This window comes from Streptomyces sp. NBC_00239 (assembly GCF_036194065.1).
Lineage (GTDB): Bacteria > Actinomycetota > Actinomycetes > Streptomycetales > Streptomycetaceae > Streptomyces.
Window position 1 is genome coordinate 1 of the sequence record NZ_CP108099.1, and the last position, 53565, is coordinate 53565.

Annotated in this window: 56 protein-coding genes; 14 read left to right on the forward strand and 42 right to left on the reverse strand. The window is 72.2% G+C overall.

Going from position 1 to position 53565, the window contains the following annotated elements:
- Positions 1-405: 405 nt before the first annotated feature.
- The 3 genes from OG764_RS41330 to OG764_RS41340 all read right to left on the reverse strand — a co-directional run bounded on the left by OG764_RS41330 (position 406) and on the right by OG764_RS41340 (position 2239).
- Entirely contained in the window at positions 406-897 is a 492-nt protein-coding gene (locus tag OG764_RS41330) for an HNH endonuclease (RefSeq protein ID WP_328974011.1), read from the reverse strand.
- A 143-nt stretch (positions 898-1040) separates the two neighbouring features.
- Positions 1041-1610 carry a hypothetical protein gene (locus OG764_RS41335; RefSeq protein WP_328974012.1) on the reverse strand — a complete coding sequence of 190 codons (570 nt, stop codon included), beginning with the start codon at positions 1608-1610 and terminating at the stop codon, positions 1041-1043.
- A complete protein-coding gene (locus OG764_RS41340) occupies positions 1610-2239 on the reverse strand; it encodes a hypothetical protein (RefSeq protein WP_328974013.1) in 630 nt (209 codons plus the stop codon). The genes OG764_RS41335 and OG764_RS41340 overlap by 1 nt, the downstream gene beginning before the upstream one ends.
- Positions 2240-2439: 200 nt before the next feature.
- On the opposite strand from OG764_RS41340, the gene OG764_RS41345 reads away from it, so the two are divergent.
- Positions 2440-3186, forward strand: a complete 747-nt coding sequence (locus OG764_RS41345) for a hypothetical protein (RefSeq protein ID WP_328974014.1) — start codon at positions 2440-2442, stop codon at positions 3184-3186.
- Between the two features lie 62 nt (positions 3187-3248).
- On the opposite strand, the gene OG764_RS41350 is transcribed toward OG764_RS41345, so the two are convergent.
- The 13 genes from OG764_RS41350 to OG764_RS41410 all read right to left on the reverse strand — a co-directional run bounded on the left by OG764_RS41350 (position 3249) and on the right by OG764_RS41410 (position 18294).
- Positions 3249-3995: a nuclease-related domain-containing protein gene (locus OG764_RS41350; protein ID WP_328974015.1), complete on the reverse strand. Its 747-nt coding sequence runs from the start codon at positions 3993-3995 to the stop codon at positions 3249-3251.
- Between the two features lie 104 nt (positions 3996-4099).
- Positions 4100-4846 (reverse strand): hypothetical protein, encoded by a 747-nt coding sequence (locus OG764_RS41355; RefSeq protein ID WP_328974016.1) that lies wholly within the window; start codon positions 4844-4846, stop codon positions 4100-4102.
- 32 nt (positions 4847-4878) lie between these two features.
- A complete protein-coding gene (locus OG764_RS41360; RefSeq protein ID WP_328974017.1) occupies positions 4879-6228 on the reverse strand; it encodes a hypothetical protein in 1350 nt (449 codons plus the stop codon).
- On the reverse strand, positions 6225-6608 hold the full coding sequence (locus OG764_RS41365) for a hypothetical protein (RefSeq protein ID WP_328974018.1): 384 nt from the start codon (positions 6606-6608) through the stop codon (positions 6225-6227). Before OG764_RS41365 ends, OG764_RS41360 begins: the two co-directional genes overlap by 4 nt.
- A 2-nt stretch (positions 6609-6610) precedes the next feature.
- Positions 6611-7345: a hypothetical protein gene (locus OG764_RS41370; RefSeq protein ID WP_328974019.1), complete on the reverse strand. Its 735-nt coding sequence runs from the start codon at positions 7343-7345 to the stop codon at positions 6611-6613.
- Positions 7346-7953: 608 nt separating this feature from the next.
- Positions 7954-9762, reverse strand: a complete 1809-nt coding sequence (gene ltrA, locus OG764_RS41375) for a group II intron reverse transcriptase/maturase (protein ID WP_443056310.1) — start codon at positions 9760-9762, stop codon at positions 7954-7956.
- An 828-nt stretch (positions 9763-10590) separates the two neighbouring features.
- On the reverse strand, positions 10591-11331 hold the full coding sequence (locus tag OG764_RS41380) for a hypothetical protein (RefSeq protein WP_328974021.1): 741 nt from the start codon (positions 11329-11331) through the stop codon (positions 10591-10593).
- Positions 11324-11683, reverse strand: coding sequence for a hypothetical protein (locus OG764_RS41385; RefSeq protein ID WP_328974022.1), 360 nt, complete (start codon positions 11681-11683; stop codon positions 11324-11326). The genes OG764_RS41380 and OG764_RS41385 overlap by 8 nt, the downstream gene beginning before the upstream one ends.
- A 77-nt stretch (positions 11684-11760) precedes the next feature.
- Complete coding sequence (locus tag OG764_RS41390) at positions 11761-12957, reverse strand: hypothetical protein (protein ID WP_328974023.1); 1197 nt, start codon at positions 12955-12957, stop codon at positions 11761-11763.
- Positions 12958-13131: 174 nt separating this feature from the next.
- Positions 13132-15138 carry a hypothetical protein gene (locus OG764_RS41395; protein WP_328974024.1) on the reverse strand — a complete coding sequence of 669 codons (2007 nt, stop codon included), beginning with the start codon at positions 15136-15138 and terminating at the stop codon, positions 13132-13134.
- A 591-nt stretch (positions 15139-15729) separates the two neighbouring features.
- Positions 15730-15963 carry a hypothetical protein gene (locus tag OG764_RS41400; protein ID WP_328974025.1) on the reverse strand — a complete coding sequence of 78 codons (234 nt, stop codon included), beginning with the start codon at positions 15961-15963 and terminating at the stop codon, positions 15730-15732.
- Between the two features lie 541 nt (positions 15964-16504).
- Entirely contained in the window at positions 16505-17056 is a 552-nt protein-coding gene (locus OG764_RS41405; RefSeq protein ID WP_328974026.1) for a GNAT family N-acetyltransferase, read from the reverse strand.
- An 11-nt stretch (positions 17057-17067) separates the two neighbouring features.
- Positions 17068-18294, reverse strand: a complete 1227-nt coding sequence (locus OG764_RS41410) for a twin-arginine translocation signal domain-containing protein (RefSeq protein ID WP_328974027.1) — start codon at positions 18292-18294, stop codon at positions 17068-17070.
- Positions 18295-18463: 169 nt separating this feature from the next.
- Between OG764_RS41410 and OG764_RS41415 the strand changes: the two genes are divergently transcribed.
- Both OG764_RS41415 and OG764_RS41420 read left to right on the forward strand, forming a co-directional pair.
- On the forward strand, positions 18464-18916 hold the full coding sequence (locus OG764_RS41415; protein WP_328974028.1) for a hypothetical protein: 453 nt from the start codon (positions 18464-18466) through the stop codon (positions 18914-18916).
- On the forward strand, positions 18913-19299 hold the full coding sequence (locus OG764_RS41420) for a restriction endonuclease (RefSeq protein WP_328974029.1): 387 nt from the start codon (positions 18913-18915) through the stop codon (positions 19297-19299). Before OG764_RS41415 ends, OG764_RS41420 begins: the two co-directional genes overlap by 4 nt.
- Positions 19300-19592: 293 nt before the next feature.
- On the opposite strand, the gene OG764_RS41425 is transcribed toward OG764_RS41420, so the two are convergent.
- Together OG764_RS41425 and OG764_RS41430 are read right to left on the reverse strand one after the other, a co-directional pair.
- On the reverse strand, positions 19593-20006 hold the full coding sequence (locus OG764_RS41425; protein ID WP_328974030.1) for a hypothetical protein: 414 nt from the start codon (positions 20004-20006) through the stop codon (positions 19593-19595).
- A gap of 530 nt (positions 20007-20536) precedes the next feature.
- The gene (locus tag OG764_RS41430) at positions 20537-21460 is read right to left on the reverse strand and encodes a hypothetical protein (RefSeq protein ID WP_328974031.1); all 924 of its coding nucleotides are present in this window, start codon (positions 21458-21460) and stop codon (positions 20537-20539) included.
- Positions 21461-21596: 136 nt separating this feature from the next.
- Here OG764_RS41430 and OG764_RS41435 point away from each other — a divergent pair, with 136 nt between their 5' ends.
- Positions 21597-21887: a hypothetical protein gene (locus tag OG764_RS41435; RefSeq protein WP_328974032.1), complete on the forward strand. Its 291-nt coding sequence runs from the start codon at positions 21597-21599 to the stop codon at positions 21885-21887.
- A gap of 66 nt (positions 21888-21953) precedes the next feature.
- Here OG764_RS41435 and OG764_RS41440 read toward each other — a convergent pair whose 3' ends face one another.
- From OG764_RS41440 to OG764_RS41460, 5 genes are all read right to left on the reverse strand, one after another.
- Positions 21954-22424: a hypothetical protein gene (locus tag OG764_RS41440; RefSeq protein ID WP_328974033.1), complete on the reverse strand. Its 471-nt coding sequence runs from the start codon at positions 22422-22424 to the stop codon at positions 21954-21956.
- A 132-nt stretch (positions 22425-22556) separates the two neighbouring features.
- Positions 22557-22979: an NUDIX hydrolase gene (locus tag OG764_RS41445; protein ID WP_328974034.1), complete on the reverse strand. Its 423-nt coding sequence runs from the start codon at positions 22977-22979 to the stop codon at positions 22557-22559.
- A 109-nt stretch (positions 22980-23088) separates the two neighbouring features.
- Positions 23089-24009, reverse strand: a complete 921-nt coding sequence (locus tag OG764_RS41450) for a RapZ C-terminal domain-containing protein (protein WP_328974035.1) — start codon at positions 24007-24009, stop codon at positions 23089-23091.
- 21 nt (positions 24010-24030) lie between these two features.
- On the reverse strand, positions 24031-24624 hold the full coding sequence (locus tag OG764_RS41455; RefSeq protein ID WP_328974036.1) for a hypothetical protein: 594 nt from the start codon (positions 24622-24624) through the stop codon (positions 24031-24033).
- Entirely contained in the window at positions 24624-25934 is a 1311-nt protein-coding gene (locus tag OG764_RS41460) for a hypothetical protein (RefSeq protein ID WP_328974037.1), read from the reverse strand. The genes OG764_RS41455 and OG764_RS41460 overlap by 1 nt, the downstream gene beginning before the upstream one ends.
- Positions 25935-26051: 117 nt before the next feature.
- On the opposite strand from OG764_RS41460, the gene OG764_RS41465 reads away from it, so the two are divergent.
- The 6 genes from OG764_RS41465 to OG764_RS41490 all read left to right on the forward strand — a co-directional run bounded on the left by OG764_RS41465 (position 26052) and on the right by OG764_RS41490 (position 31179).
- The gene (locus tag OG764_RS41465; protein WP_328974038.1) at positions 26052-27170 is read left to right on the forward strand and encodes a tyrosine-type recombinase/integrase; all 1119 of its coding nucleotides are present in this window, start codon (positions 26052-26054) and stop codon (positions 27168-27170) included.
- 71 nt (positions 27171-27241) lie between these two features.
- On the forward strand, positions 27242-27481 hold the full coding sequence (locus tag OG764_RS41470; RefSeq protein WP_328973983.1) for a hypothetical protein: 240 nt from the start codon (positions 27242-27244) through the stop codon (positions 27479-27481).
- Between the two features lie 100 nt (positions 27482-27581).
- Positions 27582-28499: a hypothetical protein gene (locus OG764_RS41475; RefSeq protein WP_328973984.1), complete on the forward strand. Its 918-nt coding sequence runs from the start codon at positions 27582-27584 to the stop codon at positions 28497-28499.
- Between the two features lie 93 nt (positions 28500-28592).
- The gene (locus tag OG764_RS41480; RefSeq protein WP_328973985.1) at positions 28593-29273 is read left to right on the forward strand and encodes a hypothetical protein; all 681 of its coding nucleotides are present in this window, start codon (positions 28593-28595) and stop codon (positions 29271-29273) included.
- A gap of 152 nt (positions 29274-29425) precedes the next feature.
- Complete coding sequence (locus OG764_RS41485; RefSeq protein WP_328973986.1) at positions 29426-30898, forward strand: 3'-5' exonuclease; 1473 nt, start codon at positions 29426-29428, stop codon at positions 30896-30898.
- On the forward strand, positions 30898-31179 hold the full coding sequence (locus tag OG764_RS41490; protein ID WP_328973987.1) for a hypothetical protein: 282 nt from the start codon (positions 30898-30900) through the stop codon (positions 31177-31179). Before OG764_RS41485 ends, OG764_RS41490 begins: the two co-directional genes overlap by 1 nt.
- Before the next feature lie 39 nt (positions 31180-31218).
- Here OG764_RS41490 and OG764_RS41495 read toward each other — a convergent pair whose 3' ends face one another.
- The 15 genes from OG764_RS41495 to OG764_RS41565 form a co-directional block, all read right to left on the reverse strand.
- A complete protein-coding gene (locus OG764_RS41495; protein WP_328973988.1) occupies positions 31219-31422 on the reverse strand; it encodes a hypothetical protein in 204 nt (67 codons plus the stop codon).
- A 125-nt stretch (positions 31423-31547) separates the two neighbouring features.
- Positions 31548-33062: a hypothetical protein gene (locus OG764_RS41500; protein WP_328973989.1), complete on the reverse strand. Its 1515-nt coding sequence runs from the start codon at positions 33060-33062 to the stop codon at positions 31548-31550.
- An 84-nt stretch (positions 33063-33146) separates the two neighbouring features.
- Positions 33147-33665 (reverse strand): hypothetical protein, encoded by a 519-nt coding sequence (locus OG764_RS41505; RefSeq protein ID WP_328973990.1) that lies wholly within the window; start codon positions 33663-33665, stop codon positions 33147-33149.
- Complete coding sequence (locus OG764_RS41510) at positions 33662-34039, reverse strand: hypothetical protein (protein ID WP_328973991.1); 378 nt, start codon at positions 34037-34039, stop codon at positions 33662-33664. Before OG764_RS41510 ends, OG764_RS41505 begins: the two co-directional genes overlap by 4 nt.
- A gap of 30 nt (positions 34040-34069) precedes the next feature.
- The gene (locus tag OG764_RS41515; protein ID WP_328973992.1) at positions 34070-34468 is read right to left on the reverse strand and encodes a hypothetical protein; all 399 of its coding nucleotides are present in this window, start codon (positions 34466-34468) and stop codon (positions 34070-34072) included.
- Positions 34465-35226 carry a hypothetical protein gene (locus tag OG764_RS41520; protein WP_328973993.1) on the reverse strand — a complete coding sequence of 254 codons (762 nt, stop codon included), beginning with the start codon at positions 35224-35226 and terminating at the stop codon, positions 34465-34467. Before OG764_RS41520 ends, OG764_RS41515 begins: the two co-directional genes overlap by 4 nt.
- 4 nt (positions 35227-35230) lie before the next feature.
- Entirely contained in the window at positions 35231-36319 is a 1089-nt protein-coding gene (locus tag OG764_RS41525) for a DnaB-like helicase N-terminal domain-containing protein (protein WP_328973994.1), read from the reverse strand.
- Entirely contained in the window at positions 36316-36870 is a 555-nt protein-coding gene (locus tag OG764_RS41530; protein WP_328973995.1) for a DUF1643 domain-containing protein, read from the reverse strand. Before OG764_RS41530 ends, OG764_RS41525 begins: the two co-directional genes overlap by 4 nt.
- Positions 36867-37289 (reverse strand): DUF4326 domain-containing protein, encoded by a 423-nt coding sequence (locus OG764_RS41535; RefSeq protein WP_328973996.1) that lies wholly within the window; start codon positions 37287-37289, stop codon positions 36867-36869. The genes OG764_RS41530 and OG764_RS41535 overlap by 4 nt, the downstream gene beginning before the upstream one ends.
- Positions 37286-38482, reverse strand: a complete 1197-nt coding sequence (locus OG764_RS41540) for a DNA cytosine methyltransferase (RefSeq protein WP_328973997.1) — start codon at positions 38480-38482, stop codon at positions 37286-37288. The genes OG764_RS41535 and OG764_RS41540 overlap by 4 nt, the downstream gene beginning before the upstream one ends.
- Complete coding sequence (locus OG764_RS41545; RefSeq protein WP_328973998.1) at positions 38479-38922, reverse strand: ASCH domain-containing protein; 444 nt, start codon at positions 38920-38922, stop codon at positions 38479-38481. Before OG764_RS41545 ends, OG764_RS41540 begins: the two co-directional genes overlap by 4 nt.
- Positions 38919-39203 carry a hypothetical protein gene (locus OG764_RS41550; RefSeq protein WP_328973999.1) on the reverse strand — a complete coding sequence of 95 codons (285 nt, stop codon included), beginning with the start codon at positions 39201-39203 and terminating at the stop codon, positions 38919-38921. The genes OG764_RS41545 and OG764_RS41550 overlap by 4 nt, the downstream gene beginning before the upstream one ends.
- A complete protein-coding gene (locus tag OG764_RS41555; RefSeq protein WP_328974000.1) occupies positions 39200-39487 on the reverse strand; it encodes a hypothetical protein in 288 nt (95 codons plus the stop codon). Before OG764_RS41555 ends, OG764_RS41550 begins: the two co-directional genes overlap by 4 nt.
- A 96-nt stretch (positions 39488-39583) precedes the next feature.
- A complete protein-coding gene (locus OG764_RS41560) occupies positions 39584-39727 on the reverse strand; it encodes a hypothetical protein (RefSeq protein ID WP_328974001.1) in 144 nt (47 codons plus the stop codon).
- Positions 39728-39732: 5 nt separating this feature from the next.
- Positions 39733-40062, reverse strand: coding sequence for a hypothetical protein (locus OG764_RS41565; RefSeq protein WP_328974002.1), 330 nt, complete (start codon positions 40060-40062; stop codon positions 39733-39735).
- A gap of 298 nt (positions 40063-40360) precedes the next feature.
- Between OG764_RS41565 and OG764_RS41570 the strand changes: the two genes are divergently transcribed.
- The 4 genes from OG764_RS41570 to OG764_RS41585 all read left to right on the forward strand — a co-directional run bounded on the left by OG764_RS41570 (position 40361) and on the right by OG764_RS41585 (position 45534).
- On the forward strand, positions 40361-40546 hold the full coding sequence (locus tag OG764_RS41570) for a hypothetical protein (protein WP_328974003.1): 186 nt from the start codon (positions 40361-40363) through the stop codon (positions 40544-40546).
- A 14-nt stretch (positions 40547-40560) separates the two neighbouring features.
- Positions 40561-42171: a DUF2637 domain-containing protein gene (locus tag OG764_RS41575; protein ID WP_328974004.1), complete on the forward strand. Its 1611-nt coding sequence runs from the start codon at positions 40561-40563 to the stop codon at positions 42169-42171.
- 324 nt (positions 42172-42495) lie between these two features.
- Positions 42496-44832, forward strand: coding sequence for a type IV secretory system conjugative DNA transfer family protein (locus tag OG764_RS41580; RefSeq protein WP_328974005.1), 2337 nt, complete (start codon positions 42496-42498; stop codon positions 44830-44832).
- Positions 44833-45534 carry a hypothetical protein gene (locus tag OG764_RS41585; RefSeq protein WP_328974006.1) on the forward strand — a complete coding sequence of 234 codons (702 nt, stop codon included), beginning with the start codon at positions 44833-44835 and terminating at the stop codon, positions 45532-45534.
- Positions 45535-45612: 78 nt separating this feature from the next.
- Here OG764_RS41585 and OG764_RS41590 read toward each other — a convergent pair whose 3' ends face one another.
- The 4 genes from OG764_RS41590 to mobF all read right to left on the reverse strand — a co-directional run bounded on the left by OG764_RS41590 (position 45613) and on the right by mobF (position 53002).
- A complete protein-coding gene (locus OG764_RS41590) occupies positions 45613-46704 on the reverse strand; it encodes a hypothetical protein (RefSeq protein ID WP_328974007.1) in 1092 nt (363 codons plus the stop codon).
- Complete coding sequence (locus OG764_RS41595) at positions 46701-47345, reverse strand: plasmid partition protein (protein ID WP_328974008.1); 645 nt, start codon at positions 47343-47345, stop codon at positions 46701-46703. The genes OG764_RS41590 and OG764_RS41595 overlap by 4 nt, the downstream gene beginning before the upstream one ends.
- Positions 47346-47472: 127 nt before the next feature.
- Entirely contained in the window at positions 47473-47901 is a 429-nt protein-coding gene (locus OG764_RS41600; RefSeq protein ID WP_328974009.1) for a hypothetical protein, read from the reverse strand.
- A 76-nt stretch (positions 47902-47977) separates the two neighbouring features.
- Positions 47978-53002: a MobF family relaxase gene (gene mobF, locus OG764_RS41605; protein WP_328974010.1), complete on the reverse strand. Its 5025-nt coding sequence runs from the start codon at positions 53000-53002 to the stop codon at positions 47978-47980.
- Positions 53003-53565: the final 563 nt, after the last annotated feature.

Here is a 53565-nt window from a genome sequence, read left to right on the forward strand (position 1 = left end):
GCGCGGACGCTCGCGCGCCGGACGGCGGGGAAGCCGACGGGAGCGACCAGGGAGCCGGGGAAGCGGCGCGGCCGGGTCTTCCCCGCGCGCTGGGGAAGCGGGGCAGCGCCCGGGGAAGTGGGGAACTCGACGGCTGCCGCGAGACGGACCGGGTGGGGAACTTCCCCACCCGCGCGCCCTCCCCCGACCCTCGGCCGGTGGGGAAGTTCCCCACGGCGGCCGGTCTTCCCCACCCCGCTGCGCGCGCCCGGCTTCCCCACGGCCGGGGAAACGGCGACGGGGAACTGCTGCCGCGAGTCGCACGCGGCCCTCCCCGGGGCGGCTCCCCACCCCCCGCTTCCCCAGCTCCCCACACGCGCCGGCGCCGGGACCGACAGGTCCCGGCGCCGTGGTGCTGCACGTCGGTCAGAAGATGCTGTCCTGGTACGCCCCGGACGGATTGCCCGCGGCGAGGGCGGCGGCTATCGCCTCGTCCAGCCGCTCCGGATCGGCGGCGGCGATGGCGGCCTGGACCGCCCGCGCCCGCCCCGCCGCGCCCCGCACGTCGGTCAGCGCGTGCCCGGCAAGTCGCCTCCTAGCTGCGGCGTCGCGGTTGTTGTCGCCTCGGGTGCCCGGGAGCCAGTGGCCCGGGTTCTGGCACGCGCCGTGGTCGCATCGGTGCCGCACGACCAGCCCGCCGGCGAGGGCGTCGGCCCCGTGGGCGAGGCGGTAGCCGAACAGGTGGGCGGGCACCACGCGGGAGGTCTGGGTGGTGTGGGACCCTGCGCGGAAGCTCCCGTGCCCCGTGTCGGTGATCGCCCCCAGCCACCACCAGCAGTCGTCCGGACCGCGCTGCAGGACCTGCGCGCGGTAGCGCTCGACGGTTTCCCCATCGGCCAGCAGCGTTCCCCACGGCACCCCTTCCCCGCCCTCCGGGGCGAGGGCTTCCCCACCGGGGTCGGCTTCCCCACCGTGGGGAAGCGGGCCGGGGTCTTCCCCACCCGGGCCCTGGGGAAGGTCGGGGTGGGGAACGCGCGGGCGGTGCTGCTCGCTGGGGAACATCACCGCTTCACCATCCCGGCCGGGCCGGGGCGGCTCGCCGTGGGGAAGCTCTCGGGCCCGGCGTGCACGAAACGGGCCTCGGGCCACGGCTCCTCGCGGACCACTTCCCCATCGCTGTACGTAATCGTGACGGCGGTGTCGTGGTCGGGGTCGTACGCGGCGCTGGTGAAGAACCGCCACCCCTCCGGGTCCCCGTAGATCCACGCCCACCCCCCGGCGAGGGCGTGCGCGAGGTCCTTCACGCGGACGTCGCGCACCTCGGGCTCGGCCGGCCTCGCCGGGGAGTCACCCAAATTTGGGTGACCGGGCTCGGCTTCCCCGCGGTCGTCCTGGGCGGCCAGCTCGGCGGTCGCCTCGATGTCGACCTCGCCGTCGCCGTGGTGGCAGATCACCGCGCCGGTCTCGTCGGTCTCCGTGTACGGCGGGAGGTCCTGGTCGTCGTCCTGGTCGCCGGTGCCGTAGGTGCGCCGGCCGCAGCCGGGCGCGGTGCACCGCCACACCTGCTCGCCCTCGACCTCGATCCGCTCCGTGATCGTCGCGCACCCCGGACACGTCGGCGTGACGTGCATCACATTTCACCTGTTGGGGCGGGTTCGGCGGTCGGCACGGCGTTCGCGGCGAGGAACGCGCCCGCTGCGGCGGCGGCCTCCTCGCTGGTCTCGGCGTGCCCGTCGTCGCCCTCGGGCGCCTCGGCGGTCTTGCGGTTCGCGGCGGTGGCGATCCACCACCACCCGCCGAACTCGGGGTGGTACGAGACCCGGGCCTCCCCGCCGTACATCTCGAAGTGGACCGGCTCGCGGTTGGCGGCCGGGTTGATCGCGCTCACCGCGCCGGGCCAGCGCAGCCGGGCGGCCTGGCGGCTGATGTCCCACGCCTTGCCCAGCTGCGGGTAGCCCGCTCCCAGCTGTCCCGCCTTGCGCGCGGTGTCCTCGGCGGCGGCGTCGGCGGCCTCGCGTACCGCCCGCAGGGCGCGCAGGGTGGCCAGTGCCCGGTCCGGGGAGCGGGTGACCACGGTCTCGCGCGTGGGCGCACCCATCGCGTCGAGTTCGCCGGCGCGGCTCCAGATCTCCCCTCCCAGGTCGTAGGCGAGGCGGAGCACGGCGGCGGTCAGGGCGCGCTGCTGGTCGTCGGCGGGGTCGGTCCATGCCGGGTCGCGCAGCTTGAGCAACTCGGTCCAGTAAGGGTTCTCATCGTCCATGTGACAAGCGTAGTTGTCGTGGCCGTTCTCGACAATCCAGATTGTCAAACTCGCGCGCGGCGCTCCGCAGGGCTTGTTATTAGCCGCTGCTCGGGCGGCGGCGTCGCTCGGCCGTTCGGTGCGCGGCGGTGCAGCTGTACGGGCGGTGGCGCGGGCAGATATGACAAGGGACGACGAAGCAGGGCGAGGTGGTGGTGGGGGTGAACGACGTGTGGCCGCTGAGCCGGTCTCCCGTCGGTACGCGGCGGGCCTGGCGCAAGCGCGAGGAAATGCAGCTGCGGCTGAACGGGCAGTACGGGCCGGAGTGGTGGGAGGTCGTGCCCGTCATTGCCGGGATCGCGGCCGTGCTCGGGTTACCCCTGGTCGGCCTCGGCTGGCTGTGGTCCCGGGTCGGCTGGTGGGCCGCGCTGCTCGCGGCGGTGGCGCTCGCCTACGGGGTGCGGGCTGCCGTGCGGTGGCGGCGCGCGGTGGTCGTACAGCGGCGCCGGCGGGCGCGGTGCTACTCCCTCGCGGAGATCGACGCGGCGGACGACCGGCGCTTCCGCTCGATCGTCGGCCGTCTGCTGCTGCGCGACGGCTGGACGCACGTACGCGGGGTGCGCATCAGCCGCACGGCGGTGCACCTGGTCGGCAACGGGCCGGACGGTCGCCAGCTCGGCCTCGCCTTCGAGCGTGGCGTCGAGCAGCTGGGCGAGGCAGGCGGGCGGGCGGCGCTGCGCCCGGTCGGCGGTGCCCCGCGGCTGCCGGCCGGAGTCGCGCCGGGCCCCCGCCCGCTGTTCGTCGTCGTCAGCTCCGGGGTCTTCTCCCGGGAACGTGTGGTGTGGGCGGCCCGGCACGGGGTGCGGCTCGTCGACCGGGCGGTGCTGCAGCGGTGGGCGGCCGGGGAGGACCTGGCGGTGCTCCTCGACCTCGGCCTGGACGACGTCGCGCAGCCGAACGCGTCGTAACGGGCGGCAGACATGACGAAGGGCCCGGGAGATTCCCGGGCCCTCGCTGTCGGCGGGGTCGGTCAGCCGCTGTGCCGGGGCAGGCGCCGCTCGGCCTGCTCCTCGATGGCGGTGACGCGGCTGGCGTCCCAACCCGGCTGGGCGGGGAGACCGTAGAGCATCCCGCGCAGCTTCTTCGCCTCGATCACGGTGACGCCGTGCAGCTCGGTGCGCCCGCGCGGCGCGGGGACCTTCGCGCCGTGCACCGCGAGGACCGGGCGGACCGGCACCCCCAGCGCCCTGGCGGCCTGCTCGGCTTCCCACACCACGGTCTGCAGGGCCTTGGTCTGGTCGTAGCGCCCGTACCGCAGCAGCCCGCCGGTGATCGTGAGCCGCGACTTCTTCGACTGCCAGTTCTTGCTGTCGACCAGGACCACGCCGAACGGCCCGGCGACCAGGTGGTCGATGTTGGCCCGGCTCCCGGGGATCGACCGGTCGTGCAGCACGGCATAGCCGCGGCGGGCGAGGGGGCGCAGCAGCCGGGCGGTGGCCTCCTCGCCGACGGCGCCGCTCGTCCAGCTGTTGCGGGCCCGGCGGTAGATGCGGTGGACGCCGTACGCGAGGACGGCGAGGGCGGCGACGGTGCCCGCCTGCCACCCGAGCAGCGTGCCGGCGGCCATGCCGACCACGGCCGCGCCCGCTGCGGTCAGCGGCAGCACAACCTTGGCGCGGCGGTGCTGCTGGATGCGCTCGGCGGCGCGGGCTAACTCCCCGACGCGGCGGGCGCTGGCCCCGGCCCCGTCACTGCGGCGCCCTGGTGCGATGGCCATGTGGTCCCCTCCTGGTCTGCCTGCTCGGCCTGTCTCGGGGACCGTAGCGCCGGGCACCGACACGGCGGCAGTGCGCCTTCGGTGCCCGGCGGGCGGTCCGGCGGTCAGGGCCGGACGGGTCGGTCGTCGCCGAACTCGACGAACCGGGCGAAGGCGCGCTCGATGCGGGGCTTGCCCTCGGTCACGGCGGTGATGACGCGGTCGAAGTAGCGGCGGGCGGCCTGCTCCTGGTCCTCGGTCAGCACGATGCGCCGGTCGGGCCCGGCCGCGGTGACGGCGGCCAGCAGCGTGCGGGTGTCGTCGTCCTGCAGATGGAGCACGGCGAGGGCGCGGGCCAGCCGGTTGACGACCTGCTCGGCAGTCTCGGGGACGCGCTCGCCGACGGAGTACCGCGCGCGGTCGGCGGTCTCGTTGCCGTACCACTCGCCCGCCTCGGTGAGGATGCTGCGCAGGTCGGTGTAGCCGGGCTCCAGCGCGAGGGCCTTGCGGCACTGGTCGAGCAGCGCGACCAGGACCTCGACGTCGGCCTGGTTGACGGGCGCGGCGTACAAAGGGCTGTGCTCGTACCCGTCGGGGCCGATGACCTTGTTGCCGGTGGTCACCTCCTCCCCGGTGAGCAGGGCGTGCCGCTCGTCGAGCAGGGCCTTGGGCAGGGCCTCGAAGATGCGGGCCCATGCGGCGCGGACGGCCTCGCCATCGAGGTCGGCGGGCAGCGTGTAGACGTCGTCCGCGCCGGCGCGGGTGTCCTGGGTGGTCTGTTCGAGCCAGATGAGCAGCGGTTCCTCCAGGTCGAAGAAGTCGGCGAGGAAGTTCTCCTCGGCGGGCAGCAGCCGCGGGGCGGTGTCGGTCATGCGGGCGCTCCTGGTCGGTGAGGCGGGGGTGATCATCCGGCCCAGAACCACATGGTCTGGTCGTCGGTGTCGTGCTTGTACGGGGCGCTGTAGTCGATGCCGGGCCGGTCCGGGTAGGACGGCCGGAGCACGCGGCTGTGGGGGTAGGACTCCGGGGTGCGGCCCAGGATCGTGTTGATCTGCTCCTCGGCCTCGTCGGGGACAACGCCCTTGACCAACATCAGGGTCGGGTTCGCCTCGACGCCGACCGTGCCGTCGTCGAGCACTTCCATCTCCAGGTCGACGTCCAGGACGACGTCGAGACCCGCTTCCCGGGCGAGGGCGTAGGCGCTGCGCACGGTCGGCCACGTCATGCCCTCCCAGGGCACGGTGATGGTGAGCCCGTCGTCGCCGTGCTCGCGCTCGATGCGCAGCCAGTCGATGGGGTCCCAGATCCGGCCCAGGGCGAGGCTCGGGGATTCGGAGGCGACCATGTGCCCGTCGAACTCGGTGCGCATCCACTCGCGCACCGGGGAGTTGGGGCCGAACTTGTAGCGGGTGTGGTTGGACGGGTGCCCGCACACCGACAGGTTGGGCACGGACCCGGCGGTGAGCTGCATGTCCTCCATCACCGCGTCGTGCAGCTCGCGGTGGTCGGCCGGCCACTGCTCCCAGTAGGCGCTCTCCCGCTGCTCCTGGGCGGCGTCCTGGACGGCGGCGTCGGCCGTGCAGGGCTCGCAGCCGGTGACGTGGCGGAGCTGCTCGCGCGAGGCGTTGGCCTGGGCCCCGTTGGCGGGGTTGGTGACGATGCCGACCCGGTCGCCCTCGACCCACACGACCTTCGCCGGGAAGGGGTCGGCGGGCGGCATCTGGACGGTGTCGCCGACCTGGAAGTGGCCGTCTTGCTCCCACGCGGGCGCGGGCGGCTGCGCGGGGACAACGGGTGCGGTGGTCGCCGGTGGCGGGTGCTGGCACGAGGGGCAGCCGATGGACTCGGCCGCGTCGGCGGCGGGGGCACCGGCCGCTTCGGCGAGGGCCCGCCAGCACACGGGCCGGCCGGACTCGTCGAGCGTGCGGCCACTGGGGAAGTCCTCGTCCGGGCCGTAGAACACGGCGACGACCGGCTCGACGCCCGGCAGGACGATACGAGTCGGCGCGATGTGGGGCTCGAACTGCGGGGCGGGCGGGATGGACGCGAGGCTCTCCCACACCACGCAGTTGAGCAGCTGGGCCAGGGTGCGGCACTCGTGAGTGCCCATGCACGGGTCCCAGGTGCTGCCGTCGGCGCGCAGCACCTCCAGGCCGTCGGTGACGGTCAGGGTGATGGTGTCGTAGACGTAGGGCTCGATAGCGGGCGCGGTGGCGGTGCGGCGGCGGTTGCGGAACAGCTGGCGGATGTTCACGGGGTCTGGTCCTCCTCGTCGTCGAATGCGTCGGTGATCAGGTCGGGCCAGCGGGCGTGGCCGCGGAATTCGAGGCGGTGGCGCAGCATCGCGGCGGCGTGCTCCCGGGGGACCTCCAGCGCGAAGTCCTCCAGCGCGCGGGCGATGACGTCGCCGACGGTGACGCGCATCGGGATGGTGATGTGCAGGTCGACGACGGGCTCGGCGAGGCGGGCGCGCACGGCGGTGGTGATGGCGTGGTCGGTGGCGGCCTGCAGCTGCTTGCGGTAGTGCTCGTCCGCCCGGCGCTCCTGGCGTTCCTGCTCCAGCCGGAGCAGGCGGGGGGTCAGCAGGGCGGCGAGCAGGGCGAGTAAGAGGACGGTGCCCACGAACCAGGCCACGGCTACTCCTCCTCGGCGGCCGGCGCGGCGGGGTCGTCGTACGGGCGGACGACCTTGCCGTCGGCGAACGCGCGGCGGGTGCGCGGCACGAAGGTGGGCTCGGGCTCGTGCTTGTCCTCGGCCTCGTAGACCACGGTGGCGTTGATGCCGTGCTCGTTGACGGCCATGCGGTAGTGCTGCCAGCCCTCGTGGCCGTAGAAGGTGTTGATGGGCTCGCGGCAGGTGACGCACAGGGCGTCGTCCGGGCGGGTCAGCTCGTCGTACACCTCGACGGCGTCGGACAGGGCGCCTTCGGGGACGGCGAAGCGGCGGTCGATGGAGTCGAGCAGCTCCTGCACGGTGCCCAGGTGCCGGTCGCTGGTGGCGGCGAGGGCCTGGCCGACGATCCCGAGCAGGGCGACGGTCTCGGCGGTCGCCGTGGCCAGCTGCGCGTGCAGGGCCTCCAGTCCGGCGCGGGTCCACTCGATCTCCTGCTGCGAGGGTCCGCCGGCGTCCCAGGTGAAGCGTCCGCCCGGCGCGGCCGGTGCCGGGCGGATGGGCTTGCCCTGGGAGTCGAGGGCCGTGCGGTCAGCGGGGCGGGTGCCCCGGTCGGCGACGGGGAGGGGGACGACGGCGGCGACGCGCTCGCCGTTGCGGGTGACGTACGTGATGGCCCCGCCGTCCTTGGCGCGGTCGACGACGGAGGCGATCTCGTCGCGGACCTTGCGGATCGGGTGCTCGTACTCAACTACGGTCATGTACCAATGGTACCGCGCTGCGTGTACCAAGGGTACGCACTTGCGGGAAGTGGTCGAAGAATCTGGGCGCGGCCCGGACCGTGCTGGTCGGTTCGGCCGGCGCACGCGCGCCATACGTCGGACCGGAGCGGGGGGCTCCCTCGTCGGGCGGGCGCGCGCAGCGCTGCCGCAGGTTCCCGGGGAACGGAGTGGATCGCGCTTGCGCGACCCGCTTGCGGGCGCCGTAGGCGTCCACGTAGGGCCCCGGGGTTCTGTGGCACCCTCCGGGGCCCGGTCGGCGAGGGAGTTCACCGCGACCCACCACCCCCTTCACCACCCACCGGCCGGCGCCCGGCCACGTCCTCCCACCCCCTCGGAGGAAGGGCCCGCCGGAGGCGTCTTGTTCGGTGACCCGGGCCAGCGGCCGGGCGGCCGTCGCCGTACCTGCTCGGGCGGTCGGGCGCGTGGCGCTGACCTGGGCGGGTTTCATAAATCCGACCGCAGATGAGGCGCCCGGACGTTCACGGGTCACCCAAATTTGGGTGACTGGCGGGCGGTCGGGTAGCCGGAGCCCATCGCTGGGCCCCGGCCCCCTCAGAACCGGACGTGCGCCTTTCAACGCATCCGGCTCAAGCAAGCCGCGAGGGCTCCGCAGGGTGGATACTTACGGTCCGATTTCCGTCGTTTGCATGATGCTGACGGTGACAATCGGCGTGCACGAGGCTGAGGTTGGCTCGTTCATCCGTCCCGCCGTGCCTCCGGTAAACGAGGTGGTGCTTGTTGAGCACCTTCCTCGACGCCGCGAACCAGTCGATCCACTCGCGCAGATTGTCCGGCTCGTATTCGGCTCCGTCGATCAACGCCTGACGACAGAGGGGACACACGCCCTTCTGTCGCGCCGCCAGGTACAAGCTGGTCTTGTCCATCGGCGGCGGCGCTTTGATGCGGCGACGCGCCCGCCAGTAGCCGGTCAGGGTCGAATCGTCCGGAGACGACGACCCTTTGACCGCGTTATGGCGGGCGTAACGGGTCCAGGCGAACTTCTGGAGGTAGGCACCACTGGGGTGGTGGCCGAATACCCAGTTGTCGCGCCTGGCCTTGTTGAACCGGCCGAAATAGTGGCGCTTGATCCACAGCCCCGAGCGGTTCTCGTGGCCACGTTTCGCCCACTTGTAGAGCAGCGTGAACATGTAGAAGTCCATCGAGCAGAACACCCGATGCGACGCCACACCCCGGTAGTACGCCGTCCAACCCCGCACAATCGGGTTGAACTTGGCGATCACGGCCTTGGACGGAGCGCCCCGAAGGGCGCGCATTTCGGTCCGGAGCCGTTTTCGGAGCTTGTTGCACGCCTCTCTACTCGGCCTGATGACCAGCGTGTCACCGTGCTTCTTCACGGAGAACCCCAGGAAGTCGAACCCCTCACCGAGGTGGACGACCTTGGTCTTCGCCTCGTTGAAGCGAAGACCTCTGGGTGCAAGCCAGTTCATCAAATCCTCTTTGACCCGGAACGTCTCTTCCTTGCTGTGGCACAGGGCCACGAAGTCGTCGGCATACCGGATCAGCACGGGAGTTCCGGCGACGACGCAGAATTCACGCCCTCTGCGTGTGTCGCGCCTGGCTCCCGCGGCCTCTTCCATCCCGTGCAGTGCGACGTTCAGCAGCAGCGGGCTGATGACACCGCCCTGAGGAGTGCCCTCCTCGGTCGGCGTCCAGCGTCCGCCTTCCATCACGCCGGCCCGCAGCCATGCCCGGATCAGGTCCCTGGCGGGGAACTGGCCGATCATGGCGTTGAGGTGGTCGTGACTGATGCGGTCGAACGCGCCTTCCAGGTCCGCGTCCAGCGCCCACAGGCGCTTGGCCAGCCTGCCCCTGCTGAAGGAGCGGATGGTCGCGATCGCGTCCTGGCAGCCGCGTCCGGGCCTGAAACCGTACGATTTCGGCTCGAACCGCGCCTCCCACTCGGGTTCCAGTGCGTTCTTCACGCGGGCCTGGAGCACCCTGTCACGGATGACCGGGATACCGAGCGGGCGCTGCTTCCCGTTCGCTTTGGGGATGTACACGCGCCGGACCGGCTGGGCCTTCCACGGGTGCGACCGGTGGCTCTCGGCCGCCAGTCTGGCCCTCCCCGCAGGGGTGAGGACCGTTTCCCCGTCGATTCCTGCGGTCCGGCGACCCTTGCTCTGCTGGGTCACCCGCTTCACGCTCACCAGCGTGTTGCTGCGGCTTCTCAGCATGAGCTTTTGCAAGTTGCGGACCCGCTTGAGGTCCCCGTCCTGCGTCGCCTTGAAGATCCGCTGCCTCAGCCGCCGTACGTTCTCCTCGCACTCGGCCCAGTCGATGCTGTGCCACGCGAGTTTCCCGCCCTCCGGTCCGTTCACCTCGGGCACACGGGCAGTCGCATCTGCCGCTGTGGTACTCAAGCACGCCTCCGGCATCCAACTTGTCCTTCGGTTCCGACGCCTTTGCATTGGGGCTTCAAAGGCTTACCTGATCCACGTGGGCGCCCTTTCGGGCCGGGCCACCAGGGCCCGTATCCGGCGGGTTATGGCGGACAGCGGGTGGAGAGCCACCGCCCGTTTTTCCCTGACCTTTCGGCCTACCGGCCTTCGCTTCTTGGATCATCCTGTTCCTGCTGGGGAGTTGGGCCTCCCTTGCGGTCGGCTTACCGGTCATTCCGGACCCCATCAGGGTTTCCGTGTTCCGCACGCAGAAGATGCGGCTGGGGTGGGCGCCCCCTCTACCCCGTGGCCAGCGGTGTCTCACTACCGATGTTGCTTGCATCGGAAGCCGCCTGTGCCTTACAGCACCGAGCCCTACCCTGCCGAAAACCAGCCATCGCAGGGGTCCCATATAACGAGGCATTAACCGGGGGTTCACGCGTGTTCGCCCGTCCAGCCTTCCCCTTACCTGTGGCCCCTCGATGGCCGAGGCGCCCTTGGGCGTGAACGCTCAGCTTCACACCCCGCCGTTACCAGCGACGCATGTGAGCGCGGGGACGAAAATCGAGACACTAATTCGGAGGAAATCTCTTGTCTGAATCTCTCCACGAGACTGACCTCACTTCTCAGCGTGCGGCCTCACGTCGCACAGCAAGTTGGTGCGGAAGGGGAGCCTTCCGCAGCAGGGCCGGACCGGGGACGGGCCGGACCCATCGCGCGCGCGTGCGTAGGGGGGTCCCAAAAGTCCCAAAACCCGGCGGCACGCAGCACAGTGCGCCGGGACCGGGGGGTCTCGGGGCACTGTCGGCGGGGCGGGAGCGGGGGCTACCTCTGGGCGGCTGCCGGGGTGCCGACGGCGATACGGGCGCCGACCAGCTGCCCGGCCTGGGCGGCGGTGCGCAGCGCCTTGGCGGCGGCCTTGGCGTCGCACGCCTGCGGGTCGAGTCCGCCGACGTTGCCGACGTAGAGCACGGCCCAGCCGTAGCGGGCGGCCTGGGTGAGCCAGCCGTCGGGGAGGTCCACGGAGCCGGTGAAGAACTGCCCGCCGTCGGGGTCGAGGACCAGCAGCCCGTCCTCGCCGGCCGGGCCGTGACCGAGCAGCAGCACACCGACCCACTCGGCGACCTGCGGCGGGGCCTGCCGCAGCCGGGTGACCAACTGGAAGCCCTGGGCGAGCAGGTGGCTGGCGACCACGTTCGTCAGCTCGCCGGTGGGGTTGTCGGTGACGACGTACGCCTTCCCGACGGTCTCGGCGACCAGGACGGGCAGGTCGGCCCCGCCGTGGTCGAGGACGGCGGCCGTCATCGTCATGGCGTAGCCGTCGGCGGGCGCGGCCGGGGCGAAGTCCTCGCCCATCTCGATGACCTGGGAGGGGCCGCACCGGTCGTGGACGTAGACGACGTGGGTGAAGGTGCCGCCCGTGCGCACCACCATGTTCACGGCCCCGGTCAGCGGCTGGTCGCACACCACGCACTGCCCGTTGGCCAGGGAGACCTCGGCGGCGCGGGCGAGGCCCTCGGGACCGAGCAGGGCGCGTACCTCGGGGCTCATGTGCAGGTCAGGCACCGGCGTGCTCCTGGTCGTGCTCGTCGAGGACGGCGGCGGCGTGCTCCTGGCGGGCGTAGCCGCGGGCGTCGGTGTCCCACCGGACGTCGGCGGCCGGCACGGGGCCGCGGCCGGTGCCGTGGGCCCGGTCGTGCTCCAGCAGGCGGCGGGCGGTGTCCTCGGCGTCCTGCTCGCTGGCGGCGGGGTCCTCGACCTCGGCGAGGGCGGGCACGGCGCGGTCGGCGAGGGCGGCGCGGTGCACCAGGTACGTGCGCTCGCGCTGGCGGTCGCCGGGGTGGACGGTCAGCTCGTCGTCCAGGCGCTGGACGGCGGCCGTCGCGCGCAGCAGGGCGAAGGGGTCGGTGGTGCTCATCGGGTCCTTTCGGGGAGGGACGGCGGCCGGAGCCAGCTCGAATGGCTCCGGCCGTCGCCGTGGTGGTCGGGGGTGGCTCACAGCTCGGGGTCGTCGACCTGCCCGTTGTCCTCGGTCTTCTTGCTGAGCTTGTGCACGGCCTGCCGTGACACGCGGGCCCGCCCGGCGATGTCGGAGTCGCTGTATCCCCATGAGATCGCCCGGTTGACCAGCTGCAGGCGCTCGGTCTTGTACTTCTCCAGCCGGGCGCACTCGGCGCCGACCACGGCGAGGCGGTCCCAGTCCTGCTCGCGCAGCCGGGCGCGGTGGCTGTAGGCGGCGTCCTTCGTGCCGAACAGGCGCACTCCCTGCTGCCCGGCGTGCCGCTCCTCGCGCTCGATCCAGGTGTTCAGGGCCGCGTCGGTGGTCTCGGAGGTGATGTCACTGGCGGCCAAACGGCCGTGCTGGGCGTCCCAGTCGGCGAAGTCGCGGGCCGGGCGGGGGTCGCCGTCCATGAGGACGGTGCGGTACCAGGACCGCACGCCCAGCACCTGCAGGTACACGCCCGTGCCGTCGCGGTACGGGGTGCCGAACACCTTCTTCACCTCCTGGTGCCAGTGCTCGTTCGCGCCGATGTAGCGGGTCTGGAACTCGCACTCCTCGGCCAGCTTGTCGAGGGAGAGGCCCAGCAGCTCGGGCTTGTAGACCTGGGGGAACCGCTCGACGATGTCGGCGAAGTCCACCAGGTCGGCGTCGACCTCCGGGGCGGCGGCCTCGCGGTGACGGGAAGTCAGTCGGCACAGCTGGCGGCCGGCGCGCGCGGAGGCGGCCGACCAGTCCAGCTCGCCCCCGGCCTCGAAGAATCCGTCGAGCAGCTCCTGGGCGTACGGGGCGACCAGTTCCAGCAGGGAGTTGGCGGCCTCGACGTCGAGGTACGGGTGTCCGGTGAACCCGGAGTCGATGGTCCAGCACAGCAGCTCCGGGACCGGCTCGAACCACATGTGCGGGCCGCTGCCCGGCAGGTACAGCTTGCCGGGGTGCCAGCGGTTCCAGGTCTCGCGCGGGACGTCGTTGGTAGCCCTCCAGCTGGGGTTCCAGGGCTCCCGGTGCTCGGTGCCCTCGTGGAAGGACAGCTCGCCCGTGCCGGTGTGCAACAGGACGTGCTGGTAGGACCCGGGAGCATGTGCGCCGGGGACGGGCTCGGTCGGGATCACGCTCGTCACGGGGGTGATGGCGACACGGGGCGCCCGGTAGGTGGCGACCTCGACCTTCGGGACGGGCACGGTCTCGTTCATCCAGTTCTCCTCGCTGAGTTCGGTCTGACGTAAACAGGTTGACGGTGCCTCAGGTCAGCGTCAACCGGTTGACAGGGATTGTCCGAAAGCAATAACAAGCCCTGCGGTGGGCTCATCGGAAGATCAGGAACCACGAAGCGGCTGCGCCGGGGGGCGGCCCGGCATGCCGTGGCGTCAGGCGGTGGCGATACGGCGCTCGATGCGGGCCCTGGCGACGGCGTGGTCGCCGCGGCCGTCGGCGGTGCGCGGGTAGCGGCGGCGGGGCTGGCGGGCCAGCGTGGTGAGCACCAGGGCGGCCTGCTCGGGGTGCGTCTGGACTCCCGTACGGACACCGGCCTTGGGGGCGCGCATCCACTCCTCCTCCTGACGCCACCACCGGTACAGCTCGGTCTCGACGGCGTACCGGCGCGCACGGCTGGCCGTGACACCGAAGCAGCCCAGCGCCTTCGCCGCGGCGACCAGGGAGCCGGGCCGGGCGCGGTAGTACGGGGCACCGGAGCGCTCGGCGGCGAGGGTCTGGCGGGTGGCGTGCTGGTCGGCTCCACGGCGGCGGAGAGCGGCTCCTGCGGCCGTACGGCAGCGTTCCCCGGGCACGGCCTGGCAAGTGGGGCACTCGTGATGGACGGTCATCACCGCGCGCGTGGCCACCAGCAGGTTCTGCATCCTCCCCAGGTGCTTGGAGACGGTGCGGGCGCTGTATCCGGTGCGCTCGCACAGCTCGGTGAGGCTGAGCGCGCGGTCGGCGTGCAGGACGAGCTGCTGGTAGACGCGCCCGGCGTGGTGGCCCAGCCCGCCGGCGTGGTTCTCGGTGGCGCGGCCGTAGGCGAACAGGTCGGCCTGACCTGCGGCGAGGCGCTTTTCCAGGCGGGAGATCAGGGTGGGGCGGTCTACCCCTAGGGGGGGCAGGTTCCTTTGTGTCCCACCCTGCGCAACGAGGGTGAAAGCAGGGTGCGAAGCGGTGACGGGGAGCAGCTCGTAGGTGTTCGCCGGGCCTGTGTCCTCGGCCCGGCCCAGCCAGCTGTCGAGGCCCAGCCGCCGGAACGCCCGGCTCATGGTCGAGCGGCCGTAGCCAGCGGCGAGGGCGGCCCGGCGGGCGTCCAGGTTCAGCACGGTGCTGCCGGACTGCAGGGCGAGCAGACAGAACACGTCCAGCGCGGCGCGGTCGGCGGGGCCGGAGTCGATGGTCCAGCGCTCCGGGCAGGCGTCAGCGGCCTGCTGCAGCTGCTCGACCAGGGCGACGACCTCGGCGAGGTTCTCGGTCCACTCCAGCGCCTCCTGCGGGAGCGGGAGCTTGGCCGCGAACGCCACGCACCGCTCCCACTGCTGCTCGAACTTCTCCTCCGCCTCGGCCTGGTTGAGCATGACGCGCAGCGGGCCCACGCCCGGCGAGGTGCACAGGTGCAGCAGCCCGCCCTCGCGGTACTGGCGGTCCTCCAGCAGACGCTCGACCATCGGCTGCGACCAGCGGCGCAGGGCCAGCCTGGTGAGCACGGAGGCGCACACCTCGCTGACCCGGTCGGCGGGCGGCCGGCGGGTCAGCAGCGCCATCGTCTCGCGGTCGAGGACGGTCTTCGGAGTGCCAGCCAGCCGGGGGCCGTCGTCGTCGATGATCTCGCCGAACGCGTCCCGGCCGACCAGCTTGGGACGGACGTCCACGGCGGCCGGGACGGCGTCGATGATGAGCAGCAGCCGCAGGAACGCGTCCGACGGGTTGCCACAGGTGGCCGGGGTGAGCAGCTTGGCGGCCCGGCCGGGGCTCAGTGGGCTCAGCAGCTCGCTGCGGCCTCCGTTGCGGTGCGGGGCCCCGATGGGACGGGCCGCGCCCGTACGGGACTTGAGCAGGCCGTAGTCGAGCGTGGGCAGGCGCTTCGCGGCGGCCACGGCGATCGACTCGACCAGCGTTGCGTCCAGCAGCGTCTCGGCGGCCACCCATACGTGCCGTCCGCCGGCGGACCCGGAGGCGGCGACCACGTAGGTCAGCCCGGCCTCCTCCAACCAGCGCAGCAGAGTTGCGAGGTCGGGGCCGACCTCGCCACGCTTGGTGTCGAGGTCGAAGCACAGCCAGCGGTAGGCGCGGAAGAAGCTCGACAGGTAGACGGCGTACGGGCCACGCGGGGCGCCACGAAGGGTGTGCATGGAGCGCTCGACGTACTTGTGCTGCCACTGGCCCGAAGAGTTCATGGTGTCGACGCGCACCGACAACCGCGGGGACAGCCGCAGGAACAGGTCCTGCAGGTCCGCACGCGGGGCTCGGGGGGTCGGGATAACACCGGTATGGGGGTTGTGATTCGGGGCAGATGACGGGCTGTGCGCACTCGACTCCGCGGACACTCCGGGGGTCGGCGTGAGCTGTCCGGCACCGTAGCGGTCCGCTACGATGGGGGGCGCTCCTAACTCCATATGCACGCCGAAGCCCCCCTACCGCCGTTCGGCGGAGGGCCTCAACGCGACCAACCAGGCGCGTGAACTGGGCTCCGACTCTGTATGCGGTGTAGGACACCACCCGCCCGACAGTCGCCGTGGAAAGCGTCTGTGGGGCTCGACTCACCTCCTCCTCTGTGAGGCGAGGCCCCCCGGTTGGAAGCCGGGGAACCTCTGGGACTGCGGCGTTTGGAAGACACCGTTGGACGGGTTGAGCAGGTACAGCAGCAGCAATGCAATGGGTTTCAGCGGCCTGGGAAGAGACGCTGGACCCGGTACGTCGGAAGGGCGCCGTTGCCCCGGTTGGAATGACCGGGGCTTTTTGGCGCCCTTCGACGCTTTTTCAGATGATCAGCCGGTCATGGGAAGTTCCCCCTGGTCCGGCTCACCGAAAGCGTCGCGGGCCCATACCGGGCGGCCGTGCTCGTCGAGCTGGTCGCGCCGGATGAGTTCCGCGATGTACTTGCCCATCGAGACCCCGGACGCCTTGGCACTGGCGAACGCCTTGGCGTGCACCTCGGGCGGTACAAGTGGCGACAGACGCACCAGCTTGTTCTTGGACTTCGAGTCTGCGACGGGCGGCACGTACTCCCGATCGCGCGCATCCCGACTTCCATAGGGCCTAGACATACAGGTGATCATGCCACGCGGGCCGTTCATGTACGTACTCAAAACGCGGGTGCGGCGCGTGTTTTTTCTGAGGCGGGAGGTTTCATCCCTCGTCCCCGGGTGAACGGCTGACGGGCAATTAGGGCAAGTCGGGACGTTCGTGGTTGCTCGGGGCGCTTCCTCCCGGCGAGGGAAGGCGTCCAGCGCACGGCCAAGAACGTCACCCGATCCGGTCACCCTGCACCCCTTCCTGCGCTGCTTCGTGAGGTCCTCTCGAATCCGTAGACGTATCGGCCCTCGAAATCGTTACAGGAAAGGGGACACCAGTTTTCGCACGTCAAGTGGTGTCCCCCCAGGCGGGAGAGGGGGCGGGGTGTCTCCCGCTGGGCGTCCCGTCTCCCGGGAGACGGCTGTCCGGGCCGGCGGCCCGACGGGCATGTCGGTGGCGTCCTCACACTGGGGGAACGTCGGCCGCCGGATTCTGTTACACCCCCCGCCCGCGGGCCCGGGTGCGCGGTCAGCGCTGCGGGAGGTCGAGCAGCATGGCGTGGAACAAGGGCGCGTCGGGGATGCGGGGGCGCAGGTCTCCCAGCGTCTGCCAGCCCCACGACTCGTACAGGGCGTGGACCTTGGGGTGCTCCTGGTCGACCAGGAGCGTGGCGCGCTCCTCGGGCCGGGCGGCGAGCAGGGCGTCGTGCAGCTGGCGGGCGGTGCCGGTCTTGCGCCACGGGACGCGCACCATCAGCTCGCTGAGCGCGTAGGTGCGGGTGCCGGTCTCCTCGACGACGTCGGCGGGCACCTCGGTGAGTAGTCCGCCCCACCACGGTGCGCCGGCCGGGAGCGGGGCGCCGTAGGCGTAGCCGACGGGCTGGTCCTGGTCGTAGCCGACCACGCACGTCCAGCCGTCCCGGCGGCTCCAGCCGTCCAGTCCTTTGGCGAACCGCTCGACGGTGGCGAACGGGTCGGTCTTCGCGGCCTCGGCGTACACCTCGGCGTAGACGTCGAGCAGCAGCTGGCGCACCTCGGCGGCCTGGTGGTGGTCGTAGTGCCGTATGTCGAGCGCGGTCACGGGCGGGGCTCCTAGGCGGTGAGGGTCCGGCGGACGGTGGCCAGCCGGTCGGTGATGCGGCGGCTGTCGAGGGAGGACGCGTCGATGCCGGAGACGGTGGCCGCGGCCTGCTCGCGCTCGCCCTGGGCCAGCTGCAGCTCGGCCAGCTGCACGGAGTAGTACGCGCGGTTGCGGCGCATCCGCTGCGGGAGCAGGTCGAGGGCCTGGACGGTGGCGGCCTCGGCGCGGTCGTAGTGGCCCAGCGCCTGGTGGGTGATGGCGGCCAGCCCGGACAGTTCGGCCGGGTTGAGGAACGACAGCCATGTCGGCGCCGGCTGGCCCGGGTCGACGCGGTCGTACGCCTTCTCGGCGGCGAGCAGGGAGCGGACGGCCCCGGTGCGGTCGGTGACGCGGGCCTGGCCGATGGCGAGGCGGGCGTGCAGCAGGGTGGCGATGTGCGGGTCCTGGCGGGCGCGGCGGTTGTCGAGGGCGGCGCGGGTGATCTGGACGGCCTCGCGGTGGCGTCCCTCCAGCCGGGCCTGCATGGCGAGGTTGGACCACGCGCGGGCGGTGGCGGAGGGGTCGGCGGCGAGCAGGGCGCTCTGCAGGGAGGCGGTGTGGAGCAGGGTGGCCTGCTCGCCGTCGCCGCTGTCGTGGCAGGCCCAACCGGCGGACGCGTACAGGCTGCTGATCGCGCCGTGCAGGGCGCGCTCGACGCGGTCGCCGTAGGTGCAGCCGTCGAGGGCCTCGCGCAGCCGGGCGATGTAGCCGGTGGAGACGGAGATCAGCGGGCCCCCGCCGATGGAGAAGAAGTGGGCGTCCATGCGGCCGATGCGCTCGTGGACGCGGTCGACGTCGCTCATCGACAGGCGCCCGCTGGTGGGGGTCTGGTCGATGCCCAGCACGGCGGCGACGGTGGTGGCGGCGGACGCGGTGATGAACCGGCGGCGGTGCACTGGCTCCTCCTCCTGCTGTGCCGGCCGCGGCGGACGGGGAAGGTTGGCGCTGGCCTTGCCACGCGGCACGAACCCCAGCGCCTGGGCCGGACGATCGAAGATCCGTTCCAGTGGCAGAAGGTACTTGGTCCACGGCCAGCGGACTTCCCCTGAGATCCACCGCCGGACATGCCGGTCGCTGCAGTCGCCGGGTCTGCCGAAGATGTCCTCGGCCACCCGGTTCACCTCGTCGGCGAGGCCCTGGTGCTTGAAGTCGTACTCGTCGAGCAGCGCTTCGAGGATCGCGTTGCGCTGTCTGTCCATCGGGGCCCCCGGTGTGCTGTGCGTGCGCGCGACGGTAGTGCGGCGGCACCCCGCGCGTTGGCAAAACTGTCCGGTCTCTCGACGGGAAGTGCCCGCAATCCGGCCTGATCCCACCCGGACGTGTGGCGGTTGTCTGGGAGTACCGAGACGAACCGATCCGGGAGCCCCCGTGCCGAACTCCTCCAGCGGCGCACGCCGTGTCACCTGGTCCTCGAAAGCCGACCCTGACGGGCGGGTGCGAGAACGCTGGCGCCGCGCGGACTGCCGTACGGACTGGGCGCACTGCGGCCGGGAGTGGGACGCGGTCGCGGTCGAGCTGCAGCGGGGCCTGGACGCGCTCGACGCGCTCGGCCTCGGGCTGCGGCAGGGCTACCCGGTGCTGGCCGACTACCTGAGCAACCGGCTGTACGTGATGGTCGACCCGGGCACTGGGCACGTCTGCCGGGACGTTCCCGGCGTCCGCGTGCTGTCGACGGGCTCGCAGGTCCTCGTCCCGGTCTCCGGTGCTGGCACCATCGCGGCGCACTGGGTCAGCCCTCCCCGGGCGGCCCGGCTCGTCGACTCCGGGAAGCTGGCCGGTGCGCTGCTTCGCCTGGTCGACGTCGGCGCGGTCGCCTCGTGAGCGGGCACCAGGTGCTGCACGATCCCGACGGCGTCCTGGACGCCGAACTGCCCCTGGACCGGGAGCCGCACCAGCTCCTCGTGCGGGCCGTGCTCGCGGTGACCGACCCGGCCGGGCTCGCGCCGGCGGACTGCGAGCAGATCGCGCTGCAACTGACCGGGCACGCCCGGATCGTCGCGCGCGACGTCGAGCAGCTGGCCGGTCAGCTCCCGGAGCGCGACGGGCGGCGCCTGTTCGCGGAGGACGTCCTGCGGTCGGCACGGGAACGGCTGGCCCTGCCGCTGGAGCCGGACCTGCGGTGCCTGCAGGGCCGGGCCCGCATCGTGCGCGACCTGTACGCCCGGCTCGACCGGCTGAACACCCCTCGGCCCGTCCCCGACTGAGCGGGCCCACGATCCCGGCCCGTCGCTTCCCCCCGTGAGCGCGGGCCTTCCCCGGGCCCCGGTGGTGCAGAAGAGCTAAGGCGGCTCTGCACCACCGGGGCCCCTCTCGTACGTACGCGCGCCCGCGCGTGGACCTGCGCAAGTAGCGCAAGAACCCGTCGATATGCCCGCTCTGCCGGGAGCGGGAACGAAGGAGACCGCCCCGCACGCGCGCGCGTGGGACGGTCTCATAGGTTCCACGGGCGTTCCTTCTCGCAGGTCAGCGCGATGCCCCGTGGGTCTCACGGACGGGCTCAGAGGACGCCGCTCTGCTTGCGGAGCCGTCCGGCCTCCTCGATGGCCTCGTGCAGTGCGGAGGTGAGGTGGTCGGCCTCTTCACCGGCGAGGTCGGACTGCTTCTCGGCGCGGCGGAGCCGGTCCTGCAGGAGCGCGCCGCGCAGAGCGGAGGATGCGCCCGCGGGCATCGTGTCGCTGAAGGCGACGACCATGCCGTAGAAGCCGTGCATCAGGTCGTCCAGTTGCTTCTGGCCGTCCAGGTCGCCGGGGCTGCTGATGACGCTGCGGGCGAGGATCTCGGCGGCGGCGAGCAGTCGCCCGGCCGCGATGGCGGGGCGCTCGATGGCACCACCCCCGTCGGGGTCGATGTGCAGGGCCCTCAGCGCATCGCTGATCTTCAGGACCGCGTCGGACTCGTCGGTGTGGGTCATGGGGCGGCAGCGTAGCGACCTCGTCCGGGCCGGTTCCCCCTCTCGCCTGTTCCCGTCCGGCGGACCGGAGACTGAACTCCCCGACCCACCGGGCGGGAAGTCCTGGAGCAGGGCGGCCCCCGGCGGCCGGCGGCGGCGTACGACGGAGCGGAGCACGCTGCCGTGCCGTTGCCGCCGACTCCTGGAGATCACCGTGACTGAGCCCTCGACCCGACCGCCGGACGACGACGAACCCCTCCCCCACTCCACCCCTGACGGCCCGACGCTGCACGTGCATCTCGCGGCGCCGACGGTGTGGTCCGTGTACCGGACGGGCCTGCAGGCAGCCGTCGACCGGACCGAGTCCCTACCGAACCCCCCACCGGACAGCAGCCTTTGACCACAACCCCGTTGCTCCCTGGCGCGACCGGTCTGCACCACGACGATGCCGTTTCGCGCCGGGGAGTGACGGGGCAGCGGGGTCCCGGGGGCGGCGAAGCCCCCGGGTACCACGCTGCTCAGCCACAGGTCTGTGCCCCGGCCCCGTACGGTCAGCGCAGCCGCTCGGCCTTCGCCACCACCCGCTGCCGCTCGCGCTCGGCGCGGGCCCGCACCCGTTCCAGCGCCCGCAGGTCCACGACCTCCTCGACGCCGGCGCGCACCAGGTCGGTCAGCAGCGTGGGGCTGAGGGCCTCGGCCTGGACGGTGCGGAACATCAGGGCGCCGCGGCGGTCGGTCGCCTTCTGCGGCGCGGTCTCCAGCGCGTACCGGGTGATCTGCTCCTCGGTGACGGCCAGCCGTTTCACGGTCGGCGGGGTGCCGCCCAGTTCGGCGACGAACGCGGCGACGTCCTCGGCGGCGGCGTCCAGGATGCTCAGCCCGCTGGGGTCGTAGTCGCCGATGCTGAGCACCGTGGTGGGCACCTCGCGGTAGGCGATGCGGGCGGCGGCGTCGTGCTTGGCACAGACCGACTCGAACCCGCCGGAGCAGTAGACGATCACGCCGTACTGCCGGGTGACCTCGGCAATCATCGGCATCATGCCCTGGGCCTCGATCCACACCTCAACCGCCCGTGGCTGGCCCTCGTCCAGCGGCCGGGAGTAGTAGGACGCGGACGCGCGGACCGACTCCCAGAACTCCGCCGGGCTGTTGTACCCGAAGGAGTGGCCGGCGGAAGCGGCCCGGTCGTCGCGGATGGCGTCCATCGGGATCAGCCGCGCCCGGCGGGCCCGGTTGAGGGTCTCCTGCAGCCGGTCGTACGCCTTCTCTTCCTTGGGGTACTGGAAGGCGCCGACCAGTCGGTAGAACACTTGGCGGGCGGTCATCGGCAGGTGCGCGCGGTACTCGTCGAGGACGGCGCGGACCTGCTCGACCAGGCGCAGGGTGTCGGGCTTCGGGGACCAGTCGGCGAACCCGCGCGGGCGGGTGCGGCGGTAGGTGCGACCCGAGACGGTGTTACGGCCTGCCGTGCTCATGCGCCCATCGTGGCACCGGCCGGACCGCCCGTGTGATCCCCGAACGTGATCAAAGGGTCACCCGTTGTCAGTGGCGGCTGCTTTCATGGTCCGTTGCGCCGGTGCGGCGCGGTGCCCAGGGGAGGGGAAGCACGTCGTGGTGCAGGTAGGGGAGTACGAGCGGGCGGACGGCACGAAGGTACGGGCGCACTCGCGGTGGCACCCGGGCGCCCGGCGGGAGCTGACCATCTTCGCCGTGGTCGCCCTGGTGGTCGTCGGCTTCGGCAGCAGCAGCGGCGGGACTGCCGGCGGCGCCGGGGCGGGGGAGCGGTTACCCCAGCCGCAGCAGACCGGGGTGTACCCCGTGCACTTCCCCGGCTGGGACAAGCCCGCGCCGCGGCCGACTCCGACGGTGTCGTACCCGATCCGGTGGGACCGCAGCCAGTAGCTGCGGACCGACACAGCGAAGGGCCCCGAGTCTCCTCGGGGCCCTTCGGCGTGACGGCTGCAGGGATCACTCGGTGGTGGTGTCCGGCTCCGGCTGCTCCTGGGGGGCCCACAGGGGCATGTCCGCGGGGTTGGGGATGACCGTGCGCGCGAACGTCGGCGGGGGCGGCGGGGGCACGAACGTGCTCTTCGAGGGCGGGGGCGGCGGGTCAGCCTGCGCCGGCGGGACGTCGTCCGGCGCGTACACCTGCCACGACCAACTGTCGTCGCTGCGGCGGGCGGCGACGATGCGGTCGCTGTCGGCTTCCTCGGCTGCTCGGCGGGCGCGGTCGAGGGCCTGGAGCAGCTGCAGCGCGAAGTCCGGGGGCGCCTGATCGTCCTTGGTGTCACGGACCGGATAGTGCTTGTCGCCCCTGGTGTCGTGCACGACCACCTGCCCGTCGATGTCGTGCTCGATGCGGGCGACCCATCCCATCCGCAGCAGTTGGTACGGGCCGTCCCGGTGGGACGGATTCAGAATCCAGACGGTTGCGGGCACGGGCGGCTCCTCTGCTCGATGATCCGGTGCCCCATCATCTTCGCGCCGGGAAGCGGCCGGACTAGAGTCGGCAAAAGCGCCCGCAGCCAGCTCGAATGGCTGCGGGCGCCCCTGTGCGGTGCTGCCGGTCGGTCAGCGGCCGGCGGTGGCCTTGGCGAGGATGTCGGCGTGGTCGAACGCCAACGGCTCGGGCAGGCTGTCGAGCGGCCACCAGCGGGCGCTGCGGGCGTCGTCCCCGGCGACGATGGCGGTTCCGGCGGGCACCTCGGCGAGGTACACGTCGGTGACGTACCGTCCGCGAGGGTCGCGGCCGGGCTGGTCCCACCGGCCGACCTCGTGCAGCTGCCCGGGGTCGACCCGGACGCCGGTCTCCTCGACCAGCTCACGCGCGGCGGCCTCACGGCTGCTGGCGTCCGTCGGGTCGCAATGGCCTCCGGGCAGGGCCCACTGGCCCTCGTACGGCGGCCAGTCCCGCTCGATCAGCAGGACCTGCCGGTCCGGCGTCACGGCAACGACGTCGGCGGTGTAGCGGGTCTCCTCGGTGGAGTCGGTCACTGGTGCTCCTTGGCTGGTCGGACCGCCCGGTGCCGGGCGGGGTCGTGTCCTTCTGCGAGGGGCCGCAGCCAGCTCGAATGGCTGCGGCCCCGGTGGTGCTGCCGGACGGTCAGCGGTCGACGACGTCCTTGTCGAGGTCGCGGTGGACCAGGTCCACGCTCAAGCCCCGGGTGGTGAACGCCTTGGCGGCGTCGGTCAGTCCGTACGTGGCGGCCTGCTCGACGTCCCCGGCGACCACGGCGCGCAGGGCCATGGCCGTTGTAGCTGCCCGATGACGTCCGCCGGCGCACTGCGTCACCACGGTGATGGGCGCGGTCTTCGGTCCGGCGAGGTAGCCCTGGACCTGCAGCGCGGTCGCGGCGAGGACCTCGCGCACGCCCGGGGTGTCCATGACCGTGTCGCGCACGACCTGGTCGTGGGCGGTGAGGTGGCGCAGGTCGGCGCTGATGGCGTGCGGGTCCCGGAAGTGCTCGCGCAGGTCGAGCGCGATGGTGGCGCGCTGCAGGACGTCGGCCCACTCGCCCTGGTCCTGGTCCTCGTCGTGCAGGCGGCCGATGGACACCACGGTGACGTCGGCCGGCGCCTGGGCGACGATCCGGTCCCGGCGGGAGTCCCATCCGGTGCAGTGCTCGCGGACCTGCCCGTCGGCGCCGCGCACGGTGATCTGCCACGACGGCCAGCTCTCGCGGGGGCCGCGGTCGATGGCGAGGACCTCGTACTCGCTGCCGGAGTCGCCGTGGTCGTAGCGGCCTCCGACCCGGCGCGGGCCCACCTGCAGGGCGGTGTGCTCCTCCCAGGTCATCTCGAAGCCCTCCTCGCGGTCTCCGAGGATCTCGGCCGGGATCGCGCCGTCGCACTCCTGGCAGTGGCTCCACACCGTGGCGTTGACCGTGCCGCAGTTGGCGCACGTCCAGGACGGACGCTGGCAGTCGTGGCACGCGTCGTACGTCGGCGGGTTGTCGGCCCCGCAACTGCACGTCCAGGCACGTCGTGCCCGTTTGGCGGCGGCTAGGTCGGTCTCGTACGTCATCCGGTTCTCCTTCGGGGTGGGTTACTCGCTGGCCTGCTGGGCGATGGGGGCGACCTTGCGCAGCCGCTCGGCGGCGTGGCGCAGCCGGGACATCTCGACCTGGAGCGTGGCGTGGGCGTCGTGGTCGCTGTCGACGAATCCGGCGCCCTCGTCCAGCAGCTTGGCGAGGATCGTGATGACGTCGGCGACGTCGGTGATCCCGCCCTCGATGTTCCCGTCGGTGACCAGGCGCAGTTCGGCGCGGGCGAGCAGGTCCAGGGGTTCCATGTCGCCCCGGTCGAACTCGGTGCCGGCGTCCTGGGTGCGGTCGACGCGGACGGTGGCCAGTCCCAGGCCGGGCAGCATTCGGCTGGGGGAGTCGGGCCGGTCCGGGTCGATGCGGACCATCGCGCCGGCGATGTGCGCGACCACGACCTCGACGGGGTCGGGGTGCAGGGCCTGGGCGGCGCGGACGTGCTCCTCGACGAACAGGGGTGTGTCGGCCGGGAGCGCGGCGGCGAGGGCGGCCAGTTCGCCGGTCGTGCCGATCTCGCGGGAGGTGGGCAGCACCTCCTTGAACCGGGCGACGTCGGCTTCGGCCTGCTCGGTGAGCTGTTCCTGGGTGGGCTCGGTCATCAGTGGCTCTCCTTGGCCTGGGGGAGGTTCCAGTCCAGGGCGGCCTGGATGGTGAGGAGTACGTTGTCGCGGGTCCTCGGGGGGCTGGTGAGGATCTGCTCGCAGTCGGTGGCCCACTCGGGGGAGGGGCCGGCGCGCAGCAGCTCGACGGGGCGGAGGTCGCCCGGGTGAGTGATCCAGCCGTACACCGTGTCCACGTCGGCGTCGCTGAGTGCGGCGGCCATCAGGTAGCCGGACAGCAGCCTGCAGCTCTGGCTGTGCCAGTAGTCGTTGTTCGTGGGCTGCGCGTAGCGCTGGAGCAGGCCGGCCGCGGTCTCAAGGGCCTTCGCCGGGTCCGAGCAGGCGGCGATGTCGAGCAGGTAGGCCATCCGTTCCTTCTCCCGGTACGCCGCGATGACGGAGTCGAGGTGCTTGCGGATGCTGGCCTCGGAGAGGCTGTCGAGGCGCTCGGCGAGCAGGGCGGCCACAGCGCGCTTGGAGCCGCTGCGCTCCTTGTCGGTCAGCTCGGCGTACGCGGCGTACACCCGCTCGCGGGTGCCGTCCTCGGCGGGAAGGCGCTCCGGGGCGCGGTCCCGGGCGATGTCCTGCGCGAGGCTGCGTTCGGTGGTCGCTCGGCGGCGGTGCTCCGGGGCGACGGGTTCCTCGACGGCGGCGAGGCGCTCGTAGACGTCGGCGCGGGCGAGGTGCTTGGCGGCCCAGACTTCCCGCCTCTCCTTGGCGGCGGGCGTGCCGGTGGCGGCCATCGCCTCGTTGTACGCGGTGTCGATCTCCTTGCGCAGTTCCTCGGCCCGGTCGTGGAGCTGGCGGGCCTCGGCGCGGCGTGCGTCGCCCTCGGCGCGGGCGGCCTCGTCCGTGAGAGAGGGCAGCAGGGAGCTGACTGCCTTTTGCTCGTCGGTCAGGTTGGCGTACCAGCCGTCCAGGTAGCGGGCGTGGGTGGCGGCGTCGGCCGGGCCGTTGCCGATGCCGGTACGCCGGCGCTGCATGAGGACCCACGCGCCCACCGTGGTGTTCCACCGTTCGTGGGCGGCCTGCCGGGAGCTGCTGGCGGCGTATCCGATGTCGGTCCAGCTGGCGCCGCGCTCGCGCTCGGCGACGACGGCCTGATCGACCAGCCGCTCGGTGAGGCCGTGAATGAACAGGGCGTCGCGCAGCACGCTGCCGTGGTCGTCGGCGGGGTAGAGCTGGGCGACGTCGCGCAGGGCGGCGTCGGTGATCTCGCGCAGGGTCTGCGCGCGGGCGAGCATCGCTTCGTCGGCCGGCGCGAGGGCCGGGGGTCGCTCGCGCTCGGTGGGTTCGTTCGTCTCTTCCATGTCGTAAAGGTAGCCCTGACAGCACGGTGTGTCAGGGAAACCCTGACGATTCGGCGGGATTACTCCGTATGGGTGGCGCGAAAGAACCGACAGGATAATTACGGTTATCCTGTGCCTATGGCAGAGGTCACCCAAACGGGCGAAGAGATCGCACACGAAGTCGAGGTCCTGCGCCCGGCGGCTGGCGCGCTGTCGACCGGCACCCGGGACCCGCGCGACCTGTGGCCGGAGCACGCCCGGCGGCTGTACGACCACCTGGTCGCGCTGTACGGCGAGGCCGACCCGCTGCCCACCCTCGCCGCGGCCTGGATCGGTCACCAGCGCTCGGTGAACACGCAGAAGTCGTACGCCCGGGGCTTCCGGGTGTTCGAGGAGTTCGCCCGGGAGCACGGCGCGCACCCGATGGCGGTCAAGTTCCCGCTGGCCGACACCTTCCGGCTCTACCTGGAGGTGACGCCCACCTGGGTACGGGTCAAGGGCGGCCGGCGCGGCGAGATGGTCCGCACCGGGGAGCCGTACAGCGAGGCGTCCCGGGCGAACGCCCTGTCGGCGGCCAGCTCGTTCTTCACCTACCTGGACAAGGTCAGCGACGACGGGGTGAAGAACCCGTTCGACGCGGTACAGCGCCCGTACCTCGATCCGGACTACTCGCCCACCCCCGGCTACACAGAGAAGGAGTGGGCCACCCTGGTGGTCACCGCCCGGGACCACCACCGGGTCGCCGCGTACCGCAAGCGCGCGTACGCCCTGCTGCTCATGCTCTACACCTGCTGCCTGCGCATCGACTCCCTGCTCGCGGCCCGGGTCGAGGACCTCGGCTACGACAAGGGGCACCGGGTGCTGCTCCTGGAGAAGATGAAGGGCGGCGGCCGGAAGAAGAAGCCGATCCCGCCGGTCACCTGGGACGCGCTGCAGGACTACCTCGGCGGCCGGGAGACGGGGTGGCTGTTCTGCACGGCCAGCGGCGGCCAGCTCGACGAACCCGCCGTGTGGCGGCTCCTGCAGGCGCTCGCCAAGCGCGCAGGTCTCCCGCTGCGCGGCCCGCACGGCGTCAAGGGCGACGCTGTGACCCACGCCCTGGCCAAGAAGGACGCCCGCCCGGACAAGGTGCAGAGCTGGGCCGACCACAAGGACTCCCGCACCACGCAGCGCTACAACCGGCGCAAGGAACTCCTCGACGACAGCCCCGGCTACGGCATCGGTGCCGACCTCGCCGGAGCCCTCAGCGAGAGCTGACGCTTCGTCCTTCCGGCGCCCCCGACGCTCCGGCGGAAGGGGGTGTCCGCTTTCGGTGTGACGGTCCGGCCATGAACTGGACGAACGCCCATCTGCCCCGCCGCTCGATCCGCTCCGTCCTCTGGGCGCGGCACTGGCGGGAGCTGTACGCCTGGCTGCTGGCCGGCCTGCTCCTCGACACCCTCGTCGGCGGCGGGCACGGCTTCGATCCCGGATCGGCCTGGGACATGGCCCTCGGCGTGCTCGCGCTCGCGGCCGTGCGCACCGGGCTGGTCCGGTGGATCGCCGTCCTGACCCGCCGGGACCGGTGACCCGCTCGCGCGTACGCGTGCGCGCATAAAGGGGGGTCCAGAAAGTCCAGAAACCCCCGGAGGTCGCGCGGCGGCGGCAGGCGTAGGCGACAATCGGCGCGTGCCGGAGTACCCCTCGATCACCGCCCTGGACCGGCTCCTCGACGACCTGGTCGTCGGCGAGGCCCGGCGGCGTCAGCACGGCATGGTCCGCAGCGAACTGGCGCGGGCCCTGGCGCGCGGCGCTCTGCCCGTCCCCGCCCGGCGCAGCCTGCGGCGGCTGCTGGAGGAAGAAGCCCTCGGCCCGTACGTCCGCCTCGCTGAATCCGGCGCCCTGCGTGCCCGGCTGGTCGACGGCCAGCGTCCGCCCACGTCGGAGGCGACCAACGAAGTGCGCCGGCAGGTCCTCGACGCGCTGCGCGAGGCGCTCGGCCTGCCCGCGCTGGAGCTGGGCGGCGGGGCGCTTCCGCTCCAGCCGACTCCGGCCTTCGGTGACCTCGCGGCCCTGCGCCGTCAGCTCGACCAGGACCTCGCGGGCCACATGCCGCTGGGGCAGACCCGGCTCACCGCGGTGCTCGCCCTGGTGCTCGACGCGGCGCCACGGTCGGGGGAGCTGGTCGAGCTGCGGCTGGACGACCTCGCGCCGGGCAACACCGCGGTGTACGTCGAGCGGCGTCCGCAGCGCGGGGGCGGCGACCCGGAGGGCGAGGGCGAGTGGTTCGAGCTGTCCCCGGTGAGCCGTGCGGCGCTCGGGCGGTGGCTGCCGGTCCGCGCGGAACTGGCCCAACGTGCCCACGGCACCTCGCGGTTGTGGGTCTCCCTGTGGCACAACCACGACGGCGACCCCGGCCGCGAGGGAGCTGTGCTGAACCGTCCGCCCGGGATGCCGCTGGAGGAGAACGGGCTGATCACCAGCTACCGGCGCGGCCGGACCCGGTACGGGCTCGCCGGCCTGCTGCCCCCGAAGCTGGAGCAGCTGCGCCGCGCCGTCATCGCGGAGACTCCGCCGGTCGCCGTCGATAAGGCTGAACCTGCCTGATCCCTCTTCTGCTGGCGCTGTTGCCCTGAGCTGCGGTTTTCCAGCCGGACGCCGCCGCTGGGCTTGTTATTAGGGGCGGCGCGCTTGTGGTGCATGAAACGACGTCGTTTACTGGTTCACATGGCCAGGAAAAGGATCACGCTGCATCTGTCGGTACAACAAGCGGGGCGTCTCCGGCTGCTGATAAAGCGGCATCGGGAAGCCGAAACGGCGTTCGTAAATGACCTGGTGGAAGAGCGGGCGGAGGCGCTGACGGAGCCGGTCGGCTCGGTGGAGTGGGAGCGGGCCGTCGCGCGGATGCGCCGGCAGGCGCGGATGGAAGCCGCGGACCTGCGGCCTACCCGCTGGCCTGCCCTGGATGTCCTGATGGAACGTGCCCTGCAGGAGCGGCTGCAGCTGCCGGACCTGGCGGGGCCGTGGCTGCCGCTGTCCCGTACGGAACGCACCCGGCTGTCCCTGTCGGGACGGTGGCCGGCGTGCCTGTCCGGCTGCGAAAGGGGCACGGCGGAAAGGGCGTTCACGCTCGATGAGGACCTGGTGCTGAAACTCCGCACGGCGGCCTGGCGAGTGTCTGAGCCGGTGCTCAAGGAACTGGAGGCGAAGAACCTGATCGGCCCGTCGAGGGACCTGAGCGAAGCGGCCCGGGAGGAGCGGGAACGGCTGGCGGAGAAGCTCTACCCGTCGAGCAGGATCGCCCGGGAGGCGGTCGAGGACCACTGGCCAGTCCCCCAGGAAGAGGACGCGAACGACTCGGCCGCCGCCGGGGATAAGTAACGACGTCGTTTACTGCTATCCGGCTTCGCGCGCGCGATAAATAGGGGCCAATTCCGGCCGCGCATTCGCGTCAACGGGAATGTTTGGAAAGGCGGCGAATTGGGTTTATGGCTGCTACGGTTTCAATTCCCTGGATTCCCTCGGAGGTATGAGTGAGCACCACCACGGCGACGGAGGCGGAGATCCCGGCCAGCCGGACGGAGGCGGACCCGTCCCGGGTCGCCAAGGGCAAGCCCCTGGACCACATCGCCGGCGTCCCCGTCTACAGCTGGGGGCAGGCGCCGCCGTACCTGCGGACCAAGACCCAACTCGCGGCGGACCGGCTGAACACGACGGAGGATCAGGAGAAGGCTCCGCTGGCGTACATCCGCACCCGCGACTACGGCGACGTGCCGCTCCACGACCCGGCGGCGGCGGTGAAGATGAAGCCGCTGCCCTCGTCGACCAAGGCCAAGATGGCGGCCCGGCGCACCTGTCCGGAGTGCGGCAAGGTCCGCAAGGTGATCCTGCGCGGGCCGTGCTCGGCGTGCCGGGAGCGGGCGGAGAAGGAGCGGCTGCGGCTGCTGGCGCGGACGTGCGCGGGCTGCAGCACGGTCCGGGAGCGCCCCTACCCCAAGGGGCACCGCCGTTGCCAGACCTGCCGACAGGAGCAGCTGCAGGCGAAGCGGGAGCGGGTCGAGGCGTGGCTGGTCGAGGTGACCGTGTGCGTCGGCGACGGCTGCACCACGCGGCTGGGCTCCAAGATGCGGGCGCGGGCCTGGCTCAAGGAACGGGCCTGGCTGCTCAACCCGGAGCGCACGGGCGTGCCGGATTCGTCGTGGTGGCCGGACTGGTCGCGGCGGTGTCCGCCGTGCGCCACGGCGTACGAGCAGGAGCAGGAACGCCAGCGTGCCGAGTATCAGGAGCGGTACGAACGGCAGGAGCGGGAGCGGGCGGAACGGGAGCGGCAGGCGGCTGCGGCTCGGGTGCGGTGGGCGGCGGAGGCGCTCGTCGACCCGGACGTGGTGGTCCTCGACACGGAGACGACCGGCCTGGACGACGACGCTCGGATCGTCGAGCTGGCCGTGCTGTCCTCGGCGGGGGACGTCCTGCTCGACACTCTGGTCGACCCGGGCGTGCCGATCCCGGCCGGGGCGTCGGACATTCACGGGATCACGGACTCCGACGTCGCGGGGGCGCCCCGGTTCTCGGAGCTGGTCGCGCGGCTCGCTGACCTGCTCAAGGGCAAGCGGGTGCTGATCTACAACAAGTGGTACGACGTCGGCGTGCTGCGGCACGAACTGACGCTGGACTACCTCGACCGTGCGGCGCAGGACGCTGCCGGGGAGGTCGTGAGCGTCGGCGTCGAGCCTGGTGGGCTGCGGGAGCAGGCGGTCGCCGCGGCGAGCAGGCAGGCGGCGGCCTGGTTGGAGGCGCTGGACGTCGAGGACGTGATGATCCCGTACAGCGACTGGGTCGGGGACTGGAGCGAGTACCACGGGAACAACCGCTGGCAGCCCCTGCAGGGCGGGCACCGGGCCGCGGGGGACTGCCGTGCGGTCCTGGACTGCCTCCGGGTCATGGGGCGCAGCTACGAGAAGCTGGCGGCCGTCGGCGGCGGCCTGGACGAAGGGGAGGCGGCCTGATGCCGCAGATTCGCCTGATGGGCTCGGACTCCGATGACGTGCAGCGCACGGCCGACGCGGTCGTGCGGGCGCTGCGGGCCTGGCCGGAGTGCCGGGTCGGGGACGTCTCCAGCCCGGTGCCGAACCGGCGCGGGACGGGCTGCCGCATCTACATCGAGGTCCTGGCCGACGTCGCCGACCAGGTCGAGGTCATGGTCGAGCGCGACGACCAGGCGCAGCAGGACCGGCCGGTGCAGCGGCGGGCGCTGCCTGCCGGTCGCGGGCGCCGGCTTCCGCGCTGAGCGCCTCATCGCCGGTCGGAAAACAGGAACCTGCCCAGCTCACGCGGGCGGCGTCACCGGACCGAGCACACCGTTCTCGCGCAGCTGGGCGAGGTGCTCCAGCCCGCCCGGCCGGTACAGCGGGGTGCTGTCGACGTCGGCCTCGGCGGCGCGGACCCGGCGGGTGACCTCGACCCCGGGCGCGGGAGCGGCGGGGGCCTGGGGCTGCGGGCCGTGGCCCAGCGGCCGGCGTGCGGTGCTCATGAGCGCTGATCGTACGGACAACGCCCCGAAGCGGGCGAGTTGAACAGAAAGGGCCCTCATCCGAGGGCCCATTTCTATAAGAGCACCGGTAGCGGTGCAGGTCAGCCCGCTACCCGGCAAGCCGGTCAGCTTCCGCTGGGCACGTTGTGCAGGAACTCCAGGCGCTGCTGCGCCACCGACAGGTGCCGACGGTCGAGCGAGGGCAGGGCGCGCAGCAGGCTGATCAGCTCGGGTCCGCACTCGCGGGCCTGGCGCGGCTCGCTGATCTGCGTCCAGCAGTAGTGGGCGCTCTTGGCGGTGCTGAGGACCTCGGGGGCGTCGGGCGACTGGTGCGCGAGACGAGTCCGCCCCGCGCTGATCCACAGCTGCGTCGCCAGCAAGAAGTTGCCCTGCAGCTTGGCGAGGTCGGCCCGAATCTCCACCCACTGCGTGGCCTGCGGCGAGTCGATGCCGTACGTCTGCAGCGTGTGCGTCTCCCACGCCTGGGCGAGGCGCGCGGCCTCCCTGAACTCCCCCCGCTGGGCGAGGGCGTAGACGTGCGGGCGCGGGTCCTGGGGGTCCGGTACGGGCTGCTGTTGCTGCTGCACGACGGGCTGCTGCACCGGCGCCGGGGCCTGCACTGGAGCCGGGGCCTGCGCCGGTACGTACGGCGCGACGGGCGGCTGCGGGTCGGGGTGAGCGGCCCGGACCGGCTGCTGCTCCGGCGCGGCGTGCTGTCGCTGCTGCCACGGCGGCCGGGAAGCCTGCGGGGCCGGGGCCGGGCTGGTCGGCGCCGGGAACTGCAGCGACTCGACCGACGGCGCAGCCGGTGCCGGCGCGGCGGGTGCCGCCGGGGTCTGGGGCTGAGGGGCGGGCGCGGGCCGGGCCGGAGCGGCGCGCTCGCGCAGCTCGCGGATGAAGTCCATGTCCCCGGCGAGGATGCGCTGCACGTTGGTCTGGGGCGGCCGGGCGGCGGGCTGCTGGGCGTCGATCTCGTGGGCGGTGGGCACGATGAGCGCGCCGGGCGGCAGTGCTGCGGCGCCCACAGCCAGCGCGTGCAGCCGCGCGTTGGTGGGCCGTTGGGGGTTGCGGCGCAGCTGCTCGATCCAGGCCCGGGTGTAGGTGCTGACCTGGCTGTTGCCGGGGTCGGTGAAGCCGGGCGGGGCGACCGTGCCGTACACCTCGACGGAGCTGGGGGCGGGCAGGGAGCCGTACTCCTGCAGCAGGGGCCAAGAGCGCTTGTCGGCGGCGGTGTCCAGCAGCACGGTGGTCAGGCCCGGCGGGCGCTTGCGCAGCTCGGTGCCCAGCCACTCCCACGGCAGGGCCGTGTACCGGGCGGTGGACGCGGTCGTGCCGGCCAGCGCGAGGTAGAGCTGGTGGCCGCGCCGGTCGACGGTGAGACGGCCGGAGAGGTAGACCAGCAGGGGCCCGGGGGTTGCGGCGGCGGCGCGCAGCCGGGTCAGCAGGGCGTTCTGGTCGCGTACGCCGTCCAGATACGTGGTGTCGCTGGGGACGTCGCTGCCGAGTAGGACCGGCACGGGGACGATCGACAGGGCGGCAAGGTTCGCGCTGGGTTCGATCTGGATGGTGCGACGGCGCATGGCCGTGTCCCCGGCGATGAGAAGTACGTGTCCTCGCTGCTCCACCCCGTTGATCTGCATATCAGCACCGTACTCACACGCGAAAAACCCCGGCGGACAGTTTCCACCGGGGTTCTTCGGGCGGGCCGACGGGCCGCGGGGGTGTTACAGGTCGATCTCCTCGTCGTCCTGGCGGGCGGGCTCCTCGGCGGGCTCCTGCGGCCTGCTCAGCAGGTGCTCGGCCACCTCGTCGCCCAGGACCTCCCGGGCCTTCTGGTCGCCGTGGTCCATCGCCTGGCGGAAGAGCGCCTGGTCCTCCGGGGAGTTGCTGAACACGTCGTACTCGGGGTGCTGCGTCCAGAACTCACTGATCGCAGCGTCGCGGGCCGCGTGCGTCGCCTCCTCGGCCGGGGAGAACGGCCTCGGGTTCTCCGGGATGATCCCGGCGGCCTCCGCGCCTGCGACGATCTGCTCGTCCCACACGCACGCGGCGTACTCCGGGTCCTGGCCCGACTCCTCGATGTACCGGGTGCGCTGTTCCTCGCCGTATCCGGCGGCCGTCAGCTGGCGCTGGTGGGCGGCCTGCTGCTGGTCATACTGTGCGGGCTGGTCGGCGGTCACGGTGACGGGCGCCCACGGGTCCTCGGCCTTGTGCTGCTCGCCGTTGTGCTTCTCGCCGTTCACAGGTCGATCTCCTCGTCGTCGCGGTCGCGGTCCTGGCCGTTGTCGGCCGGGGGCGGGGTGGGCTCGAAGCTGCGGGGGTGGGCGGCGTGGTCCATGGCCCGGGTGGCGAACCCCTTGTCGCCGTCGCCGCGGTGTTCCTTCTCCGCCTCGGCGACCTCGCGGTGGTCCGCGCCGGCCGCGTCGACCAGGTGCCGGGCGTGGGCGGCCTGCTGCTCGTAGGTGCTGACGTCGGCGGCGGTCACCTCCTGGCCGGACGCCGTCTTCTCCTCCAGTTCGGCGGCGGTCCGGTCGAGCTGGGCGAGGGCCGGGAGTAACCCGGCGACCTCCTCCTGGTGCTCGCGGACGTCCTGGTCCTCGGTCTGGGTGTCGCTCACGGTCGGTCCCTTCTTCTCGGTGGCGGGGTCTCAGAAGTCGATGTCGAGGTCGTCGTCGACCTCCGGCGGCGCGGGGCCGGCGTCGGGCTCGTCGCGTACGAGCCGCAGGTGCCGTTCGGGCTGGGGCGCGGTCTCCGGCTCGCGGGCGGGTGCGGGCGGCCACTCCGTGCCCTTGGGGCCGTGCACGGTCACCTCCTGGCCGGGGTGGACCTCGGCCTGGACGTGGCCCCGGTAGACCAGGGAGCCGCCGTCGAGGAACTGCAGCGAGGGGTGGGTGCGCGGGTCGTCGGCGGGCTTCACGGCGTCGCGTTCGGTCAGCGGCGCGGGGTCGACCGTGCGGCCGTCGATGGACAGTCCCTTCGGGGAGACCTCCACGGTGTGGCCGCGCCACTGCCTGACCAGTCGCCCGACGGCGGCGGTGGGCTTCACCGCTGCCGCTCTTCACGCTCGGCGGCGGCCAGCTCGACCGGGGCCTCGTGACCGGCGGCCTTGAGCAGCGCGGCGACGTTCAGCTCGTCGCCGGGGGCGACGGCGCGGGTCTCGCGGGCGTCGCTCGCGGCGACCAGGGCCTCAACGGTCTTGCTGATGGCCTCGACCCGGGCCACCTCGGTGCGGTGCTCCCACACCTTCTCGGCGACGCGGGTCTGACCCTCGATCATGGCGACGGCCACCTCGGTGCGGGCCTCCGTCTCCGCCATGACGCGCTCGTGGCGCTGCTCGCGCTCCAGGCGGCGGTCGCCGCGCCACAGCGGGGCGCACACGGCGTAGACCGCTGCGGTGCCGACCAGCCAGAGCAGGGCGCGCAGCGCGGAGTCCGGCGTCCAGGCGGCCACGCCCAGCAGGGCGAGGGTCCCGCCGGCGGCGAACGCGAACCGGGTGGTCTCCGCCTCGCCGTGCTGCTTGGCGGCCGACACGGTGCCCGCCGCGGCGGCGAGGGCGGCCAGCCCTCCGCTGATCCACAGGGGCTGGGTCGAGCCGTCGGGCAGCTGCTCGTGCCAGCCCCACGCCAGCGCGGTCGCCGCGGTGGTGACCAGTCCGGGCGCGAGGCGGCCGAAGTGCTCCCACAGGACGCGGCCGGCGGACTTCACCGGCGGCAGCGGCTCGACGCTGGGCAGGTACGGGGCGGTGATCTGCTGCTCGCGGCTGATCAGGTAGGTGGCCGGGTCGAAGGGGGTGGGCTCGTTCATGGGGTCACATCTCCATCTCGTGCTGGTGGGTGGGGGCGTCGGGGGTGTGGGCGGGAGCCGGTGGGGCGGGCTCCTTGTCGCTGGCCAGCTCCGGCTCGCGCTCGGCGTGCTGGATGCGCTGCTGGTCGGCCTGGACCGGCTCCAGGGCCTGCCCGGCGTGGTCGACCAGGGCGGAGACCGGCAGGGCCGGGTGGCGGGCGTAGTTGCGCAGGTCGTGACCGGCTGCGTCGAGGCGGTCGAGGGCGGCGGTGTGCAGGACCTGCTCGGCGGTGTAGGCGGCGGTGCCGCCCATCCCTGCCTCCTGCAGCTCGGCGAGGACCTGGTCGCTGGGCTGCGGCCCGGGGTGGCGCTGGGCCTCCCATGCGACGGTCAGCGGGTCGATGGGGGCGTGGCGCTCGTCGAGCGTGCGCATCGCCTGGTAGACGGCGGCCAGCTGCGGGTGGGAGAAGTCCCGGTCCTCCAGCCAGCCGGTGACCTCGCGCAGCTGGCGGGGCTCGTAGAGCAGGGAGGCGACGGTCTCGCCCTCGGCCTGGATGTCGACCCGGGCGCGCTCGGTGCGGGGCACCGGGGTGACCTCCTGCTCGGGGGTGGTGTCGAGCAGGTTGCGCACGGTCTCCGGTGCGGTCTTCCAGGCGGCGTCCAGCTGGGCGAGGCGCTGCCCGGTCCGGTCGGCCTGCTGCAGTGCCTTGAGCGCCTGGTCGACCTCGGCTTGCCGGGCGGTGTCCCGCAGCGTCTCGCCGGCGTGCTCGACGGCCCGGTGGATCGCGGCTTCCAGCACCATCCCGCCGTACAGCGGGGCGGTCTTGGGGTTCGGGCAGACGCTCGCGTTGGCGAGGACGGACAGGCGGGAGGGGGTGAGGGTCTGCCGGATGCCCGGCTCCTCGATCTTCGCCACGGCGGCGGTGACGGCGGCCGGGATGTCGTTCGGGGCGACCTTGGAGAAGTCGATCGAGTGCAGCGTCTGCCACAGGGCGGCGTAGTCCGGACGGGAGAAGGTTCCCGGCGGTATCCAGCGCATCGAGGGCAGCGCCTCGGGGCGGTGCAGCATCGCCCCGAGCAGTGCCTCCTCAGCCTTGAGCGTCAGCTTCTTCACCGGGCCACCCCGCCCGGCTCGTACGGGTGCAGGGGCGCGACCGCCGGGAGGTACAGCGGGTGGCGCGGGTGCCCGGCCTTGGTGGTGCCCAGGGCCCACAGCCGGGCGCCGTGGGCGGTGAGGGCCTTCTCGACGGTGGCGGCGCGCGGGAGCCTGCCCCACGCTCCCCAGCCGACGGTGAGGTCGTGGGCGGCCTCGGCGAGCAATCGCAGCAGCTCGTCGTTGTGGGCGCCGACGGTGTCGAGCAGCCCGGTGGTGAGGATGCTCGGGTCGGTGGACCGGACGGCGAACAGGTTGGCCAGCACCAGCCCGCCGCAACGGTCGCGCTGGGCGAAGCCGACCAGTCGCCGGACCGTGGGGTCGTCCTGGTCGGCGGTGGCCATCGACGGGTTGAGCAGGACGTAGACGCGGTGCGGGCCGGGTGCCCAGGTACGGGTCAGCGCGTAGCGGTGGACCAGGTCGGGGCTGAACACGGCGGTGCCGGCGTCGCCCTGCTGATGGGTCAGGCCCTGGTCGGTGGCCCATGCCTGGATCTGCTCGGGGAGCGTCACGGCGTCACCTCCGCCGCGTCCGCCAGCTCGGCGAGCACGCGCGCGTGGCACGGCTCGCCCTCGGGGCACCAGCAGCCCAGCCGCTGGCCCTTGAGCCGGGGGAGCTCGCGGGCGACCAGGTCGCGGTGCTGGTCGAGCCATACGCGGTACTTGGCGACGACGTCCTCGGCGGTGCCGTGCTTGCCCACCTTGAAGGGGTTGGCGAGCAGGTGACCGGCGAGGTGCCATCCGCCCTGGTACATCGGGCGGCCGACGTAGACGACGTCCTTGATCTCGGGGTCGTCGCGGCGGCCCTTGAGGCACACGACGGTGATGGGCCCGGTGGCGGCGGCCTGCTCCTGGTGCTCCTCCTCGAAGAGGTCGAGGCCCAGCTGCAGCCCGCCGTTCATCTCGGGGTCGAACCGCTTGGCGGCGCTCATGCCAGCACCTCCCGGACCCGCTCGGCCAGCCAGCGGGCGGACGGGGGCGGGAAGGCGTTGCCGATCTGCCGGTTGACCTCGGTGGACGTCCCGGCGAACTGGTGGGAGTCGGGGAAGCCTTGGCCCCTCGCCTTCTCCCGGTTGGTGAACATCCGCACCCGGCAGTCGTCCAGCGTCATGCCGGCGGGCTCCACGTACATGTGGTGGTTGCCCTCGGCGGTGAACGCGGGCGCGGCCTCGTCGAGGCTCTGCACGGTGCTGTGGTTGCGCAGGATGACCAGGAAGGGCTTGCCCTCGAAGCGGCGCAGCCCCATCTCGACCTTGGCGCGGGTGGTGGCGGCGTACGGGCGGAACTTCTTGCCCGGCTTGCCGTCGCCGAAGCGGCGGGTGGGCGCGGACAGGTCGAGGACGTCGCCGATCGGCCGGGTCAGCGGGACGACCTCGCGGTGCCCGCAGCGCCGGTTCGGGCAGATGTAGCGGTAGCCCTCGCCGTACGTGGCGGTCTTCCGCATCCGCGGGCGGGCCCACTGCTGCATCGCCCGGACGTCGCCGCAGTGCTCGCACACGGCCCGGGGACGGGGCCGCAGGTCCGGGCGGGGCAGTCCCTTGCGGGCGAGGACGAACGCGATGCGGTGACGGTGCTGCGGCGCCGCGGTGAAGTCCTCGCCGTCCAGGTGCGCGGCGTCGAAGGACACCAGCGTCGGGAACTTGCCCAGCTTGTCCCAGATCCGCAGCCAGTCGTCGAACAGGTTCCAGCGGGTGGCGAACCCGGGGACGTTCTCCCCGGCGATGACGTCGTACTGGCCGCACTCGTCGGCGCGGACCAGGTCCCACGCGGTGGCCCGGGTCTGCGACCAGCTCGCGGGCCGGGCCTTGAGGTCGTCCTGCTCGACGATGTCGTCGGCCTCGTCGACCGCGTCGTCCAGGGTGGCCACCTGCGGGGCGCTGTTCCCGCCCGCCGGCGCGGCCTCCTTGCAGATCGGGGAGCCGACCAGGACCCGGGCGTAGGGCAGGCGTCGCATGTCGAGCGTGTGGACGTTCTCGCACTCGGCGCGCACGCCGGGGAAGTTGAGCCGGACGGTGGCGACGGCCGGCGGGGCGTGGTTGAACGCGGAGCGCGCGCGGAACCCGGCGGCGCGGAAGCCGTCGAGGTCGCCCCCGCCCCCGGTGAACAGGTGGTTGGCCGTGTTCATCGCGCGCCCTCCCACTCGGCGTCGGTGGCGAGGGCGGCGGCCGTGGCGTCGTCCAGCTGCAGGCGCACGGTCTCCAGCACCTGCTCCGGCGGCGTCCACAGCTGCAGCGCGCCGGTGGCGGGCACGGGCAGCGGCAGGGCGGTGACCTGGTCGAGCTGCCAGTGGAAGTGGCCGGGCATGGCCCACGGGGCGCACTCGCCGTCGTCCGGGTGGCAGTCGACGATCCGGGCCACGGCGATGACCGCGCCCATGTCGAGCTGCAGCCCGCGCACGATGGCGGTCATGGGCGCGTACTGGTTGGCGTGCTGGTCGGGCTTCGCCGCGCTGTGGATGAGGACGGCTCCCCGGTGCGAGGTCGTCCAGGTGCGGTTCTCGATCCGCTTGTCGGCGTGGGCGATGGCGCTGGCCCAGGGCTGGCGGACGGTCAGCGCGCGGATCATGCGAGACCCCGGAACGCCTTGGCGATGCCGATGAGCACGATGGCCGTGATGACGACCGCGATGATCGTGCCCCGGCCGCTCGCGGTGACGACCTTGACCAGCTGCAGCGGCACCTTGACGGCGACGGCCACGATCGTGGCCACGTAGGCGAGGAACGCGGCGCCGATGGTGTTGCCGATGCCCGTGCCGACGTGGACGGCGAGCAGGGCGGCCAGCGTGCCCGCGAGGATGGCGACCAGGGCGGTGATCCGCTCGGCGGTGAAGTTCTCGGTGGCCTTCATCGGGACACCGCCACTCGCGCGGCGGGGACGAAGGTGCGGAAGTCGGCGGACTCGACGGCGAGCAGGCAGGCACGCATGTGGGCGGCGGCGGTCTCGGGGTGCTCGCCGTACTCGTAGGCGAACTCGGCGACCGCGTCGGCGGCGCCGTTCGGGCCGAGTCGGTCGGCGGTCTCGTGGACCAGCTCGCGGGTCCGGGCCGGGTTCGTGGCGAACTCGGCGACCGGGGCCTGGGAGACGAACAGGAACGTGGCGAGCGTCGTGGTGACGCGCGAGGTGGAACGCACAGCAGCCTCCGGCGAAGGAGAGAAGAGACGGGGGAGTCCGGCTCGACCCGGGCGGGGCGGGGTGCTCGTCCGCCCGGGTCGAGGTAGAGGGAGCGGTCAGCTGCCCTGACGGGCGCGCTCGATCGCGGCACGGGCCTCGGCGGCGCGTGCGGCGTCGGCGGCGGCCTCCTGGGCGCGGCGCAGGGACTCGCTCGCGGCGGGGTCCTGGATGACGGCGGTGGTACCGAGCGCGGTACGCACGGCGGTCAGCCGACCAGCAGCGCGGCGCGGCGGTGCGGGCGGGCGGGCTCCGGGGAGTCCTGCCGGCCGTCCCGCTCGTGCGGGGTGGGGCGCATGGGCAGCTGGGGCTTCGTCTCGGCGTGCACCGGGTTGTCGCAGGTGACGATGCCGGTGTGGGTGACGACGCTCTCGAAGTCGCGGCAGTCGCGGCACTTCGGGCCGATCCGCCCGACGACCGCGAGGCGCGGGCCGGTGAGGACCGGCAGGGCGCGGATGCCCTCGGGCGACAGGCGCAGGGCCGGGAAGTCGTCGACGGTGATGTCGGCGCCGGGGATGAGGCTGAGAGACTGGTTCACGGAGATCCCTCCAAGTCAGGGGTGTCCCAATCCGGAAGGCGGTCCTAAGCGCCTGTCCGGTGATGGCTGGGGCCGGCAAGCCCCGGTCGGAGAGGGCCGGGCCGGCAAGCCCGGCCCTCTCGCATTTCCATTAACCCCCCTCGCGGCCAGCTTGTCAACATTCTGGATTCCGCGATTTCTGGGATGTTGGCAAACGTGGATGTTGGCAGTACAGTTGCCAACAAGTCCACAAGCCACGAAGCCAACGAAGGGCCATAGGGTGCTCGCAACATTGGAACGACCCACACCAGGAGCCACAGTGCCGAAGCAGGGCGAACCCCAGGACCAGCAGGCGCCCGAGGCGGAGGAGCGCACCAACTTCTCCGCCCGCGTCCGCGTGTCCGTACGCAAGAGGGCCAAGCTCTACGCGGCCGGCCACGACGTCAGCCTGCAGGACCTGGTCGACGCGGCCCTCGACGAGTACCTGAGCAAGCGGAACGCGTGACGAGAGAAGGAGCAATGACCCCCGAGACAACCGAGGAAACGACCTCGGCGGCCAACAGGCCCCCGACGCTGACCAAGACGCACAAGCGCCTGATCGGCGTGGTGGTCGTGGGCGCCGTCATCATCGCGGGCATCGGCTTCGCGGGTTCCTACACCGCGGTGCGCGACCTCGCGGTGAAGAAGGACTTCGGGGACTTCAGCTACGTCTTCCCCATCGGCATCGACGCCGGGATCGTGGTGCTGCTGGCCCTCGATCTGCTGCTGACCTGGATGCGGATGCGCTTCCCGCTGCTGCGCCAGACGGCGTGGCTGCTGACGGCGGCCACCATCGCGTTCAACGGTGCGGCGGCCTGGCCCGACCCGCTCGGCGTCGGTATGCACGCCGTCATCCCGATCTTGTTCGTCGTCTCGGTCGAGGCGGCCCGCCACGCGGTGGGCCGGGTCGCCGACATCACGGCCGACAAGCACATGGAGGGCGTGCGCCTGAGCCGTTGGCTGCTCTCGCCCGGCCCGACGTTCCTGCTGTGGCGGCGCATGAAGCTCTGGGAGCTGCGCAGCTATGAGCAGGTCATCAAGCTGGAGCAGGACCGGTACGTGTACCAGACCTGGCTGGAGTCGGAGTTCGGGAAGAACTGGCGGAAGGCGGCCAAGCCCGGAAAGAAGGGCGGCGCCCCCGTCGAGCTGCTGATGCCGCTGCGGCTGGCCCGCTACGGCAAGCCGCTGTCGGAGACGGTGCCCGCGGTGCTCATCGCCACTGGCCGCGAGGTCCCTGCGCTCTTCCAGCCCCAGCAGCGGCCGGAGCTGGAGAAGGGCACGCAGCCGGAAGCGGGCACGGAGCAGCTGCCGCAGGTCGAGCCGGAGCAGGAGCGGCCGGCGGTGGACGCCCCGCAGCAGCAGGTCGAGGAGCCGGAGTTCGAGCCCGTCGAGGAGCCGGAGTTCGAGGAGCCGGAGTTCGAGCCCGTGCCGGACGACTCCTGGCAGCAGCAGGGCCCCGCCTACGACCAGCGCGAGGACTTCGCCCCGTACGGCGCCCAGCAGCCGGAGCCCTACGGCCCCGCGCACCGCTACGGCGACCCGGTGGCCTCCTACGACCAGCAGGTCGAGGCGTCGGTCCCGGAGGCGGCCTACAGCGGCGGGTACGGCCCGTACGCGCAGCCGCAGCCCGCGCCTGTCGAGCAGCCGGAGCCCTTCGTCGAGCCGCAGCCCGCGGCCGTCGAGCCGGAGCGGGTCGTCGAGCCGGAGCCGGTGGCCGTCGAGCCGGTGTACGAGATTCCGCAGCAGCCGGAGCCCGTTGCTGCTGCCGCTCCGGCTCGCAGCACCGCGCCGGCGCGGGTGCAGGCCAAGGTCGAGGACCTGGTCGAGGACGGTGGCGCACAGCCGGTGCGCACCTGGGGCAACGCGACGCGGGACCTGGTCGCGGAGACCTACCGCAGCCTTCCGGCGGAGACCCGGGCGCTGCGCGGGCGTCCGCTGGCGGCGGCGATCGTCGAGGCCAGCGGCAACGCGCTCAAGCTCGACACGGTGCGGCGCACCCACATCAGCGAAGAGCTGCTGGCGGAGTACGAGAAGGACCTCACGGAGGTTCCCTCGCCCCGTCAGGAGCAGGGCTCGGAGGGTGGCCAGTGACCTCCGGAGTCAGCGGAAAGTATCCACAGGCCAACCGTTCCAAAGTGATCGGTACGGCGACCACCACCCCTCGGGGCGGGGTGATCGGCGCGGGCCCGTCCACCGGGCACGGACACCAGACAGTGTCCGGTCTGGCGGGCAGTCTGCGCACGTCATCCCGCCCGGCGGGAGGCTGCGCAGCGGTGCGCAGTAGGTCCGTAACGATCGGCGATAACCATGCGGCACATGTCAGTGCAGGGACATATACAGACAGGAGTGGCCCCGGTGGTGCGTGAAGAGCTTGGCGGCTGCAGCACCACCGGGACCCCGAAGGAAAGGACCTTCGTGAACGACAACAGTAAGGCCAGCGTCCTGATCGACTCGACCGACCAGCACGTCGTCAACCAGGTCCCGGACACCGACGTTTCGGCGGCCGGGAAGCCGGAAGAGACCTGGAAGCCCATCGAGGGCGACGTGCTCAAGAACGTGCTGTTCACCCCGCGCCCGGTCTTCCACCGGCCCACGGTGAGGCTGACGGCCCTGTCCGTGCCGGCCACCCTGCTCGCGGCCGAGACGACGACGCAGGACACCGACCCCAGCGGGATGCTCGGGACCATCTTCGGGGGCATCGTCGATGCCGGTGGCACGCTGTTCGAGGCGCAGCCGCTGCTGGTGACGGCCCTGGGGGTCGGCCTGGTCGGCGCCGGATACATGAAGTTCAAGGGTGAGTTCGACTTCACCCGCGAGACCGACGGGTTCGCCCCCAAGGGCACGCTGCGCAAGGCGCTCGGCCCCCGCCAGCTGGTCAAGAAGCGCCACGTGCTGCGGCCCAGCCTGGCCAAGGTGCCCGCGCGGAAGGTGGACACCAACGCGGTCGGCACCTACCTGGGCAAGGACCGTAAGACGGGCCTGCACCTGTACATGGCGATCGAGGACAGCTCCGTGATGGTCGCCCCGCCCGGCTCGGGCAAGACCGCGAAGCTGGCCAACTGGATCATCGACGCACCCGGCGCGGTCCTGGCGACCTCGGTGAAGCCGGACATCGTCGACCACACGGAGCGGCTGCGCGCCCGGGTCGGCCGCATCCTGATCTGGAACCCGCAGGACATCGGCGGCCGGGCCTCGAACGTGGCCTGGGACCCGGTGATGGGCTGCTCCGACCCGGAGCACGGCGTCGACCGGGCCATGCGCCGCGCCAACTACCTGCTCGACGGCTCCGACGCCACGCGTGGTGTCGAGAACCGCAGCTTCTGGGAGACGGCCAGCTACTCGGTGCTCAAGGCGTTCCTGTGGGCGGCCGACGCGGAGGGCTTGACCCTCATGGACGTGGCCCGCTGGTCCAAGAGCTTCCGCAACCACGAAGCCATCAAGATCCTGGAGAAGTACGAGCACCCCGACCCCTACAACCCCTCGCGGCCGGTCGCCCCGAGCGGCTGGAAGGACGACCTGCTCCAGGTGCAGAAGGTCGAGGGCAAGCCGACCACCGGTGAGAACGTCTTCGGGACGCTGTCCAAGACCTTCATGTTCCTCGACACCCCGCAGGTCCAGCGGGTCATCCAGGACGCGCACAAGGGCAGCGGGCTCTTCGACATCCGCGGCTACCTGCGGTCGCAGGACACCCTGTACCTGCTCGGCCGTGACACCGGCCGGGGCGGCATCGGACCGCTGTTCAGCTGCCTCACAGGTGAGATCTACGAAGAGGCCCGGGACATGGCCCCGCTGCAGCCTGGCGGACGCCTGGACGCGCCCTGGTCGCTGATCCTCGACGAAGCGGCGCTGATCTGCTCCGTGCCGCTGGAGAAGTGGACCTCGGACAGCCGCGGCCTGGGCATCGCCATCCACGCCGTGTTCCAATCGCGCTCGCAGATCCGGGAGCGCTACGGCCGGGAAGCGGCGAAGACGATCTGGACCAACATGGTCAAGCTCATCCTCGGCGGCATGTCCGACGAAGAAGACCTCAAGGGCATCTCGGAGCTGTGCGGCCGGCACAAGGAGAAGAGGGAGTCGCACTCGAACTCCCCGGGCCCGGACGGCACCATGCGCCAGTCCTCCTCGTACACCTGGGTCGAGGTCGACACCATGACCCCGGCGGACATCATGAACCTGGAGCCGGGCGAGATCCTGGTCCTGCGCCGCAACATCGGCGGGCCGGTCGTCGTCCGCTACCAGGCGGTGTGGGACCGCAAGGACTTCAAGGCCGTGGTCAAGCAGGAGAAGCGGGACGCCAAGACGGCGATGAAGGCGCGCAAGCGCAAGGACGCCACGGTGCCCGCCTACGCCCCGCCCGTGGCCGCGCCGTTCGTCGAGGACCCGGCGGACCTGTGGGCCCCGCCGGAGCCTGCCAGCCCGTGGGCTCCGACGGGTGACCCCAGCCCGTGGACGGCGGACCCGGCGGCCAGCGGCTGGGCGTCCGGCTCGATGCCCGGCCCGCGCGACCACCTGCAGGTCGTGCGCGGCGAGGTCGTCCCGCCGGTGCCCCCGATGCCCACGCACCCGCCGGTCTTCCCCGACCAGCCGGACTTCGCGCCGACCCGGCACCTGGAGCAGGTGCCGCCGCAGCAGCAGCCGCAGGAGCAGCCCGCCGAGACCGTGCCGGCGGCGGTGCCGCTGCGCAAGACCGGCACCGACGACGCCCCGGTGGCGGACGACAGCTGGGGCGACGACGACGAGACGGGGTTCTAAGTGGCTGACGACATGAAGGTCAGCGTCGGCGACATGCTGCTGACGCTGACGGGCAACGTCTCCGATGCCCGCAAGCGCCTCTCGGACCTGGAGAACCAGAAGCTCAAGGAGCTGCTGGAGGGGCTGGCCTACAAGGTCGGTGAGCACAAGGAGCAGCTCGCCGCGATCACTGAGGCGTTCGCGGCGCTCCAGGCCGAACCGGAGCCGGAGCCCGAACCGGACTGGCCCGGGGTCTCCCCGAACTGGACCGACGACATCGACCAGGACCAGGCCCGGGAGCTGTGGGACTGGCTGACGAAGTGGTGCCACAACATCCTGTGGCCCATCTACGCCCAGGACGTGTGGAAGCCCTGCTGGTACCGCCACACCCGCGTGCGCATCGTCCTGACCGCGCTGCGCGGGGCGCACGAGTGGTCGTACGAGACCACGAAGGTGCCGCCGACCCGGGCCCTGGAGTGGGAGTTCCGTTTCTGGCCGCAGGTCGAGACCCTCCTCAAGGAGGAGTTGAAGGACTGCGGCCTTCCCCGGGACGACCTCAAGAAGCCGAAGCACCCGGTGCCGGTGCCGGTCCAGCCCACGCCGGACAACCCGCACCCGGCGCCGCCGGCGTTCACCATCGAGGACTTCACGGACCCGGGCTTCTTCGAGTACGTGGAGCGCAACATCGCCAAGCGCCGGGAGCCGGACAAGGAAGCCGACTGAGCAAGGCGGCACCAACGCGGAGGGGGAGTCACCCAAATTTGGGTGACTCCCCCTCCGCGTTGCCCCGGGTCTCGACCGCTACCGGCCCTTGAGGACCTCGTCGACCGCGTACGCGAGGGACAGGGCGGCGGTGCTGATCTCCTTCAACGTCTCGGTCGGCGCGTCCTGCAGCGCCCCCGACTCGACCCCGGCCAGCATCCCCTGCAGCAGGTCACGCGTCTGGACGGCCCGGTGCGGGGGTGTGTCGTCCACGATCTCGGCGTCGACCACCGACTCGTCGCCGTCGGCGGCCGTCGTCTCGCCGGCCGGGGCTCCGTTCGTCGAGTCACCCAAATTTGGGTGACCTCCGGCCTCGGGCTCCGGCTGCTCCTGGGCGGCGACCTCGGCATCGGCCGGGGCCATCTCGACCACAACCGGGGCGGCTTCCTTCTTCCTGGACCGCCCCGCCTTCGGCTGCGGCTTCGCCTCGATCGCCAGCTGGAAGGTGTTCGAGGTCGTCAGCGCCGGGACTTCAGCGCCCCGCGCCAGCTCGACCAGGCCGTCGACCACGGTGGCCGTGACCCGGTGGCGACGCTCGGCGGCCCACCCTCGCAGCGCGACGTAGGCGCGGGCGGTCACGTCCTGGCCGTGCTGCTCGACCATCGGCAGCAGCTGCTGCACGTGGGAGTCGGGGATCGCGCGGGGCCGGTCCTGCTGCTCGGTGATGGCCTTGAGCAGGGGCCACTGCTGAATGCGCCGGTTGACCTCCGACTCCGACTCCCCGAAGCGGTCCTGGCAGTAGTCCGCCCACGTCCGCCCGCCCTGCCGGTGCAGGTTCCGGGCACGGATGGCGTGCGCGGCCTTCCACTTCATCCACTCGGCCCGGTTGCCGTGGGCGAACGCGGCTTCGCAGTGCTCCAGGTTCTCGACCTCCTGGGGCGTCAGCTCGCCCTCGGCCTCGACCTCGATGGGCTCGGGGATCAGGTCCGGGGTGAAGGGCTGGGGGCGGTACGGCTCCGGCGGCGGCGAGGTGTCGACCTCTCCGGCCGGCGAGGGGATGGCCACTGCGGCGGCGTCTGCAGCCGCGGGCTCGTCGGTGGTCTCGGGCTCTGCCTCGGCGGCCTCGCGCTCCGCCCGCTCCCGTTCCTCCCGCTCCTCTTCCTCCATGAGCTTCTTGTAGTTGGCGCTCACGGCAGCAGCCCCTTCTCCTTCATCTCGACGACCAGGTCACCGAAGTGCGAGTCCTTCGCCCCGGTGATCGGGAAGTTCATGCTGTGCGCGTACTGGCCCACGTTCGGGATGACGGTGTCGAAGACGTTCCACTTCGCGCGCTCCATGCGCTCGGCGTAGTACTTCGTCATGCCCTTGTCGCGCGGGCTGTTGGGGGAACACCGGTTGAGCAGCACCCACGTGGTCGGCGGTTTGCCGTCCGGACGGAAGACTGAGCTGCGCTTCACGATGTCGCCGAACGGGGTGTCTGCCACCGGCTTCTCGACGCGCAGCCAGTCCGCGCGGGTCGGCGACATGTGCAGGATCACCAGGTCGGCGACCTTGAACAGGCTGTCGGTGACTGCCGGGTGGTTCTCGCTGTGGCCGCAGTCCGCGAGGCTGATCTTCCCCTCGGGAAGCTCGACCTCCTCGTGGAAGCGGGAGCTGGCGTTGAGGTGGACCGGGAAGGTGAACTTCCCCGCCAGTGACCAGGCCCGGAACTGCTGGCTGTGGTCGGCGTCGAACCCCTCGACGTCGTAGCCGTGCTCCTGGAGGGCGTGCCCGAACCAGGCGGTGTCCGTCGTCTTCCCCATGGTTCTGGGACTCGCATTCACGATGAGCATGTCGGGAGCCTATGGGCAGCGCTGAGATCAACACATCACGGACGCCCGCTTCCGCCCCTGTACCGCCCGCTTGATACGCGAAAGCCCGCCCCGGGAGGGGGCGGGCTCGTCCGTGTGTGCGGTCCGGTCAGGTCTCCCACAGTGCCCAGGGCTGGTCCTGGGTGGCGCCGCGCAGCCACATCGCCGCGTGCTGCGCGCCGTTGGCGTACCGGCGGCGGGGGCCTCGCATCGCACCCTCGGCGGCGTCGTCCTCGGCCCGCAGCTGCTGGGCGTCGGGGATGCCGGCGGCGCGGTCCGTGATGGGGCTCGGGCCCTGGCCGACGGCCCACCGGTAGGTCGCCCGTACGCCTTCGTGGAACTCCTCCAGCTGGTAGCCGGTCCGCACGGCGTGCTCGATGTTGTCGAGCAGCGCGGTGACCTCGGCCAGGGTGCGGCGGCCGACCACCGGCTCGGCGGGCGGCTCGGTCGGTGGCGGCGGGGCGGTCTGCTGCGCCGCGGTTCCTCCGGCCGGCGGCATGGCGCCCGGCCCGTTCCACATCGTCGGGTAGTCAGCCATAAGGGCACGGTAGCGGGCGGCACGGACAGAGGGCAGGCAGTAGGAAGGGCCAGCGGCTGCTCCGCTGGCCCTTCGGCTACATGTCGACGTCGAGGTCGATCTCCGGCGCGGGCGGCGCCGGGGGCTCCGGTGCCGGGACTGCGACGGGCTCCGGCTCGGGGGCCGCGGGCTCCGGGGTGGCGTCGCGCTCGGCCCGTGCCAGCTCCTGGCCCAGCCGTTCGTAGTCCGTCCCGTACCCGCCGAGACCGGTGTCGCGGCGCTCGCGCTCCAGCTCCTCGGCCTGCGGCTGCTGCCGCTCCGCCTCCTTCTGCCGCTCAGCTTCCTGCTCCCGCTCCTGGGCGCGCTGCTGCAGGATCTCCTGCGCGAGGCGGGCCTGCTCCATCGCCTCCATCAGCTGCTCCTCGACGGACTGCGTCGGCGCGGCCGGGGCGGCGGGAGCGGCCGGGGCCTCGGGCTCCTCGATCTCGGGCTCCGGGGCGCGGCGCTCCAGCTCGGTCCGGGCGAGGTCGGCTTCGTCCCGCACGGTCTGGGTCTCCTCGACCCACGCCTCGCGGGCCTGCTGGACCTCCTGGTACCGGCTCGCGCGGTCGCCCATCGTCTCGGCGATGTCGCGGCTGGTCTGGGCGCGGTCGAGGGTCTCCTTCACCAGGTCGCTGGGGTCGATCTCGGCCTGCAGCGTGGGCACCTGCTGCAGCGCCATCGACTGGGCGAGGGCCTCCTGGTGCTCGTTGTAGCCGGTCGCGGTCTGCGCCTCGTACATGGCCTGGGTGACGCGCTCCTCGTGCTCGGCGGCCTCCTTCTCCGCCTGCTCCTGGGCGCGCAGCTCCATCTGCACGGCCTGGTCCTTGAAGTCGCGCTCGGCGGTGAACGCCTTCTGCATGTCGTCGGCGACGTACGGCGGCGCCCACTCTTCCTCGCGCTCGGCACGCTCGATCATCTGCCGCAGCGTCTCGTCGGACGCGCGGGCGATGTCGGCTTCCTTCTCGTCGATGCCCAGGGCACGGCGCGCGCGCTCCCAGTCTGCGCGGGCCTCGACCGCACCCTGCGGCGGGGCCTGGCCGATGGCGTTGGTGTCGTGGTCGTAGCCGTGGGCCTCGCGGTAGCGCTCGACCCGGCCGGCGCGGCGCTCCCAGTCGGCCCGCTCGGTCGGGTCCTCGGGCACCGGGCCCAGCCGGTCAACGGCCCACGCGGGCTGCTCCTCGGCGACGCGCTGGCCCAGCCGCTCGGTGCGCTCGTCCATCTCGACGGCCCACTCCTGCAGGAAGCGGCCCAGGTCGCCGTCCAGGTCCGGGGTGCGGGCCGTGTAGGAGTCCATCGCCTCCCAGCGGGCCTCGCGCTCCTCGGCCTGGCGCCGGGCGACCTCCTGGTCCTGACCGGCGTGCAGCACCTCGACGTTCTGTGCGAACGCCTCGTTCTGCCGCATCAGGTCCTCGAAGTGCGGGTGCGCCTCGGCCTCGACCGGCTCGGGGATGTCGACCAGCTGCTCGACGTCGGCGTCCGTCATCTCCTCGGCGGCCCGCAGCGCGGCGGCCAGCTCCGCCTCCTGGCGCTCGATCGTCTCCGGGTCGGTGCCGGCGTGCAGCGTCTCGACCCCGGCCTGGGTGGCGAGGGTCTGCTTCATCAGCTCGGCGTGCGGGTCGCTCTGCTGCGCGGCCTCGGCCGCGCGCTGCAGCTCCTCCGGGTCGACCGGCGCCTGCCCGGCCTCGACCGCGTCCTCGACCTTGCGCTCCTGCTCGGCGAGGGCGGCACGCTGCTCGGCCTCCTCGGCGCGGATCTGGTCGCGCTCGACCAGGTTGTACGCCTTGTTCAGCCGGTCGTGCAGCACCTTGGCGACGTCGTCGGCGGTCTCCAGCTCGCGGGAGCGGGCGGTGCGCACCAGCAGGTCCTCGGCGTCGAATCCCTGCTCCTCGACGTGCCGGGCCAACCGCAGCAGGGAGCCGAACGCCTCGCTGCTCGCGCACCGCTCGTAGTCCTCGGTGCCGATGGCCTGCAGCAGGGCGTTGCCGAAGCGCTTCTCGGCGTCCTGCTCCTTCACGCCCGACCACACCGGCTCCAGCACGGCGAGGTGCTCGCGGCGCTCCAGCTCGGCCTCGATCGTCTTCGTCGCGGTCAGCTCCAGCCCGCTGCGCTGCAGCGTGGAGTCCAGCACGGCGAGGTGGTGGGGGATCTCCTCCTGCTTGAGCCCGTCGCCGTCCCGGTGGGTGATGACGTACCCGAAGTTCTCCATCTCGCCGCGGGTGAGCATGACGTACAGCGCCTCGCGGTTGGTCGAGTTGGGATCGACCAGGGAGTGGCAGACCCCGACCGTGCGGCCCTGCGCACCGTGGACGGTCGCGGCGTAGGCCAGCTCGACGTGCTCCTTCACGTATCCGGCCGGGAGGTGCATCTGGGAGCCGTCCTCCAGCTTCACCATCAGCGCCCCGTTGTCGCTGATCCCGGTGACCTCGGCCACCGTGCGGTTGACCGCGAAGCTGCCGTTCTCGGCCGTGATGTTCCGGTTGTTGCGGCGCAGCTGGATCAGGTCGCCGACACCGGCCTTGGTCTCGATGCCGTGCTCCTCGCGGCCGGTACGCAGCACCACGCCGTCCTCGGAGACCTTGCCCGCGCGCACCAGGTCGGCGCGGACCCGGGCGGACAGCTCGGCGACCTGGGCGTTGTCCTGGGCGATGAGCAGCGGGTTGCGGCCGTCGAGGTGGTCGGTCAGCCATGCCTGGTAGGCGCGCTCGGTCATCTCCTCGGCGGACCCGCCGCGCCACCGGCCGTGCAGCTCGTAGGCGGCCAGCGCCTCGCTGTCGCCCTCGCGCAGCTGGAGGGAGGCGTCGGCCTCCCACTGGCGCACGACCTTCTCGCCGGTGACCGGGTCGGTGTCGCGGAAGCGGCGGACCTCGTCCAGGACGTGCACGCCGGGTGCGTCCTCGACCCACTGGGCGAAGATGCCGCCCGCGCCCACGGCCGTGAGCTGGTGGTGGTCACCGGCCGGGACGCACTTCGCGCCGGCGGCCTCGATGAGCGCCCGGACCTGGTCCATGTCGCTGTTGTCGGTCATACCGGCCTCGTCGACGATGACCAGGGCGCCCGCCGGGATGCGGTACTTCTCGGCGTCCGCGATCGGGCGGCCCTCGGCGATCGACCGGTTGGCAATCAGCATCATCTCGATGTTGGCGACGTTCTCCACGCCCTCGTCGCGCAGCACCTCGGCGGCGCGCTGGCCGCTGGCCAGACCGATGACCTTGCGGCCCTCGTGCGCCTCCCACACCTCGGTCAGCGCGGCCAGCGTGTAGCTCTTGCCCGCGCCGGCCGGGCCGACCAGCAGGTCGACCTTGCGGCCGGAGGTGGCGGCGGCCCGGACGAAGTCGGCCTGGCGGCCCTTGAGCCCGCGGCGCTGGATGACTTCCTCGACCAGCTCGCTGGGCACGGTCGGCGCCCCGCGCTTGCCCGCGAACTCGGCCAGTCGGCCCTCGGTGCGCAGGGCCTCCTCGGTGGCGTACCGGTCGAAGGTGTCGGGGTTCGGCTCGTACTTGAACGTCCCGTCGGTGCGCTGCAGCTCGGCGGGGACCTCGACCAGGGCGGGCGCCTTGGTGAGCACCACGCCGTTGTCGGCGGTCGGGGAGAGCGCGTCGTCGGCCAGCTGGTTGAGCAGGTCGCGGACCTGCTGGCGCTCCAGTCCGCCCAGCGTGTCGGGGAGCTGCCGGTTCAGCTCGACCAGCAGGTCAGGGCGCGTCCAGGTGGGCTTCGCCTCCTGCACCGCGGCGATGGCGCGGCGCTGGATGACCTCGGGGTCGAACTCCTTGGCGGGGCGGTGCAGATCGTGGATGGCGGACTCTTCGGCGATCCGCTCGGGCACGTCGGCCAGCGACTCGCGGAAGCGGGCCTGGCTCGACGCCTCCCAGCGCTGGAGCAGGGTTTCCCTGGTCACAGCGTCGTGCTTCTTGGCCGCGCGCTGCCGGAGGCTGACGTCCTCGCTGATCCGGGCCAGCGTGTAGGCGGAGGGGGCGACGCCGTACTTCTCCTCGAACGCCTTGGCGACCTCGGCGACCTCGGCGGTGATGGCGGTGCGCCGGCTGCTGAACGAGTCCCGCAGGTCCTGGTCCACGCCGACGATCTCGCGGGCCTTGCCGTCCGGGCGCATCTGCACCCGCCAGCCCATCACGCGCTCCAGCTCCTGCTCGGCGACGCGCTCGGCGAGGTGCCCGGCGGCCTGCTTGTGCCGGAACAGGCCCGTTCCGTCCAGTGCCCGCCACACCTCGCGCTCGCGGCCGGTGACCGGGTCGACGTCCACGCAGCGGACCTTGTTCAGCACGGCGGCGTGGACGTGCAGCTGCGGGTCGTCCTGCCTGCTCGTGTGCTGGGCGAACGCGGCCACGATGAACTTGTCGGCCTTGACGTACTCGCCGCTGGTGCGGCCGTCCTTGCTCGCGCCGTGGTGGCCCTTACGGGTGTACCCGGCCTCGTCCTGCATGTGCTCCAGACCGGCCTGCACGCCCGCCTTCCAGCAGTCCCACAGCTGGTCGGCCTGGCGGCTGAACTTCTGGGCCGTCTCCAGGTCGCCGGCCTCGCGCGCCTCGGCGGCCTTGACCTGCAGCGCGGCGTGCGCCACCGACCACGACTTCGGAGCCGAGAACGTCAGGTCGTAGTACAGCTTCGCGCTGGGGGCTTCCTTGCGCGTGCTGATCTCGATGGCCTTGAGCTGCTCGGGGCTCAGCACCCCGCCCGGGGTACGGGCCTCGGCCGCGGCGAGGTTCTTCTCCAGGCGCTTCTCGTACGCCTTCTCGTAGTTGCGCGGCGCGTCGCCGAGACGGCACTCCTTGCGGATCTTCTTCTCCGCCTGGGCGTACTCCTCGCTGCCCTCGGGGTGCGGGATCGACGCCAGCCGGGCGTACATCTCGTCCCGCTTCCGGGGGTCGATGAAGTCGCTGTACAGGTCCTCGAAGACGTCGTTGGCGACCTCGCCCGACAGTCCAAGGTCCGCGATGCCGTCGCCGGTCCAGAAACCGGGCGGCTCCCCCTGCAGCTCGATCGAGCGCAGGTAGTAATGCTCGGCACCGGCACCGACCGTCTTGGTCAGGTAGCCGGGATCTGAGCCTGCACTGATCGACAACATCGAGACTCAGAGTAGGCGGTTTTCAAGATCAACAACAGCCATCGGATCGTGATGCATAGGTGTGGGGGTTGTTGTAGTGAGCAGGGGAATTACGGTGTGTTAGGTGGTCCGGATGATCAAGGGAAGAGAAGAGGTCCGGGGTCCGGGGGCCGAGGAAGATCAAAAAGGGTCGCTACGGCGGCGGAGAGAGGCGGTCCTGCGGCCTTCCGGGTCGCATTCGGCCTGCATCGGCGGGCCTCGGCCCTCGCGGTGACGCGCACGGTCTGCACCGAAATGTTCCGGTCGGCGGGCACGGCCCGCACTGGCTCCGGCGCTCGCGCTGCGGAAGCGTCCACCGGCGGCTCGCCGCGCCAAACCAAGAGGCGGCACTGGCCACCCGCCGCGCCCGTGCGCTACGGTCGGCGGCGACGACTTCGACCCCCGCCGGGACACCCGGCGGGGGTCGACTGTTACCAAGGGCCGGTTCCGGGGCCGGGGAAACCCGCCCCACGCCGCGCGGCCGGCGCGCTCGCGCGGCGGGCCTGGCTTCCCCACCACCCCGGGCGACGGACACGGACCGTGAC

Bases quoted from the DNA above. Each gene is read 5' to 3' on its own strand.
- OG764_RS41335 (WP_328974012.1), bottom strand. From the start codon at position 1,610: ATGCACGTCACGCCGACGTGTCCGGGGTGCGCGACGATCACGGAGCGG.
- OG764_RS41340 (WP_328974013.1), bottom strand. From the start codon at position 2,239: ATGGACGATGAGAACCCTTACTGGACCGAGTTGCTCAAGCTGCGCGAC.
- OG764_RS41350 (WP_328974015.1), bottom strand. From the start codon at position 3,995: ATGGCCATCGCACCAGGGCGCCGCAGTGACGGGGCCGGGGCCAGCGCC.
- OG764_RS41355 (WP_328974016.1), bottom strand. From the start codon at position 4,846: ATGACCGACACCGCCCCGCGGCTGCTGCCCGCCGAGGAGAACTTCCTC.
- OG764_RS41370 (WP_328974019.1), bottom strand. From the start codon at position 7,345: ATGACCGTAGTTGAGTACGAGCACCCGATCCGCAAGGTCCGCGACGAG.
- ltrA (WP_443056310.1), bottom strand. From the start codon at position 9,762: ATGCCGGAGGCGTGCTTGAGTACCACAGCGGCAGATGCGACTGCCCGT.
- OG764_RS41385 (WP_328974022.1), bottom strand. From the start codon at position 11,683: ATGAGCACCACCGACCCCTTCGCCCTGCTGCGCGCGACGGCCGCCGTC.
- OG764_RS41390 (WP_328974023.1), bottom strand. From the start codon at position 12,957: ATGAACGAGACCGTGCCCGTCCCGAAGGTCGAGGTCGCCACCTACCGG.
- OG764_RS41395 (WP_328974024.1), bottom strand. From the start codon at position 15,138: ATGAACTCTTCGGGCCAGTGGCAGCACAAGTACGTCGAGCGCTCCATG.
- OG764_RS41410 (WP_328974027.1), bottom strand. From the start codon at position 18,294: ATGGACAGACAGCGCAACGCGATCCTCGAAGCGCTGCTCGACGAGTAC.
- OG764_RS41425 (WP_328974030.1), bottom strand. From the start codon at position 20,006: ATGACCCACACCGACGAGTCCGACGCGGTCCTGAAGATCAGCGATGCG.
- OG764_RS41430 (WP_328974031.1), bottom strand. From the start codon at position 21,460: ATGAGCACGGCAGGCCGTAACACCGTCTCGGGTCGCACCTACCGCCGC.
- OG764_RS41450 (WP_328974035.1), bottom strand. From the start codon at position 24,009: ATGACGTACGAGACCGACCTAGCCGCCGCCAAACGGGCACGACGTGCC.
- OG764_RS41455 (WP_328974036.1), bottom strand. From the start codon at position 24,624: ATGACCGAGCCCACCCAGGAACAGCTCACCGAGCAGGCCGAAGCCGAC.
- OG764_RS41460 (WP_328974037.1), bottom strand. From the start codon at position 25,934: ATGGAAGAGACGAACGAACCCACCGAGCGCGAGCGACCCCCGGCCCTC.
- OG764_RS41465 (WP_328974038.1), top strand. From the start codon at position 26,052: ATGGCAGAGGTCACCCAAACGGGCGAAGAGATCGCACACGAAGTCGAG.
- OG764_RS41470 (WP_328973983.1), top strand. From the start codon at position 27,242: ATGAACTGGACGAACGCCCATCTGCCCCGCCGCTCGATCCGCTCCGTC.
- OG764_RS41480 (WP_328973985.1), top strand. From the start codon at position 28,593: ATGAAACGACGTCGTTTACTGGTTCACATGGCCAGGAAAAGGATCACG.
- OG764_RS41490 (WP_328973987.1), top strand. From the start codon at position 30,898: ATGCCGCAGATTCGCCTGATGGGCTCGGACTCCGATGACGTGCAGCGC.
- OG764_RS41495 (WP_328973988.1), bottom strand. From the start codon at position 31,422: ATGAGCACCGCACGCCGGCCGCTGGGCCACGGCCCGCAGCCCCAGGCC.
- OG764_RS41500 (WP_328973989.1), bottom strand. From the start codon at position 33,062: ATGCAGATCAACGGGGTGGAGCAGCGAGGACACGTACTTCTCATCGCC.
- OG764_RS41520 (WP_328973993.1), bottom strand. From the start codon at position 35,226: ATGAACGAGCCCACCCCCTTCGACCCGGCCACCTACCTGATCAGCCGC.
- OG764_RS41535 (WP_328973996.1), bottom strand. From the start codon at position 37,289: ATGAGCGCCGCCAAGCGGTTCGACCCCGAGATGAACGGCGGGCTGCAG.
- OG764_RS41540 (WP_328973997.1), bottom strand. From the start codon at position 38,482: ATGAACACGGCCAACCACCTGTTCACCGGGGGCGGGGGCGACCTCGAC.
- OG764_RS41545 (WP_328973998.1), bottom strand. From the start codon at position 38,922: ATGATCCGCGCGCTGACCGTCCGCCAGCCCTGGGCCAGCGCCATCGCC.
- OG764_RS41550 (WP_328973999.1), bottom strand. From the start codon at position 39,203: ATGAAGGCCACCGAGAACTTCACCGCCGAGCGGATCACCGCCCTGGTC.
- OG764_RS41575 (WP_328974004.1), top strand. From the start codon at position 40,561: ATGACCCCCGAGACAACCGAGGAAACGACCTCGGCGGCCAACAGGCCC.
- OG764_RS41595 (WP_328974008.1), bottom strand. From the start codon at position 47,345: ATGCTCATCGTGAATGCGAGTCCCAGAACCATGGGGAAGACGACGGAC.
- OG764_RS41600 (WP_328974009.1), bottom strand. From the start codon at position 47,901: ATGGCTGACTACCCGACGATGTGGAACGGGCCGGGCGCCATGCCGCCG.
- mobF (WP_328974010.1), bottom strand. From the start codon at position 53,002: ATGTTGTCGATCAGTGCAGGCTCAGATCCCGGCTACCTGACCAAGACG.